The sequence below is a fragment of the Anaerobium acetethylicum genome, from assembly GCF_900096945.1.
In the GTDB taxonomy this organism is placed as follows: Bacteria; Bacillota; Clostridia; order Lachnospirales; family Lachnospiraceae; genus Anaerobium; species Anaerobium acetethylicum.
In genome coordinates, this window is the sequence record NZ_FMKA01000012.1 from 57672 (window position 1) to 100370 (window position 42699).

Below are 42699 nucleotides of genomic sequence, written 5' to 3' on the forward strand. Positions count from 1 at the left end.
GGATCAGGAGGGGGGATACGAAAAGCTCATCCATCTTCATGTTGCGGGAATGGTCTTTTGCTGCGTCAAAGGGAGAAAACAGCAGCCTGTTGAAGAAGCCTTTGATAATCTCCTCGTTGCCGGCTTCCATGAACTGGCTTGCGATTTTTCCCGAACGGGAAGCAGCCATATTGTCGAAATCGTTTTTAGCCTTCTCCAGGCTGCGGAGCAGGGTTTCTTCCGTCAGGTCGATCTTCACAAGATAATCAGAGGCGCTCAGTGAGAGGGCCTCTTTTGCAAGCTCGAATTCCTCAAGGTTCGTCAGCACGATAAAGGAAAATACAAGCTTCTCGTCTTTGCATTTCTGGATCAGTTCCAGACCGTTCATAACAGGCATTTTGATGTCCGTTATGATGATGTCCGGCTGCAGCTCCAGTATCATCTTACAGGCCGCAGTTCCGTTGGTCGCCTTTCCGACTATGGTGCAGTCATGCTCTTCCCAGGGGATGAGGGAGGAGATGCCTGCTAAAATAAGGGGTTCATCATCTACCAGCATAATACGATACATTGTTTCACATACCTTTCGTGGAATAAATTGCGTGCCAGAGCGGAGCTTCGCAAACCGCTAAAGCTGCCTGCTCATGATATAGAATTCAGGGAAATTAAATCTAAAATTCAAGGGGAATTTTAATGGTTATCTTTGTATAAAGGTTCTCCTGGCTGCTGATATGCAATCCGAAGCCCTCTCCGTAAACCAGCTTGAGGCGGCGGTCCACGTTTGGAAGTCCGATTCCGCTCATGGTGCCGGCTGTTTTGGGCTCGGTGCCTGCTAGCAGGGAGTCTGTCTTTTCTGAAGGAATGCCGATTCCGTTGTCGATTACATGGATGTAAAGGATATCGTCTTCCGATTCTGCAATGATATGTATGGTGCCGTTATGGCCGCTCGGCTCGATGCCGCTGAAAATGGCATTTTCAACAAGGGGCTGCAGGGTGAGTTTGACGATTTTTGCCCTGCTCAGCCGTGATTCTTTTATTTGTATATCCAAATCAAACAATTCCACATACTTTATTTTCTGGATTGTTACGTAGCTATCCAGGAACTCAAGCTCCTGCTCAAGAGTTACTTTTTCATTGAAGCCCTTGGCCATGTTCTTGAGAAGGGAGGACAGGGAGGTGATCATTTTTACGATTCCCGTGTTCTTCTGAATGGTCGCCATCCAGCGGACGGAATCGAGGGTATTGTACAGGAAATGGGGGTTGATCTGGGCCTGGAGCATTTTGATTTCCAGATCCTTTTTCTCTTTCTCGACTTCGATCCTCGTATCCAGGAGATTGGTGATCTGCCATGACATCTGGTTGATACAGGTTCCGATGGTCCCGATTTCATCAGCGCCTTCTATTTTAGGGTTATAGGAAAAATCCCCTCCTGAGATTGTCTTGATGCTGCGAAGAAGAAGGGCGATGGGCTGGTTGATTTTTCTGGATATGAGGATGGAAAGGCCCATGCCGATGGCGATGCAGGAGGCAAAAATCAGGAATATGGTTTTGGAAATGATGGTGTGGTCGATGACCAGCTGGTCATGGGGCAGTATCTCATAAATAAGGATTCCGCTCTGGGGTGTTCTGGTGTAGCTGACATAATTGTCAGTTCCATTGATGACCATCTTCACGGAACCGCTGTCAGAAGCTGCTTTCAGGAGAGCCGGTATGGCAGCAGCGCCGTCCAGTTCCTTACGCGTATTTGCCGAGGCGATGATGTCCCCTTCCGAGGTGATGGCATAGATGGGATTGTCCGTGTTGATCTGATCCACACTGTCCTGGTAGAGCCTGGTTGAAATGCCGAGCATGACCCAGCTGGAAGCGGTCTGGGTATCGTAGTCATACTTCAGTGTTCTGATAATAGGAAGAAGCCTGTCGTCGGAAGCCTGATGAAAGGGGGATTCCACAAGCGCCAGCTGGTAGGCGTTGAAATTCTTGTCCTGTTCGCCCTGGAACCAGCTGCTTTGGGAAATGGAGGGCACATCATCATAGGAACCTGTGATGTAGCCGGACTGGACCAGTATGCCGTCCTTCTGGTAGAGGGTGATTTTTGCGATGTATTCGCTGTATCCGGATATGGCGCAGTAGTCGTTCAGGATCTGTGAGGCGTACAGGGCAAAGCGCTTTCCGGAGGAGGTGTTGTAGTCCGTGTTGGTCAGTGACAGGAACAGGGACTTGCGTTCCGAGCAGTTCAGCACGATGTTGAGCATTTCGTCGTAGGCGACCTGCAGGCGCTCTGCTGCTGTCCAGGTGTTTTCCTCCGAAGTCTCTACCAGCATGTCTATGGTGGCATTCCGGTAGGAGATATAATTATAGATGCTTACAAACAGCGCAATGGAGATTACGATTATAAGGTTATAAAGGATCAGCTTTCTTTTGATTGTCTTCACTGTGAATATCTGTTTTAATTTGTGCATAGGGTTTTTCTCCTCTTTGTAAAAAGGCGCATCATTCATAGATAGCGGGGGGCGGAACATCTTCTGACCCCAACATCATTATATTGGCTCATGAAAAAAAACACAATAAAATAACCGGAAAAAGCCGTCCCGTATATGCAACTCATACAAAAAGTATAAGAAAATTGAAATATTACATCTTTCAGAAGGGATAAAAAAGCAAGATGCACGGATAGTAATAGAATTATGAAGATAGTTCATGTTAATGAACGGCGGATTTTGGTATTCTTTGTTTGTAAACGAAATACTGAAAGCGAAGTTCAGTATAAATCAAAAATGGAGGTATGGATTATGAGAAAGTTTTTAGGAGTAGCACTTTCTGCAATGATGGTCGTTGGATTGGCAGCAGGATGCGGCAAGCAGGCGGCGCCGGATGCGGCGGAAAACACCACGAAGCCGGTTGCTGAAGCGGAAGAGAAAAAGCTTACGGTAACAACCTGGGATAACGAGACAACGCCCCAGTTCAATGCAACAATAGACGCCTTTAAGAAGGCTTATCCGGATGTCGAAATCGAAATCGTGGATACGGCAGCAAACGAATACAATAACAAATTATCCGTTATGCTGGCAGCAGAAGGAAGCGATCCGGACATTATCTGGGTAAAAGACATGGGATATATCCTGTCGATGGTTGAAAAAGGACAGGCGATGAGTCTGGATGAATTTATAGAAAAGGATAAGCTTGATTTATCCGTATACAATGGAGCTGCGGAACAGCTGCAGGTCGACGGTGCCAACTATTCCCTGCCATACAGATCAGACTGGTATGTGCTTTACTACAACAAGGATCTTTTCGACAAAGCAGGGGTTCCATATCCAAGCAACGATATGACATGGGAAGAATATGAAGCGCTTGCAAGGAAAGTGACTTTTGGCGAGGGAAGTGCAAAAGTATACGGCACCCACAACCATACCTGGCAGGCACTTGTAACAAACTGGGCAATTCAGGACGGAAAAAACACAGTTGTAGCAAAAGATTACGGATTCCTGGATTCCTATTACGAACAGGCCTTAAGCATGCAGAAAGATGGAATCATCCAGGATTACGCACAGCTGAAGACAGCAAACATCCACTATTCAAGCGTATTCAAAAACCAGCAGGCTGCCATGATGCCTATGGGAACCTGGTTTATCGGAACCATGATGCAGTCCCAGGCAAGCGGAGAGACCAACTTCAACTGGGGAATCGCTACCATTCCGCATCCGGAAGGGGTAGACGCAGGAACCACAATCGGTGCACTCACACCTGTTGCCATATCTTCGACTACGGATGTTCCGGAACTGGCTTGGGAATTCGTGAAATATGCGACTTCAGAAGAAAACAGCAAAGTCCTTGCTGAAAACGGCATCCTCACAGGAATCCTGTCTCAGGAAGCGCTTGACATCATAGCATCCGCAGACAAGTTCCCTGCAGACGAGCAGTCAAAAGAGGCTCTTACTTATACGGAATACATTTTCGACCGTCCGCTGGATAAGAATATCGAAGAGATCCGTACCGTACTCAATGAAGTCCATGATCTTGTCATGATCGGTGAATACACCGTTGAACAGGGAATTCAGGAACTGAACGAACGTGTTGGGGAAATAAAAGGATATTAAACTGATAGTAAAAGACTGTTAAATAAATCGCAGAAAAACGGATGATATCAGTTTCTCTGCGATTTATATTTTTAAGGAGGTAAGCAGCAAATGACATCAAAACAGAAACGCAGGCTGAAGAATGATGCAATCGGGTATTCGTTTATTCTGCCTAATCTGATTGGATATAGTATTTTCATACTGATTCCGGTTCTCTTTTCTTTCATACTGAGTCTCGCAGAATGGGACGGGTCCAGCAACCCCATCGTATTCGTGGGCCTAGAAAATTTCAGGCATCTGATGGATGACAGCACATTCAAAATATCCCTGGTCAATACCATGAAATATGCGGTGTTTACAGTACCGATCACCATAGTGGCCTCCATGCTGCTGGCGGTTCTGCTCAACAGCAAGGTAAAAGGGATCGCCTGGTTCAGAACGGCATTCTTCTTCCCCTATATTGCATCTATCGTTGCAGTAGGCGCCGTGTGGAACATGCTGTTCCAGCCTGATTATGGTCCGATCAATACCTTCCTGAAGATGATCGGCATCCAGAACCCGCCAGGATGGGTCATTTCCACGGACTGGGCCATGGTAGCCGTCATCATCGTAAGTATCTGGAAATACATGGGCTACTACATGATCGTATACCTGGCAGCCCTGCAGGGAATATCGGGCAGCCTTTATGAGGCGGCCGGCATCGACGGGGCCAACGGATGGCAGAAGCTGAGATATATAACGGTTCCCATGCTCACGCCGACGACCTTCTTCGTCATGGTCATGCTGACGATCCAGTGCTTCAAGGTATTCGACCTGATCTATGTAATGACCGGAGGCGGTCCGGGACGCGCAACAAACGTGCTGGTCAACTTCATATACAATGCGGCCTTCGTACAGTTCAAGTTCGGCTATGCAAGCGCAGCAGCCATCGTGCTCTTCCTGATTGTCCTTGTGGTAACCCTGGTCCAGTTCAGGGGCGAAAAGAAATTCGTCAATTATATGTAAGAAAGGAAAAAATTATGCACATAAGAAATAATGCAAAAAGAATCATATTATATGTCGTTCTGATTGCTTTGGCATTGATTATGCTGGTTCCATTCTACTGGATGCTCATATCCTCGCTGAAGCTGAACAAGGATGTGTTTTCCCTTCCCATGAAATGGATACCGGACAGCTTCCATTTTGAAAATTATAAAGTGATATGGGGAAAGCTGCCGCTGATCATGTTCTTTAAGAATACTTCGAAGCTGACCCTCTTCACGACAGTGATCCAGCTTTTCACAAGCTGCTTTGCCGCCTATGGGTTTGCCAAGGTAAAATTCCGCGGCAGAAATCTGCTTTTCATCCTCTACGTGACCACGATTGCGGTTCCATGGCAGGTTTACATGGTGCCACAGTTCGTGCTGATGTCAAAGCTGCATCTGACCAACAGCCATCTGGGACTGATCCTGATGCAGGCATTTTCCGCATTCGGCGTATTCCTCATGAGGCAGTTCTATATCAGCATACCGGATGAATTATGCGAGGCAGCCAGAATAGACGGTCTGAGCGAATACGGGATATTTGGAAGGATCGTGCTTCCGCTGGGAAAACCGGCAATGGCAACCCTTGTCATCTTCACATTCGTAAATGTATGGAATGACTTTATGGGACCCCTGATATTCCTCAACAGCACGGAACTGAAGACCATACAGCTCGGTATCAGGATGTTCATATCCCAGTTTGGAGCGGAATATGCGTGGATCATGGCGGCTTCCGTATGCGCCCTTGTTCCTGTCGTCCTCCTGTTCCTGTTCTTCCAGAGATTTTTTGTTGAAGGAATCGCAGCAAGCGGTATCAAAGGTTAAAGGGGGAGTATGAGAAATGGCACAGACATTTGAAACATTAATACAGTACGAAGGAACAGATAAAAAAATACTGGAGACGGCATTCGGCCTGGCAGTCAATATCGTGAGGGATAACCTGGAGGAGTTCACAGACCACTTCCAGTCATCAAACAGCGAGAAGCTGTTCTACTGGCCCACAGAAAATACAGAGTGGACCACAGGCTTCTGGACAGGAGAAATCTGGCTTGCCTATGAAAAGACAGGGGAAGCATGCTTCCGTCAGGCGGCCGAAGTCCAGGTCGAAAGCTTTTTAAACAGGATCGAGAAGAAAATAGATGTGAACCACCATGACATGGGGTTCCTCTACAGTCCGTCATGCGTGGCTGCATATAAGCTGACGGGAAGCGAAACAGGTAAAGTGGCAGCCCTCAAAGCGGCTGACCATCTGGTGTCCAGGTATCAGGAAAAGGGACGCTTCATCCAGGCCTGGGGAAATCCCGGAGCCGAAGACAATTACCGCCTGATCATCGACTGCCTGCTGAACCTGCCGCTGCTCTACTGGGCGACGGAAGTGACGGGAGACGGTTCCTATGCAGAAAAAGCGGAGAACCATATCCGGACGGCTATGAAGTGCCTGATCAAGCCGGATGACTCCACCTACCATACTTATTTCATGAATCCGGAGACGGGCGAGCTTTCCTACGGGGTCACCCACCAGGGAAACCGCAACGATTCCGCCTGGGCAAGAGGGCAGGCCTGGGGAATCTATGGCGTCGCCATCAGCTATCGCTATCTGAAAAAACCGGAATATCTGGAAATATTCAAAAAAGTGACGGACTATTTTATCAGGCACCTGCCTGAGGATCTGATTGCCTACTGGGATTTCGACTTCGATACGGGAAGCAGCGAACCGAGGGATTCGTCGGCAGTGGCAGTGGCCATATGCGGCATTTTGGAGATGTGCAAATACCTGGAGCCGGAAGAAGCAGAAAAATACCGGATGGCTGCAGATAAAATGATGAGGGCTTTAATCGACTATTGTGCGGTATATGACAGCAGACAGTCCAATGGGCTGCTGATGCATGGCACTTATGCAAGAGGATCGGAAGAAAATACATGCCGCAACAGGGGCGTTGACGAATGCAATACATGGGGAGATTATTTTTATCTGGAAGCGCTTACGAGGATGAGCAGGGACTGGAATCCGTATTGGTGACAGAACAAGGGAGGATATCATGGAAAAAAAGCCAAACTTATTATATATATTTGCAGACCAGTGGAGGGCCCACGCTGTCGGATATCAGAATCAGGATGAGGTACAGACGCCCTCTATCGACCGGTTTGCAGAAGAAAGCATGAGATTTTCAAATGCAATCAGCACGTTTCCTTTGTGCTCGCCCCACAGAGCCTCGCTGCTAACGGGAAAATATCCGTTTTCGGCAGGAATGTGGACGAACTGCAAAACAGGACTGAATGAGGCTGTGATGCTGAAGCCCCAGGAGACCTGCATCGCAAATGTACTGAAGGAACAGGGCTATCAGACTGGCTACATCGGAAAATGGCATCTGGATGCATCGGAAATGAACTTTACGCAGCATCCAAAATCAGGGGCTTCTGACTGGGATGCCTATACGCCGCCGGGAGAACGCCGCCAGGGGTTTGATTACTGGCTGTCCTACGGGGCATGCGATGACCATCTGAACCCCCACTACTGGGCAGACAGCGCAGAACAGATCAGACCGCGTAAATGGTCGGCAGAGTTTGAAACAGATCAGGCACTGGCATATATGGGGGAGAAAAGCGCAAAGGACGAACCCTTTGCCCTGTTCTTGTCCTACAATCCGCCCCATCTGCCTTATGAGCTGGTGCCGGATGACTATTTCAGGCTGTTCAAAGATGCCGAAGTCCGCTTCAGGGACAATGTGCCGGAAGAATTCAGGACTGACCGGATGAAGGTGATCACCAGACAGTATTTTGCGGCAATCGCAGGCATTGACCATCAGTTTGGGCGGATCTGCCAGTATCTGAAAGACAATAATCTGGAAGAGGACACCCTTGTTGTCCTGTCGGCGGACCATGGCGACATGATGGGCTCCCATGGACTCATGAGCAAGAACGTCTGGTATGAGGAATCCATCAACATACCGCTTATGATCAGGCAGAAAGGGCGGATTGAACCGGGAGACCGGGATGCTATTTTTACAAGCCCTGACCATATGCCGACGCTGCTGGATCTGCTGGGCATACAGATTCCGGAGACCTGCCAGGGACACAGCCATGGGAACCTGATTCTGGGACTGCCTTCAGACGAGCCTGAAGCTGGATTTATCTGCTCCTTTCCGGGCGAGGCCCAGATGGTGAAGGAATATGAGAAACGCGGCCTGAACCATAAGTGCTTCGGATGGCGGGGGGTCCGTACGAAGGAGCATACCTATGTCGTGTACAACGGATACAGGCCGGATGAGGAAAGGAAGATACTCCTGTACCACAATGCAGAGGATCCCTATCAGCAGAATCCGGTGGCGGTGGCTGATGTGGAAGGCGATGAGCTGGCGGGTAGGTTCCATGGATATCTGAAGGAATACCTGGAGCTGACGGGGGATCCGTTTTTGCTGGGAAGGTAAGAGGGAAGCCAGGACAGAAACCAGGACAGACTAGGCTACGGGCCAGGCAGCAGCCCAAGTGCTCTGCAGCGGCCCAGGCGGGCGTCACTCCACAGTTTCAGAAAGGAAAAACAGGACGAAGAAAAGCCTGTAGATAAAAAAATATGTTTAAACTGGAATTATACGACGGAAACAACAATCTTCTCAAAACAAAATCAGATGAGCGCAGGGCCTATCTGGGCTATGAAGGAGAACTCCCGGAGGGTAGCTATCTGCGTGTTGCGGCTCCGGCAGATTCCTATGCCTGGGTAAAGGTCGACAAATGCATAGAGAAGAGTCTCGTCTATCTGCCCGACGGCAGCCTGACCTATCGTTTTCCCTATAAACGGGAAGCGAAGGAAGCCTTTCCCATGGAGGCTTTTTCAGGTGACAGGTTCTATTTCTCGGTGGAGGCCCCGGATGAGACGGATCTGACCAGGAGAAGGAACGTAGCCCTCAATCCTATCGACCAGAAGGAATGCAACGGAAGCTTTCCCCATGCGTCAGCAAATGTCGAAACCAGGAACGAGTCGGTCTTCTTCGCCTGCAATGCAATAGACGGAATCCTCAGCAGCGACGGACACGGCAGGTTCCCATACGCGTCGTGGGGAATCAACAGACAGGAAAACGCGGCCATCCGCATCGAGTTCGGACGAAGGGTAAGGGTTGACGGACTGGGGCTGTTCCTGCGGGCTGACTATCCCCATGACAGCTACTGGACGGAAGTGAAGGTCTCATTTTCGGACGGGAGCGAAGAGATCCTGCAGACGACTGACCGGGAAGGCCTTCAGGAATTCAGCCTGAAAGCCAGGGAAGCGGAATGGGCAGAGCTATCTGACCTGAAGAAGCACGAGGACGAATCGCCGTTTCCTGCACTTACGCAGATTGAGGTTTACGGGGTTTTGTCGAAGTGAAGGACGCTGATGGATCTTTTTTTGGAAGGACAGGGGAGAAGCTCTTCCGGAAGGATCTGCAATAAGGGAACAGTGATCATTGGATTTTAAATAGAGAAAAGAAAGAAGGCTAAACATGTTAGTGACCAATAAAGAAGCATTAGAGGATGCAGCACGGAATGGCTATGCGATTCCAGCTATCAATACACAGGGTGGAAACTATGATATCATATGGGCTATATGCAGGGCAGCAGAGGAGATGAGATCCCCTATAATTCTTGCACATTATGTTTCTACAGGAGAATATGCTGGAAACGACTGGTTCGTGGAGGTTGCGAAATGGTGCGCGAATAAAGTATCGGTTCCGGTATCTATTCATCTTGACCATGGAGACAGCTTCGAAATATGCAAAGAAGCGCTGGATCTTGGATTTACATCGGTCATGATTGACGGATCGAGCAGATCCACAGAAGAGAATGCCGAACTGACAGACAGGGTGGTACAGGAAGCAAGGAAGTACGGCGTCATGGTGGAAGCCGAGATCGGTGAACTGGTGCGCCTGGACGGAGACGGAGCCGTAGCAGAGAACAAAAACGTCGCGGATCCTGAAGAGGTAAGGAAATTCCTTTCCTTATGCCAGCCGGATTCACTGGCAATAGGTATCGGAAATGCCCACGGATACTACAAGGGCAAGCCAGACATCAGACTCGACATTCTGAAAAAAGTAAGGGAGTTCACCGATATCCCCCTCGTTCTTCACGGCTGCACCGGAATGTCGGAGGATACCATCAAAGAGGCGATCGGGCTTGGCGTGGCAAAGATAAACTTCGGTACGGAAATCAGATACAAATATGTAGAACATTATGAGGAAGGGCTGAAGGAACTGAACCACCAGGGACACTCATGGAAACTTTCGCAATTTGCCAATGAAAAGCTGTCAGAGGATGTGAAGGCAATCATACGCCTGGCAGGATCTGAGGGAAAAGCGGTAAAATCAGAAGCTGCGATGGAAGCAGTACAGTAAAAAGGAGAAGAATAATGAAAAAAAACAGTGAAGTTACATACAGGGAAATATACAAACAGCCAGAGGCATTCCAGTCGATCAATGATACGCTGGAAGAGATCTATGCAGTGCTGGACCAGGTTTTCAACAGCGGGGAAACCTATGACGAGCTCATTTTTACAGGATGCGGAACATCCCTCTATCTGGCACAGACTGCAGCACATGTATTTTCAAGCTATAACAATACGGCAGCAAAAGCAGTACCGTGCTCCGAATTATATTTATTCCCGGAAACATTTGTAAGCGGAAGAAAAGTACTCGTACTTCCAATCACAAGAAAAAGCTACACGACCGAAGTGCGCATGGCAATCGATAAAGTGCGCTCCTTCCCGGATGTGAAGACCCTGGCAATCACCTGCGATCAGGACAGCTCCCTTTACAACGATTACATGATACTGTCTCCCAATGCCGATGAAAAAAGCGTCATCATGACAGGTTCCTTTACCAGCATGGTATATCTTTCCGTGATACTCGCCATGTATGCAGGCGGCGAAAAGAAACAGATTGAAGCAATGGGAGATTACAAACAGGCAGCAGAAGATCTTCTGAAGAAGATGGATGCCCTTGCAAAGGCAATCGTATCGGAACACGAAAACCTGAATCTCTTCATTACTCTCGGACAGGGCGTATACTACGGAGTTGCAAATGAATGCATGAACAAGATGAAGGAAATGGGCCTGACCAATTCAGAAGCATACTATTCGCTGGAATACAGGCATGGACCAATGAGCCTGGTAGATGAAAACACATTGATCCTCTCCCTGTGCCATTCAAAAGCAAAAGAGATGGAGGCCGGAATCATCAGGGAAATGAAGAGCTATGGCGCAGTTACGGCTGCCATCGGCGAGGGCGTTTCCGAAGCGGTTTCCGAAGCAGACTATAAGCTGGATCTTGAATACGGATATAACGATGACCAGTATGCGGCATTGATCGGGTTTATCGGCCAGTTCATCGGCTACTATATTGCGGAGAAAAAAGGGCTTGATGCTGACAGCCCAAGACATCTTACACAGGCTATCGTGCTGAAATAATTGATACCTAATAATTGGTACCTGACACCATAAACAAAATTTAATGGTGTCAGGTACCAGGAAAGAAGGAGCAGATATGAGAGAAGGGCTTAATCTTGGTTTTGTAACGACGCTTTCCGGAAGGTGGCCACGGGAGCTTCCAGAAAAGCGGATGAAGGAATATGGAGAATGGATTGAAAAAGAACTGCCTGATATCAATGTCATAAAGACGGAGCTCCTTGTGGATTCGCCTCAGGCAGCCGGGGATGCAGCCCGCAGACTAAAGGAAAAATCTGTAGATATGATTGTTATGCTGTATGGCGCATTCACGGGAGATGACATTCCGACAATTCTTGCTGAAAATCTGGAGGTGCCGATCCTGCTTTGGGCACCCAATGAACCTGAATTCCATAAGGATGACAGGCTTTATGCGAATGCATTGGTAGCACTGACCATGAATTCCGCTTCCCTAAAAAAACTCGGGTATGTCTGCCATCCGGTATATGGAAGTAAAGAAAAGGAAGACATCGCAGCCAGGGTAATAAACCTGATCAAAGCCTATGATACCGTCAAGAAACTGAAAGGAACCGTCCTCGGACTCTTCGGTTACCGTCCGACGGCATTCTATAACTCGAGCTTTAGCGAGAGCCTTATCCGGAAGACTTTCGGAATCAGGATGGAGGAAACTGATCTGAAGGTAGTATTCGATGAAATGGAGAGGATACCGGAAGAATCCTGCAAGGCAGATATGGCTGGAATGGAATCGGCATATGATGTATCCAGGCTTCCTGATGGACATCTGGAAAACCATTCGAAGCTTTATCTTTCTCTGAAGAAGCTGATGAAGGACCAGAAATATGATTTTGCAAGTATCAAATGCTGGCCGGAAATGGGCAGTCTTCATACGACACCTTGTGCGGTGCTGGGTAGACTTGCTGATGAAGGCGTGAATATCGGATGCGAAGGCGACATAGATGCCGAACTGGCGCAGATTGTGCAGCATTATCTGACCGGCCGTCCGACATTTATTACAGATATGATAAATATCGATGAAGAAAAGAATGTCATGACATTCTGGCATTGCGGTAATGCGGCGGCTTCTTTGAGGAATCCTAAATACAAATTTACGATAGAAAATCATCCGTTGGCAGGCCAGGGAACGGCATTCTATGGTGCACTGAAAGAAGGAAAAGTCACAATCGCGAGATTCTGCAATATCGACGATCAGTACAAACTGTTCCTGCTCAGAGGCGAGGCCATGGACATGGACCGTTATACGAAGGGCGTTATGGCTAATATCAAGGTCTCATCTCCGGTCAGAAGCATTGTGGAAAATATTCTTGAAGAAGGAATTCCGCACCACTATAGCATTGTATGGGATGATGTGGCGGATCAGATGATTGAAGTCTGCAGAATGCTGGGAATTAAGGTGGTAGAAATTGGTACATGAATTCGGTACCAATTCGTCACCAATACAGTACCTGACACCATAAACATTATTTAATGGTGTCAGGTACCATAAAGAGAATTTAATGGTGTCAGGTACCAAAAATAAGGTACCATAAACATAGGTACCATAAACATAAACACCATAAATACCGCTTGTTTTCAACCTCACAGGAAGAAAAGCAAGCGGTGTTTTTTAATTCAAATAATTTTAAATGAATGAAAAAAAGTGAAACATAAATAAAGGTGAAAAATTTTGAAAAGTTACAACACAACCACCAAAATCCCTAAACCAAGCGAAAAACTAGTAATAATACATAAAAAACAAAGTTAAAAATTATGACAAAAGATGAAAATAAAAGACACATATTGACGCAATTTGAAAAGTTTGATATGATGTGTTCATGAAGGAGGTGAGCAGATGAAATATGCAACAAGAGTAAATTCTTTTCTGCGAACGGACAAGGATTTGAAAAATGCATTATATGAAATTGGACAAATAGATGGAGTAGATTATATCGATCTGAACTATCCGGAACATTTTCAGGAATATACTGCTGACGAAGTAAAAGAGATGCTGGCAGCGAATGGATTGAAATGCAACGGTATCAATTTAAGGTTCCGGGATAAATTCCTGAACGGCGAATTCGGAAATAAGGACATTGAGATTTCAGAAGATGCAGTCCAGCTTTGCAGAGAAGCAGCGGATGTATGTAAGGTGCTTGAAGGAGATCAGATGATTATCTGGCTTGGATTTGACGGATTCGACTATTCATTCCAGATCGATTATGTCAAGGTATGGAGCCAGGTGGCAGATTCGTTCCGGAAAGTGTGCGACTATACAGATCTGCCGGTAAGCATTGAATACAAGCCTTATGAAGAGAGGGTCCACTGTCTGATTGACAGCTTTGGAACGGCGATGCTGATGGTCGAAGATATCAGCAGAGATAACCTTGGTGTGACACTTGATTTCTGCCATATGCTCATGAAAAAAGAGAATCCGGCATTCGCAGTGTCGTGGCTTCTGGAACGCAACAAACTTTTCAACATGCATATGAATGATGGTGAAGGTTCCACCGATGACGGCCTGATGGTCGGGACGGTGAATCTCTGGAAGACAATAGAAGTGTTCTATTACCTGATGAAATATGATTTCCAGGGTGCAATCTATTTTGACACGTTTCCGAAACGGGAAGGCGCAGTCGAAGAGTGCACGGCAAATATCAGAATGTGTCATAAAATTGAAGAAATAATTGAAAATTATGGAATCGAAAAGATTGGTCAGATTATACAAAAAAATAATGCAGTTTCTGTAAGTGATATGTTGGTTTCTATGCTAAACTAGTAAAAAGTGACCGGAAAGAAGCCTCGAAACAATAGCGTTGTAGCTTTATTGTAATGATTTTATTATAAAAATCCAAGAAAAGAGGAAGAGATTATGAAAAAGAGAATTTTAGCAGCATTATTAACAGTGGTTATGACAACAGCTTTAGTTACCGGATGTACTTCAACAGAAACAGGTACGACAGACAATGGAACGACGACAGAAGACGCAGCGTTCAATCCGGATGAAGAGGACGGTATTGAAATCGGCGAACTGAGAAGTGAGCTTGGTGCGATACCGGCAGTCGAAGGAAGCGTAAAGCTTGGTGCAGTAGCAAAAGCCTTTGAAAATGAATACTGGAGGACGCTGAAAGAAGGATACGGAGTATTCCAGGAAAAGCTTCAGGCACAGGGATATGACGTTACAATAGATGTTACTTCCGCACAGGGTGAAGGTGATGAACAGGGACAGCTTTCAGTTGTAAAGGATATGATCAACAAGAAATATAATGCACTCATGTTATCTCCGATTTCTGATGGCAACCTGGTACCGGGTGTTGAAGATGCGAAAAAAGCAGGCATTCCTGTAGTAAACGTAAATGACGGACTTATTGCAAATGCAGACGTATTTGTCGGACCGAAGGCAATTCAGAACGGCGAACTTGCAGCAGAATGGATCGCTGAAAAACTGGGCGGAAAAGGCCAGGTTGCAATCGTAATCGGTATGCCGAAAGCATTTGCAGCAAGACAGAGAACAGCAGGATTTGAACAGTACATGGAAGCAAACGCAAAAGATATCGAGATCGTAGCGAAACAGAATGCAGACTGGGATCGTTCAAAAGCAAAAGACCTTGCAGATACATGGATCAAACAGTATCCTGATCTGAAAGCAATCTTCTGCAACAATGACACAATGGCATTAGGCGTTGTAGAAGCAGTAAATGCATCAGGAAAAGATATTCTCGTAGTCGGCGTTGACGGAATCGGCGAAGCATATGATTCTATCAGAAGCGGCGGAATGGATGCGACTATCGATTCCTTCCCATTATACAAAGCGCAGATTGCTGGTGAAGTGACCCTCCGTTTAATGGGCGGCCAGGAAGTTCCAAGAGTAATCTGGACTCCACAGGCACTGATCGACAGCACAAATGTTGATCAGGCTGCAGAGGAAATCATCGGCTGGGAAGAAGCAACATTCGAATAGAGATAGTGATATAATAAAGACATACTAATATTGAATGAGACATTAGCTGAAAATATCATTTTTCAGCTAATGTCATAAGTAAAGGGGATAAATCATGACGACTATGATTCATTTTTCGAAAATCACAAAGCGTTTCCCTGGAAATACAGCACTGGATAATGTGGATTTTGAAATCAAAAAGGGCGAGGTGCATGCCTTGCTGGGAGAAAATGGAGCGGGAAAATCGACGCTGCTGAACATCCTGCACGGAATCTACAGCCAGTATGAAGGCGACATTGAAATTGAAGATGCTAAGGTCAGCTTTAAAAATGCAAATGATGCAATCGAATTCGGGATTGCAAAAGTGCATCAGGAGGTCAATCTTGTAACGGATCTTACCGTCGGACAGAATATCGCACTGGGATACGAACCAAAAAAGGGTCTGCTTGTCGACTACGGCGCAATGTACAAAAAAACGGATGCGATTTTAGAAAGGCTTGGCTGCAGGTTCAAAAGCAGCGACAGGATAAACTCTCTCAGCGTGGGCGAAATGCAGATGATCCTGATCGCAAAGGCACTGTTTCACAATGCCAGAATCATTTCGTTTGACGAACCTACGTCTGCGCTTGCCGACAAGGAAGTGGACAGGCTGCTTGAAATCATCAAAGAGCTGCAGGCCCAGGGCATTACGATCCTGTACATCACCCACAGGCTGGATGAAGTCTTCAGAATCGCGGACAGGGCAAGCATCCTGAGGGATGGCAAGTATATATGCACGGTAGATATCAAGGATATCACAAAAGAACAGCTGATCAGGAACATGGTCGGCAGGGATGTGTCTGCATTTGCGGTCAGAAACAAGCCGCTGTGCGCAACAAAAGAGGTTGCACTTGAAGTGACGAATCTGGAATCGAAGGGCGTTTTCCACAACATCAGTTTCAAGGTGCACAAAGGTGAAATTCTTTCCTTTGCAGGGCTCGTTGGCGCAAAACGTACGGACGTTGTAAGGGCTATATTCGGAGCGGATCCTATAACCGGAGGCCAGATCAAGGTCAAAGGAAAAGAAGTTGTGATAAAATCGCCAAAAGAGGCGCTTTCCTATGGAATCGCACTGATTCCTGAAAACAGGAAGACACAGGGATTCGTAAAGGATTTTTCAAATGCGCAGAACATGGCGCTGGCATCAATGGACAAATTCACCAGCGGCGCCTTTGTCAACACAGGAAAAATCAAGGATAACTGCGAATACTATATTGAGCAGATGCGCCTTCATCCGGCTGATCCCGAATATCTGACGAACAGCCTGAGTGGAGGAAATGCACAAAAAGTAATCATTGCAAAATGGATGACGACAAACCCCGACATCATCATTTTTGATGAGCCTACAAAGGGAATCGATGTCGGCGCAAAAGCGGAGATATACAGGCTGATGGAAGAAATGGCTGCCGACGGAAAGGCAATCATCATGGTTTCCTCGGAAATGCCGGAAGTAATCGGTATGAGCGACCGTGTCATCATTATGCGTGAAGGACGTATGACAGGCGAGCTTAGCAGAAGCGAGCTGAATGAAGAAAGTATTTTGCAATTTGCAATGGAGGGATAGCATGAAAAACATATGGAAAAGATTCTCGAGGGAATTGGGAATCATTATCGCATTGATTCTTTTGATGGCCATTTTTGGTATTATTGAACCTTTATATCTGACACCTACAAATCTTATGGATATCGTCGACCAGACAGTAATTAACGGCCTGCTTGCCGTCGGCATCACCCTGGTCATCATAACGGGAGGCATTGACCTGACAGTAGGCTCCACAATGGCCATAGTCATTGTAGCAATCGGAAAACTCCTCGTAAGCGGACTCCATCCGTGGGCTGCTGTTCTTCTCGGCATCCTGTTTGGATTCGTACTTGGTGCTTTAAACGGATTCCTGATTGCGAAGATGCATCTGCAGCCGTTCATTGCTACAATGGGTATGATGAGCGTCTACAGGGGAATTGCGTATCTTGTAACAGGCGGATGGCCGGTGCTGAATATCCCGCAGAGCTTCAGAACTATGATGGATGGAGATATCCTGGGGTCGGTCCCATCTTCCGTAATCATCCTTCTGATCGTATCAGCTGTCGGTTATGTGCTGCTCAAGCATACAAAGTTCGGTACTTATTTATATTCCATGGGAAGCAATGAAGAAGCGACAAGACTGTCTGGTGTAAATGTCGATTATAATAAAATAATGGCATATGGGCTCTGCGGAGTTGCAACAGCGCTGGCGGGAATGGTCATGCTTGCTAAACTGGGCACTGGAGAACCGGCGGCCGGACAGGGATACGAACTGAATGCAATCGCGGCGGCAGCTGTTGGTGGAACAAGCCTTTCGGGCGGTAAAGGAAGCATCTTTGGCACATTCTTTGGAGCAATTCTGCTGCAGGCATTAAAGATCGGGCTTGTCGTCTGCGGAGTAGACACATTCTGGCAGTATATTGCAACGGGCGTCATCATTATAGCAGCGGTTTACCTGGATATCATTCAGGGGCAGATTAAGAACTGGAAATTAAAAAGGCAATAGGAAAAGCGATAGGAAAAGCGATAGGAAAAGCGATAGGAAAAGCAATGGGAAAGCAATAGGAAAAGCAATAAGAAAAGCAATAAGAAAAGCAGGTGCATGATATGGCGGATGGATATATTTCAGTAGTAGGAAGTTTGAATTATGATATATTGATGAAGCAGGAAAGGCTTCCGATGCAGGGTGAGACCTATACCGCCGACAGCGTTTCGTACGAAGGCGGCGGAAAGGGAGCAAACCAGGCTGTGCAGTGTGCAAAGCTTGGTGTGCCCACCTATATGATCGGAAAAGTAGGGTCTGACAATTTTGGAGATATACTTCTGGAAAAGCTTGATGGATACGGCGTGCACACGGATTATGTCGGAAGAAGCAGCCTGAATACAGGGCTTGGGATCGTTCACGTATTAAATGACGGGGCAGTCTACGCATCAATTATAACGGGTGCCAATTTTGACATGACCCAGGAAGATATCAGGCAGATGGAAGATATCATTTTCAACAGCAGGATCATCATTCTGCAGATGGAGATTCCCGTTGGTATCGTGGAAATGATCATTAAAAAAGCCCGGGAACATGGGGTATATGTGATATTGAATGCCGCCCCGGCAAAGGAAATCAGTAAGGAAGCCCTTCAGAGGGTGGATTGCCTTGTGGTGAATGAAACAGAAGCATCTTTCTATGCAGGTGAAGAAATAAAGGATGCCGAGACAGCCAGACAGCATGCGCATAAGCTGACAGAGCTCACGAATGGGACAGTCATCATAACACTTGGAAAAAATGGAAGCATCCTCTGCGATGGAAACAGCTGCACGTTTATACCATCCGTAAAAGTGGATGCCATCGAGACGACAGGTGCAGGCGACTCCTACATCGGTGCATTTGCATACGGAAAATATAATGGGAAGAGCGATGAAGAAGCCTGCAGATTCGCAGCAAGAATTGCAGCCGTGACAGTAACGAAAATCGGAGCGCAAGGGGCAATGCCATATCTGGAAGAAATAGAGTAGCGAAAGCCTTTGTTCCCCTTTGTAACTTGAATTTATCTGTAAAAATCAGTATAATGATAGGAAATAGGATGGTTGTTCAGTTATCCGGTGCTGAAAAGTGCATTATACTGAACGGTTAAGCAATGGGGTATACAAAAAGGAATAGAGGTGAAAAAAATGGTTCCTGATTTGCGAAAGCAGGAAATACTTAAATATATGACCGGAAAAGACGTGGTCTACATGCAGGATCTGGCTGATGAGCTGGACATTTCGCTGTCAACTATAAGGAGAGATCTTCAGGCTCTTCAAGAGGAAGGCGAAGTGGTCCTGATGCGCGGCGGCGCGGCAAGGATCATGCAGAGAGATTTTGACGAACCTGTTGTCAGAAAAAAACTGATCAACAGCGAGGCAAAAGAGATCATTGCCAAAAAGGCAGCTGCCCTGGTGGAAGACGGAGACTGCATTTATGTGGATTCCGGAACAACGACGGTAGCGATGCTGAAATATTTAGCAGGGAAGCAGATAACAATTGTAAGCAGCAGCACACAATTGATGGAATACATGCCTATAAAAGGCGCAAAGTGCATATTGTTAGGCGGGGAAGTAAGGGATGACCTGGAATCTGTTTTTGGTTCCCTGACAGAGAAGATGATATCAAATCTGTATTTCGATAAGGCGTTTATCGGCGCGAATGGATACATCGAAGATGGCGCAATCTATACATACGATCCCCGGGAAGCGAGAAAAAAAGAAATCGTCAAAGAATATTCCAGGACGGCATATGTCATGATGGATACATCTAAAAAGAACAAGCATGCGTTTGCAAAAGTTTTTGAACTGAATGAGTGTATTTTAATTACAGAAGCGGATTAGCCTGACTCCCCCTGCCATGAGGCAGGGGGAGTTTGTTGGTAGCTTTTAGTGGTACCTTTTAGTGGTACCTGACACCATAAACATTATTTAATGGTGTCAGGTACCATGAGCCCGGAAATGGAGGTTATAGCATATGGAATATTGGGATTTATATGATGCGGACAGATGCCAGCTGAACAAGGTCCATGTCAGGGGAAATGCGATAGAAGAACAGCAGTATCACATCGTAGTCGGCGCATGGATCATAAACAGTAAAGGACAGATCCTCCTGACGCTCAGACACCACAGCAAACAAAATTATCCGAACCTGTGGGAAAATACAGGAGGATCCGTGCTTGCCGGCGAGAGCAGTATTCAGGGAATTATCAGAGAGCTGAGTGAAGAAGTCGGGATTGCCGCCGCTGAATCAGAGCTGAGCCTTCTGGGAACAATAAGGGGAAGCCACAATTTTGTGGATGAATATCTCCTGAAAAAAGATATCGAAATATCAGAACTCAGACTGCAGGAAGAGGAAGTTATGGATGCCAGATGGGTGGAGCTGGACGAGCTTATAAGGATGATGAAAAACGGTGAAGTTGCACTTCCGATACAGGAGCGGTTTTGGCCGTTTTATGAAAAGATAAGCCGGGAGCTGTGTGTTGGTACCGCATTGGTACCTCGCGTTGGTACCTGACACCATAAACAAAATTTAATGGTGTCAGGTACCATAAAAATACCATAAACTGTTGACAAGCCAGAACAGAAGTGATAAGATTTCCGTATAAAGATTGAGCACAATTAAATTTTATAAAACCAATAAAGGAGAATGTATATGGGAATTTATGATTACAAAGTAAAAAATGTGAGTGGTGAAGAGGTCAGTTTAAGCAGCTATGCAGGAAAAGTCGTACTGATCATCAATTCGGCTACAAGATGCGGTTTTACGCCTCAATATGCAGAGCTGGAGAAGATCTATGAGAAATATGCGGACCAGGGCCTGGAGATACTGGATTTTCCATGCAATCAATTTGCAAACCAGGCGCCTGAAAGCAATGAAGAGATTGCAAGTTTCTGTAACGTGCAGTTTGGAATCAGATTTCCGATATTCTCAAAGATAGATGTAAATGGCGAGAATGCGGAACCGCTGTTCACATACCTGAAGAGTCAGCAGAAATTCAAAGGTTTTGACAAAAAGCATCCGCTTTCATCTGTTTTGATCGGGATGTTGGGGAAAATAAACAAGGCCAATGAAGATGATATAAAATGGAATTTCACAAAATTCCTGGTCGATCGCCAGGGGAATGTCGTGAGCAGATTTGAACCGACAGATGATATGGAATTAGTTGAGGAAAAGATCAAGGAGCTGCTGTAAGCGGACACTTTTTCCACTCTGATTAATGACAAACTGAATTATATGGATGAAGAACTGAGGGAACCGACCATGACTGATAAATATGATATGCTGAAATTAGAAAGCCAGTTGTGCTTTCCGCTCTATGCCTGTTCGAAGGAAATCGTCAAGAAGTACAAGCCATTTCTTGATGAGATAGACCTGACCTATACACAATACATAGCCATGCTTGCCCTGTGGGAATACCGCCAGATGACGGTGAAGGAATTAGGCGAAAAACTATTCCTTGATTCAGGAACCTTGACGCCAGTGTTAAAGAAATTAGAGTCAAAAGGCTATATCACGAGAGAGCGTTCCAAAGAAGATGAACGCTCTCTGGTGATTACCCTGACGGATGCAGGTGAGGAGCTGAAGGAGAAGGCTGTAGAGATTCCGGCAAAAATCGCTGGCTGTGTTCCGCTTGATCAGGAGCAGGCCAGGCAGCTCTATTCCATTCTGTACCAGATGCTTGGGTACCTGACACCATGAGGCTTCACTTTGGTACCTGACACCATAAACAAAATTTAATGGTGTCAGGTACCAAAATACAAAATAATATCATAACAGACAGAAAAGGGCACCCTGCCTCTGAGGGTGCCCTTTTCTGTCTGTATTTCTAATCCGTCAGCTGCCTGATTGCAGCGGAGAGTTCCGTATTATCAAGGTAAGCTCCCCTTACAGGATCCACTTCATCTGCCAATTTCTTGAAAAGTTCAGCGCCTTTTCCCTTTGCATAAAATGGAATAAGGGCGTTCGTGTGGTCGCCGCTGTTCCATGCCATCTGCGGCATCGTGCCGGTTCCAAGGTTTACCACTGAATCATTCACGCCTGCGGTTCCGGTTAGATAACCGGTTTCATGGTCGCCTGTAACGATAAGCAGGGTCTCGCTCCAGCTGCTGTTTTCTTCTACCCAGTCACATACCGCTTCCACAGCCTGATTGAAATCTGCCTGCTCTTCAATCAGCCTTCCGCTCTGGTTTGCATGACTGGCCCAGTCGACGGCTCCCCCTTCGATCATCAGGAAAAATCCTTCTTCGTTATGATCAAGAACATTCAGCGCCCCTTTTGCCATAATATCTAAAGAAGGAACGTTATCGTTGAAAGCCACTTCATAAGCATCAGCCTTCTGATCGCCGCCCCTTGCCTGCTGAAGCGTTGTATATACCTGTGGAACTCCAATCAGCCTGTCAGGCGTTTCTCCGGTCTGGAGTGCTTCGAACTCAGCTTTTGTCTGAATAAGGGTCCATGGATCCGATTCTCCGTCCCCGTCAGCATCAGCCGCTTCTAATGTGCCGTTCACCAGCTGATTCCAGGTATCTGCGCCCCCCACATACTTATAGCTTCCAGTCGTTTTCACATTTCCATTGTCATCAAAAAGAGGATTTCCTGCACCCATGATAACGTCGGTCGCACTGTCCCGGATCATCTCGTTTGCAATGTCGCTGTAGTTGTTTCTGCTGGCATTATGCGCAACAAAGCTTGCCGGCGTAGCATGGCTGAATTCAACGGAGGAGATGACGCCGGTTGACTTGCCCTGTGCCTCGAATTCTTCCGTCATATGTGACAGATCAAGCTCTTCGTCATCCACTCCGATAGCAGCGTCATAAGTCTTGGTACCCGTAGACATGGCTGTTCCGGCTGCAGCGGAGTCGGTCGACTTCTGCATCGGATAATAGAAATCGCTCCATGCCTTAAGCGGATCATAAGCTCCATCATCTGCCGCAGTGCCCTGATTTTCCAGCGAATAGGTACTCATTCCTAAAATGGTCGGAAATTTTTCGTAGATCTGGCTGCCGCTTCTGCCGTAGGTATAGTAATCCGCTGCCGCTACCTGGTTATATCCCATCCCATCTGAAATCATAACAATCACATTTTTTGCTGTCTTTCCATTTCCGGTAAGTGAATCTGCATCCTTCGCAGCGACAGCTGGAACCCCTGGAATCCCCGATGTTAGAACTACTGCAGCACAAAGCATCACCGATGTCATCATTTTGCCGATTTTCTTCAATTGCATCAATTCTTCCTCCTCTTAGCTCTCGGGCAAAATTTCTTCTTTGCCTCTGATATCATACTCCCTGTGACATCTATGAGCTTATCATCGTTAAGTTAAAAACAGATTAATGGAGAAAAAAATGGATGTAAAATTTTCGCATGCCTGAAATTTGGTACCTGCCACGAAAATTGGTACCTGACACCATAAACAAAATTTAATGGTGTCAGGTACCAAAAATCAGGTACCAAAAATCGGCATTCATGACTGTTAACAGTCGAAAAGGTTATTAGTTTGTTACACATACAATGGCGGTCAACATAGCTTTAACGAAAGAAAGACTGATACACAGTGGCTTTTATGATTTAGCCAATGCATATCAGTCTGTGCACGTCAACTATTGAAAGCGCCATGTACCGAACGGTATGCACGGTGCTGTGAGATGACGGGAGTTAGTCACTCCCTGCTACTCGATTATAAAACCCCCTTATTCCTTCCCACTCCAGCAGTAGGTACAGAGCTTGCACGGGCTGATTCCCACAGCCTTGATCATGTCGTCAAGCCTGTTGTATCGTAAGGAGGTGAAATTAAGTTCTTTTTTGATTTCTTCGATCATGTTGTTATATCTTTCGGAATCAGGATCCGCATATTCCATCAGATGCTTTTCTGCATCGTCCCCTTCGAGCTTCTGGATCACTCTTCTGGTGATGAGATCCATCTCGGAAGTGGAACGGGAAAAGTTCAGATACTTGCAGCCGAAAAGGAGCGGAGGGCAGGCTGGGCGGATGTGGACTTCCTTTGCACCGCTCTGGTACAGGAATTCCGTGGTTTCGCGAAGCTGTGTTCCACGCACGATGGAGTCGTCGATTAAAAGGAGGCTTTTGTCCTGGATCAGATCATGCACAGGGATTAGCTTCATCTTGGCGATGAGGTTTCTCTTGCTCTGGATGGTCGGCATAAAGGAACGCGGCCAGGTAGGTGTGTATTTGATAAATGGCCTGGAAAACGGAATGCAGGATGCATTGGAATATCCGATTGCGTGGGCAGTTCCTGAATCAGGGACGCCGGCTACGATATCCGGCTTTACATTGTCGCGTTTTGCCATCATGGCTCCACAGTTATATCTCATTTTCTCGACGCTGATGCCTTCGTAGGATGAGGACGGATAGCCATAGTATACCCAGAGGAAGGTGCAGATCTTCATTTCGGTGCCCGGGCTTTTCAATGTAGTGACAGCTTCAGGGGTCATAACCACGATTTCTCCAGGTCCAAGTTCTTTGTAGTCCGTATATCCCAGGTTCAGGTACGCAAAGCTTTCGAATGCGGCACAGTGCGCATCCTCTTTTTTTCCGATCGCGATGGGCGTCCTTCCCATCTTGTCCCTTGCAGCAAAAATGCCTTTCGGGGTCATCAGAAGTATGGAGATGGATCCGTCAATTACTTCCTGGGCATACTGTATGCCTTCAACGATATTGTCCTTGCGGTTGATGATTGCCGCCACAAGTTCCGTCGCATTGATTTCACCGCCGCTCATTTCCAGGAAATGGGTGTTTCCTTCGCTGAAAATGGTTTTTACCAGAGTCTCGATATTGTTTATCTTGCCAACAGTGGTGATAGAATAGGTTCCGTGATGGGAACGAACAATCAGAGGCTGTGGTTCATAATCGGAAATACATCCGATACCGAAATTGCCTTCCATCTCATTTACTTCTTTTTCAAATTTCGTACGGAAAGGAGAATTCTCGATATTATGAATTGCCCTGTCGAAACCCTTGGGGCCATAAACGGCCATACCGCCGCGTCTTGTTCCTAAATGTGAATGATAGTCTGTTCCAAAAAAAAGATCGAACATACAGTCCGTCTTGGATGCTACAGCAAAAAAACCGCCCATTCTATTACCTCCAGTTATAAGTGTGATTAATAAATAAATATAAGAATGGCATAAAAGCCATCTCTATATATGATGATACCATAGATGCGTTTTCGGTACAATCACTTGATTTAAAATATTATAGACAAATTCCTTTGCCTTCTTGTAAGTGCTTTAGAGGGGCATTTGTTATTAGCCTTGCTTATTAATTGGTGTGAGGGGATTTATAGAAATTTAATGGTACCTGGTACCAATTTAATGGTACCAGGTACCATCACCAGTTCAGAAATACCAGAATCCCCTCCGCCTTAAAATTCTCCGTTCCCGATCCATCCTGTTTCATTCTGTTCAGCCAAAAGGCCCCTGTATCCCTATCCATGGATATATAGTAGATCCAGTCCTCCCCGGCTGTCAGAAAGAAGCTGTCATCGTCGGTCAGCTTTTCTTTCCCGCTTCCGTCGGTCTTTACCCTGTAGATCTGGTTGTCGGCGTCAGGGTCCGGCTCGGTGATATAGTAGATCCAGCCGTCTTTTTCCTTCAGCAGGTAAATGCTGTCCAGCTCCAGTTTTTCTACATCTGATCCGTCTAAATCCGCTCTTTTGATCCAGTTCCCGGATTCATATTCATCCCAGAAACAGATGGCTTCTTCCGAAACATCCAGCAGGATTCCGTTTTCATCGAGGAGCTGGCCATTTTCGCTTCCGTCCGTTTTCATCTTATACAGTTTCGGGGCCTCAAGTCCGCCGGTGTAGTAGATCCAGCCGTCCTGAACATAAAAGGCCATGACCGATTCAGCCAGGCTCTCCTCAGCGCTGCCATCTGTCTTTACCCTGTGCAGGGCCCGCTCGTCATCCGCACTCAGATAATAGAACCAGTCCCCATTCAGCTGGAATCCCTTTCCGGACATGGAGTACAGGACAGCGTCATCGGTCAGCTGTGTTCTCCCGGAGCCGTCTGTTTTTACCTTGTATATGGAATCCGTATCGTCAGGCGTGACCGTGCTGTAATAGATCCAGTCGCCTTCTACTGTCAAAAACAGCCCGAGATCCTTTGAAACCAGTATGCTTTCGCTGTTGTCCAGCCGAGTCTTGTAAAGGCCGGAAACCGCTTCCGCGCTGCTCCTGTCCATTTTGAAATGGTATACCCATTCCCCCTGGACGGCTGCTGCACCAAGGTTGACCGTCGCATCCGGGTTCGACCCGCCATTGTCCTCAGCCTTGCCGCAATTTACCAGGGCAGCGGCCAGTATGATTGCCAGTGCCATCAAAAAGATTTTATTCCTTTTCAAAATAAATCCCCCTTTCTGTATGACTTGCCAATTGGTTTCATTTAATTTTACATCAATCTATGGGGTCATACAATCTGTTCAGGTACCTGCCCCCAAGAAAAGACACAGGCCGCATTGGCCTGTGTCTTTTCTGTCATCGAGTCAAAGCGGATATTCGCAATTCGCTTACTCTATTTGCTCATGATTTTATATTCCAAAACCCATCAATCCACCCTACACATCATAGACCGAACCATCATATGCAATTTGTGCAGAAATGCTTCTCTGTTTCGCAGGAAACTTCTCACAAATGTCATCTACAAGCTCGATTCCGATACCGGGTGCATCCGGAATGATGATATAGCCGTCTTTCTCTACAAGCGGAGTTTTCGTCATATTTGCTTCGTTGCCCTGATGGTAGAAGGACGGGAATTCCTGAATCGTAAAATTGGGAATTGCTGCATCAAGCTGCAGACAGGCTGCTGTAGATACCGGACCTAGCGGGTTGTGGGGTATGATCGTTACGTAATTTGCCTCTGCGATTGCCGCCACCTTTTTGCTCGGCGTAAGTCCGCCTAATGCACAGACATCCGGTCTCACATAGCGTGCAGCCTTTCGCTGAAGCAGAAGCTCGAATTCCTGGATGTTGATAAAACGTTCGCCGGTAGCTATGGGAATGGTTGTTTTGCTGGCAACCTCCGCCATCGCCTCCATATTGTCAGGGGGAATCGGATCCTCTAAAAACAGCGGCCGGTATGCCTCTACCCCTTTTGCAAAGGCAATTGCCTCGCATGGATTCATGCTTCTGTGACATTCTAAAATCAGATCAAAATCATTTCCGACAGCCTCACGGCAGGCCCTGACCTTCTGCACATAGGATTCTATTTTGTGGTTAAAGATATCCATTGCCTTGTCAATCGAAGGCTTTGAAATATCCCCAGTTATCATAAGTCTGGCTGCGCTAAATCCGCTTTCCTTTAATTCCACGCATCGCCTGGCCATTTTTTCCGGCGTAAATTCAAATACCGCTTCATAGCTTCGGACTTTATCACGGCACTTGCCGCCTAAAAGCTCATAGACCGGAACATTCAGTGCCTTGCCTTTGATATCCCACAGCGCGATGTCAATGGCTGCAATGGCACTCATAATAACGGAGCCTCTGAAATACATGCTTCTGTACATATAATTCCAATGATGCTCGATCTGAAAGGGATTCTTCCCGATGAGATAATCTTCCAGTTTCTTCAGAGCTCCTATTGTTGCGTCGATAAATCCCCATGCTCCGACCTCACCAATTCCGACAATACCTTCGTCTGTCATGATTTTAATAAATAAATATTTGCTGGCTGGGACTAATTCTAATTTCGTTATTTTCATGCTGTTTATGCTCTCCTGATTCTATATTCTCAAACTATGTTATTTCAGATATCGGAAAAAGAAATCCGTTACAATGTCCTGTACCACAGGCTGGAAAAATTCATCACTTCCGTGGTTTCCATTCTTTACGATATAATACTCTGTCTGATGTTCAAAGCCTGCATCTACAAGCTTTTCATAAAACTCCCCGCTGACCGCCATGGGAACATGGCGGTCTTTATCTCCGTGCATGATCAGCATTGGGCAGACCTGGTCATTGATCAGGTATGGCGGGCTTGCCTCTTTCGAACGCTCTGTCATTGTTGAAACATCGCCTCCGATAAAGGCTCCCGGATGCGTGTCTTCCACTGATTTCCATCTGTAATCGGGTATTGTCGCGACCCGGATCTTTTCCGCTTCAAGTAATTTAGGCACATCGACCGGTCCGAACCAATCGCAGACCGCCTGTACCCGGGAGGAATATTCGCCCCATTCCGCTGTATCATAGCTGGAACAGTTCATTCCTGCCAGTGCTGCCAGATGTCCTCCGGATGAGCGCCCCATGACTCCGATTTTTTCTGCATCCAGGTTATATTTTTTTGCATTTGCGCGGATAAAACGGACAGCCGTCTTCACATCGATTATCTGCGCCGGAAACACTGCTTCATGACTGCCCCTGCAATAGATGGAGGCGACTGCAAAGCCTGCATTAGCTAAAAAGAGCATTTCCGGGACCATCAGATTCTTATCGCTGCCCCGGTAGCCGCCGCCGGGCACCCAGATAATGACCGGCTTTTTTTCTCCGCCTTCCGATCCATCCGGCTTCAAACCATTTGCAAGACGGGATTCTACATTGCCGTGCTGCATCATGAGGGATAAGTGAAGCTCTTTATCAGCGCCGTTCTTGTCCTTGACGATGGAATAGGGAATGTTATCCAGAAGGGTGACACTTTTCCGTGCTCTGTCTGGTTCTATGATTCTTTTCATTTTTAAACAACCTCCTGCTGCTGTTCCTATAAAAGACTTTATTATATTTGAAGGGAGCTTGATTTTAGAAACTGACAAGTTCTAAAATGGCTCCCTGCATCTGTTTGTTTGCTTAGGTTTTTGATTGAATGACTGTTAGAATAATGGCATCACCGTCATTACCCAGAAAATTGAAACGATACTGAACAGGATTGCCGGTATCATGGACTGTTTTAGTATGGATTTTATATCATATCCGCCAGTTGCCATGATCAGTGGAACGGCAGGCGTACCCATCGGTGTCATGAAAGCAGTCAAACATGCAGCCTGTACCAATATGATAAGTCCGATTGGATTGGCTCCTAAGCTCTTGCAGGCCTGGATTGTAATAGGGATGAAAATCAGCATAACTGCGCGGTTCTGCATCACCTGTGTCAATAGGAATGGCACGATAAAGAAAACAGTTCCTATTAAATAGGGATTTCCGATACTGGTTGCCATATTTGCAAGAAAATCTCCGACCACGGCACCTGCACCTGATGCGGCCAGTGCGCTGCCCATTGCCATGGAACCGACAAATAGCAGGTACATTGGAATGTTCATTGCTCCGCATGCTTCACGTCCGGATAATACTCCGCACAGCACCATTAACAGTGCGCCGATAAAACAAATAAGCCAGGTTGGCGCGATAATGGATCTTGGGATATTCTGCTGGAAGATTAAACCCAAAGTAGTCAGAATGAAAATGATATATCCGGCTTTCTCACTGAAAGGATTAAGCGCCGGTCTTTCTTCAAGCTTTCTGCCGCCGGCAGCAGCTCCGGCATTATTCACAACAAGATCGGGTGCTACTTTTACAGCAAAGAAAATACAATAAACTGCACAAACGATTAATACCGGTAAACGGGCTTTCATAGGATCTGTAAGAGATACAACAAACTGCGTATAGTCATTTGCCTGCAGATAGCCGTTCAATTCGGCAGCTACCGTAGCACCGCTTCCGAGCGGAAGTGTAGAACAGGTAGCGACTGCAGAAATACCCAGTGGAAACATGACTTTAGAAGGACTGATATTCATATCTTTACAAGTCTCAATTAACATAGGGGACATAATACCAAAAACAATTAACGGACTTTGAATAAACTGGCTTAAAATAATGGAAATAATCACGTAGCCAAACATAACCTTTGTAATAGATCCGTTTGCAATCTTATTTACACTGCGAGAAATCATTTTGATGAACTGAGTTCTCTGAAGTCCGGCAGCAACTACAAACATAGACATAATCATAATACCATTCGAGTTACCAAAGTTTAATAAAGCTTCGTTCGGGTCTAAACATCCAGTAAGCACAAAAGCTGCCAAACTGATCATGGCAGTTGTTGCCATACTGATTTTTCCCCATACATAACTGATTACTGTCAAAAGACAAATAATCAGGCAAATTACAAGTACATTCATCTCGCAAACTCCTCTTTAAATTATTCATTTTAATAACAAGTACTTTGTTACCAAATGTGGAATTAATATAAACAGTTACCTTAAGCACGTTAATCACATTTGTGAAATGGACTGTTTATTTATGAAGTGCGCACTTCTTTATGTACCGATTATAGTATGCGGAACAGATGAATGTAAATCGCAATAAATTCATCATTTATCAACATTCAGGTTGATATTACAGATGGTTCTTAAAAATCGAATTCAGAACATTGATTTCATGGGAAAACATATTGTTTTTACAGGATAGGAGAGACAGCTGGTGGGTGAATCTGGTTTCTCCAAAGGACAGCATGGTGATATCCTGTTCGTGGTTATTCTGCTTTACCAATATATCCGAGGTAAACGTCACTCCCATCTGGTTCGCCACACATAAAAGAGCTGTTTTGGTCGTCTTCACTAAAACGCTTACATCAGGCTTGATATCATAGTTTTCAAAGATCAGGTCAGAATATTTCCTGAAAATCTGACCCTCTGAAAACATGATGGATTTCAATTCATGCCATTCATTCAGATCGATCCATGGATATTTGAATTTGTCCTTCCTGATTGCGCCCTCTGTGAGGGGGCTGTCAGTGGGGACTGCCAGGACAATTTCCCCTTCCGACAGAATGTCGCAGTGAAATTGTTCAATTGGATGGTCAATTGTTGCAATTATAATATCCAGTTCATTGTTTTGGAGCATCTTAAGCAGATCATTCGAGCTGCCTTCTTCCAGCATGATCTGTACGTTCGGGAACTGTTCCTGAAATTCTGTGATAACATGGGTGATTACGGTATGAGCCAGCGACATCTGGAAGCCGATCCGCATCCTTCCCATGTACATGCTGGAAATCCGGCTCATCTCGATATCCATCTGCATTTTCAGCTCCATCATTTCTTCCAGCATCTGCACATACCTTTCGCCGGCATAGGTCAGAACAAACTTTTTGCCCATGCGGTTAAAAAGCTTCACATTTAATTCAGCTTCCTTTGTCTGTACGAATTTGCTTAATGCGGAAGGGGTTATATACAGATTGTTGGCCGCCTTTGTAATTCCGCCGTATTTGGCTACTTCCAGAATATAATCCACAGTTTTATTCATATGATGTTACCTCTCTTTTTTTTCTGAATCTCCAGTTTGCTTCTTTGTTTCAATATAACATCGAATCCTTTTCGTGGCAATCATGTAAATGATGACATGTTTGTATTGCAATGTTATTATCGTGGTGAATTTCCGAAAAACATGAAAAAATAAAAACCACAGTCTGTTATAGTAGCAGGCAGGAAGCGGAGGAACTATGGAAAAGAAGAAAATATTTAAAGATTTGGAAGATTTTTTGGGAACCCATTTTATCTACACTTATGATAATGGCTGGGAATATGAATGGTACGCAAAAAATGACCATACAGTAGATTATCGTATCCATGGGGGAATGGTGGCTGGGAGATGGGTTACGGACCAGGAGGCCGACATGGTGAAGCTGACCGACGGTGTATTTAAAATTACCTGGACAGAGCCAACCGGTACTGATGTTGCCTTGGATTTCATGCCGAATGAAAAGAAGCTTCATGGTACGATCTTTTTCCCGAAATGGGTTCATGAGCATCCTGAAATAACGGTTACCCATCAAAATGAACACCTCGATTTAATGCTTGAATCCAGGGAGAAATATGAGACCTATCCGAAATATGTGGTGCCTGAATTTGCCACAATCACGTATATTGGGAATGCGGGAATCAATAATGACGATGTTATAAGTGAAGCACCATATCCGGGAATCATCGAGGATATAAAATCCGGCAGGTATTTTGATGAAAATTACAAAAGGATGATGCTGTCGGAAGGCGGCAGCTGATTCCGATTCTGTCTGGGAAAGTAACCGGAAAAGACCTTTCTGGAACAGTTTTGCCGGGAGGAATCGACAGCCAGATTATCCGCCCTGACGGGAAGTGTGAACTTTCTGCAAGATATGCAATCAGGCTGGATGACGGCGCTGCAATCTATATTGAAAATAATGGAATCCGCACGGTACCAAAGGAGTTTGTGGAGGATGTAAGACAAGGACGTTTTGTGGATCCGAATGTCTATTATTTCAGGACGGTTCCGGTATTTGAAACTTATCATGAGAACTATAAATGGATGATGGACAGTATTTTCGTGTGCAGCGCCACCCGGCTGCCGGATGCGGTGTTGATTAAATTTTATAAGGTATGAGTCGGGAAAGAAACCCGACGCCGTGGGGGAAAAGGTACCTGCCCCCGTGAACAGCATAAATGAAAAATTGACACAATTCCCTGCCAGTCATATAATTGTACATACAATATAGGTTATGAAATTTCAAATCCCCTGCACTATAAGACAGGAAGCGGATGCGCCGTTTGTATGATTTCATACAGGACAATGCGCGGAGCATGTCAGAAACCCTATAAGGAGGCGAACATGGTTATGGACTTGATGGAATATGAACGGCTGCTTGCGGAAAATAAGTTCGAAAAAGTAAAGGAAATGATCAATAACGAGACTGAGGAAAGCAGGCTGCAGCTGGTGAAAAGCCTGTCAGATGAAAACAGGATTTATCTCTTCCGTCTTATGTCGAAGGAAAATGCCCTCGAAACATTTGAAAACCTGGAGCCTTATGAACAGAGGGAGCTGATCGGCCTGCTGGGAAGCCAGAATGAAGAGGCACTGCAGCTGCTGAACGAGATGGAGCCGGACGACAGGGTAAGGCTGTTTGACGAGCTGCCGGCTTCTGTCGTCATACGGCTGCTGGAGAACCTTCCTTCTGATGTACAGCAGGAAACCCATCTGCTTATGGGCTTCCCTGATCATACCATAGGAAGGATTATGACAACAAAATTCGCTTCCTTTTACCAGGATGAAACTGCCGGACGGACACTGGACGCCCTTCAGCTTCACTCGGATGATTATGAGACAATCAATACCATTTATATAATCAGCAGGCAGAGGAAACTAAAGGGAGTACTTTCCCTGAAGGAGCTGGTAATCGCCCGGCCTGAGGATGTCCTTTCAAAAATCATGAATAGAGAGATGATCTATGTGGATACCCAGACAGACCAGGAAGAGGCGGCAAAGCTGCTCCATGAGAAAGGATTTTCAGCCCTGCCGGTTGTGGATTTCGAGAAAAGGCTGGTAGGGATTCTTACCCGTGATGACGCATATACAGTCCTGCAGGAGGAGATTACGGAGGATGTTTTCCTTGCAGCAGGTATTGTAGATGACAGGTCCATGGAAAATGACAAATCCATAAGGCTGATCAGGAATTCAGTCGTTTCGATTATGAAAGTGAGAATCCCATTTCTGCTGATTACACTGCTGGGAGGGATGCTGGCAGGGGGCGTAATCGGCTCTTTTGAGAATGCGGTTCAGACAGTGGCATCTGCAGCGGTTTTCATCCCGATTATTATGGCAATGGGTGGAAATGTGGCAACCCAGTCAACAACAATCTTTGCAAGAGGCCTGGCCCTGGGCCATATTAATATCAGCAGATTCGCGAGGCATCTGAAAAAGGAAATCATGGTCGGGCTTTCCATCGGCAGCATTATAGGATTCATAACCTTCCTTGTCGCGGGCATCTGGAAGTGGAACCCGCTGCTGGGGGCAGCAGTCGGAGGATCCATATTCTGCTCGGTGGTTTTTGCCGCACTGCTGGGATTCCTCGTACCATATATCCTTTATAAGTTTAAGCTTGACGGTGCGGCAGGCGCGAACCCGATTATAACGACAATCAATGACATCACCTCCCTGATTATCTATTTTACGTTCATCCGGATTTTACTGCTATGAAATGAATTGGTACCTGAATTGGTACCAGGTACCGTGAACAAATGGTGAACAAATAATGAATAAAAAATGAATAAAAAGGCGTGGCAGATATCTTGTCAAAGGGTACCGGTCATGCCTTTTTTTTCTTTAAATTCTACATTCTGCTATTATTTCTTTTCCGATTGCCGGAAAGATGCAGCATTTATTTTGATACATGAATGCGATTCACCACAAGAAGTGCATTTGATTTGGAGACGGAACGATTCAGGACTACATCCTTCATAGTCACAGATGATGCACACAAATTGCAAAATCGACAATTTGGCGAGACAGGGTTCTGAACAGTTACTTGGAGACATGCAGATATGCTTCTGCATAAAAAGATAAAACGTCTTCGCCCCCACTTCAAATGCTCCACACAGATTATCAGGAACAGCTTCTTCTTTGAAAATCTCCTGAATGTAACGGATGATCGGCTTCGTCAGATCAATATCTTCAGGAGAATTCCGTATGAAGAAGTTTTGCAGATGTCTGAAAATGAGGGCTACAGAGGATTTGAATGGATGAGCTTGCAATTTTTGTGAATCTCGTGCAACTATTGAGGGTGTATGTCGAAATAATTACAATTCAGCAATTGACACAGCAAAGAAATCATGATAAAGTTATGTAAATCTAACAAGCAAATGCAGTGACGAGGAGGAGTACATACTCACCGGGATTTCAGAGAGAAGATGGTTGGTGCGAATCTTTATTTTCGAAGTATGGAAGTAGCCTTTGAGCAGTGGACCGAACGGGATTGTCCCAAGTAGGCTTCAACGGAATTTTCCACCGTTACAGGGAAAGCGGTATCGATAGCAATATCCGTGCTGATTGAGTTTCATGAATCAGTAAGATATGGTGTCTGTACTGAACGAGAGCAGAGAGAAGTCTCTGAATTTAGGTGGTAACACGGATGGATCATTCGCCCTAAGCTAATTAATATTAGCTTGGGGCTTTTTTTAATTTATATGAAATTCTTCGAATTTTATATAAATTAAAAAGCTCCGCGAGGAGGCGAATGACACGCAAGAAGAATATGTCGCAGAAGCGACTGCTCATCAGCGCGAGAGTTTCGTAAGGATGCGAAATGTAAAGTCCACTTTGTTTTAGGATGCAGCTGGGTAAAAATCGATAGATATGAATGGAGGAAAAACCTATGAAAATGAATGGAGCACAATTATTCGTTAAGGCACTGAAGGAAGAGGGCGTGGATACGCTGTTTGCATATCCGGGCGGAACGGCAATCGACATGTTTGATGCGCTGTATGGGGTCGAGGGGATTGATGTGGTCCTGCCTCGTCATGAGCAGGCGCTGGTCCACGAGGCGGACGGATATGCCAGGTCAACGGGAAAGGTGGGCGTCTGCCTGGTTACTAGCGGCCCTGGGGCTACGAACCTGGTGACGGGCATCGCCACTGCCAATTATGACAGCGTGCCGCTGGTCTGCTTCACGGGCCAGGTACCGACCTATCTGATCGGCAATGACGCCTTCCAGGAGGTAGATATCGTTGGCATCGTAAGAAGCATCTGCAAATATGCCGTTACTGTCAGGGATAGAAAAGATCTGGGCCGGATCATCAAGGAAGCATTTTACATAGCCAGAACAGGAAAACCGGGACCGGTCCTTGTAGATATACCAAAAGACATCCAGCTGGAAATGGGCAGCGACGAATATCCGTCAACAGTAAGCATCAGAGGCTACAAGCCAAGTGAAGGCGTCCATGTGGGACAGGTCAGGCGTGCCATGGCCATGCTTGGAAAGGCAAAACATCCGGTGTTCCTGATCGGCGGCGGCGTCAACATTTCCCATGCCCAGAAGGAACTGCAGGAACTGGCAGAGCGGACAGGGGTTCCCGTAATCACCACCATCATGGGAAAAGGGGCAATCGCAACGAACCATCCGCTGTATATCGGAAATATCGGAATACATGGCAATTACGCCTCCAATAAGGCGATCAGCGAATGCGACGTGCTGTTTTCCATCGGAACAAGATTCAACGACAGAATCACCGGCAAGATCAGCGAGTTTGCAAAGAAGGCCAAGATCATCCATGTGGATATCGATTCGGCATCCATTTCCAGGAACATCGTCGTTGATATTCCAATCGTGGCGGATGCAAAAACCGCAATCCAGACAATGCTGGAGAATATCACAAAACCGGAAATCGGGGATTGGGTGAAGGAAATTCTGGAATGGAAGGCAGCCTATCCGATCCAGATGGAAAACTATAAGGGAATGACACCGGAAAAAATCATCCGCAAGATCAATGAACTGTTTCCAAGCTCCATCGTGGTTACCGACGTAGGCCAGAACCAGCTGTGGACGACGCAGTATCTGGAACTGGACCAGAACAGGCAGCTGCTGACTTCCGGAGGCCTCGGCACCATGGGATACGGTTTTCCCGCTGCAATCGGCGCGAAACTGGGAAATCCGGACAAGGACGTTATCTGCATTTCGGGAGATGGCGGGATGCAGATGAATATCCAGGAGATGGCCACGGCAGTCGCACTGGAGCTTCCGGTAATCATATGCGTACTGAACAACGGCTATCTGGGGAACGTCCGCCAGTGGCAGGAAATGTTTTTAGACGGCAGATATTCAAGCACCTGCCTGAAGTACCGCAGAAGATGCGGACGTGACTGCGCGGATCCGGACAAATGCTGTCCGCCCTATACGCCGGATTACGTGAAGCTGGCAGAGAGCTATGATGCGAAGGGAATCCGCGTGACGAAGCTGGAGGGAATCGAGGCGGCTTTTCAGGAAGCCAGAAGCAATCAGGCAGGACCGACCCTGATCGAATTTATAATCGAGCGGGAAGCAAACGTACTGCCAATCGTACCGGGCGGAAAAGCATTAAGCGACATGATCATGGATTGCTGATGGATTTTTATAGAGAGGAGAGATAGGATGAAAAAGAGATGGATTTGCTTATTTGTTGAGAATCAGATCGGGGTACTGACGAAAATCGCCGGACTGTTTTCCAGCAAGGCTTACAATATTGACAGCATTACAGTGGGGGAGACTGAGGACCAGACAATCTCCAGGATGACGATCGGGCTGACCAGCGACGACCAGACTTTCGAGCAGGTGAAAAAGCAGCTGAACCGCAGTGTTGAGGTAATCAAGGTCGTGGATTATACCGAAATCCCGACCCATATGAAAGAGATCCTGTTCGTGAAAATCAGCAGCTGCAACCGGGAAGATAAGGAGGAAATTTTCCGCATCGCAAATGTTTTTGGCTGCACAGTAACGGATTACGACAAAAATACCGTTCTGCTGGAGTGCACGCAGACGGAAGGAAAAAACAATGATATTATCCGCCTTCTGCAAAGCTGTTTTCCGAACCGCATCGAAGTGGTACGCGGCGGGAATGTGGCAATTGAAGCTGTCAGTAGGAAGGATAATTCCTAAGCGAATAGTTGTTAATACATTGTAGACTTTGAAATTTATAACATGCATACATATCCCCAAACCAAATATTGTGATATAATATACAATATTTGGTTAATCAGGGGGGTAAGATAAATGTCAGGGAGATATACTTATCAGGCAGAGGTCAGGCATGCAGGGCTTAATAAATACAGGGTCGTCAAAGCAGGATCAAGATATGAATTGGCTCAAAAAGTAGCATCCATTCAGACACAATGGGATGAACAATGGAGAAAGAAATGTGAGACGGAAAATAAGAAGACAGAGAAGGAACAAATATTAAGGAATCATGAAGTAGCGCAGAGCTATGCAGACAACAGGACAAGAGAAGCAGAAAAATTGCAGGAAAATCTAGATTCTATTTTAGTGAATTCACTATATCCGATTCCGCTGAATGTTGAAAAATATAAAGATTATTCAGATTACCCGGATTTCCCGCCGATCGAACCTGAAAGGCCAATTGTTGGTAGAGAACCATTGAGGACGGATAGCAAATATAATCTTAAAACACCTCTTCTGGTAAAGCTGTCAAAGAAGAAAAATGAGGAGTTTCAGGCTATGCTAGAAAATGCCTACCAGAGAGACATTGTTAAATGGGGGCAGGAAAAGAAGGAAAAAGACCTTCTGAATGAAAAGGTAATAGAAGAGTATAACAGTAAGTTGGAACAGTGGAAGAATGACAGGGATACTTTTCAGGAAGAGCAGTTAGCAAAGAACAATGATGTGGATAAATTTATGAAGGACTATATGGCTGGAGATGGTGAGGCAATCGTTAGATATTATACTTCTGTCATAGATGAGATACCTATGCTTCTTGAATATGACAGACAGGCTGAAGCAGAGTATACTCAAGAAAACAAAATGCTGATTATAGACATCTTACTTCCAATCATAGAGGATATTCCTAATTTGAAAAAAGTCACCTATGTCAAGAGTAGAGGTGAGTTTAAGGAAAGTTTTCAAACAGATGTATATATGAAAAAGAAGTATGACAGCATAATATATCAAATTGTACTTCAGACGCTAAACTATATTTTCAAATTAGATGGAGGATATGATTTTATAGACGTGATTGTCCTGAATGGAAAAATCAGTACGATTGACAAAACGACTGGAAAAAACATCGAACCTTATGTTTTAAGTATTAATGTATCAAAATCAGAATTTAATGAACTGAATTTAAGTGCTATTGATCCGAAAGCATGGTTTAAAAGTGCAAAAGGAATTTCAGCATCGACGCTGGCAGATATCACACCGGTCGCACCGGTGGTTGTTATGAGTCGAGATGATGATAGGTTTGTCGAAGGCTATGACGTCACAGGAAGATTAGATGAGTCAATTAATCTGGCTGCAATCAACTGGCAGGATTTCGAACATCTAATTAGGGAAATATTTGCCAAGGAGTTTAGTTCCAATGGTGGAGAGGTGAAGATAACACAAGCAAGCCGAGACGGCGGAGTGGATGCCATTGCTTTCGATCCAGATCCAATCAGAGGTGGAAAGATTGTGATTCAAGCAAAGAGATATACGAATGTAGTGGGGGTATCGGCGGTAAGAGATTTGTATGGAACGGTAATGAATGAGGGAGCGACAAAAGGGATTCTTGTAACCACTTCGAATTATGGAAATGATGCATATCAGTTTGCAAATGGAAAGCCTCTTACACTCATGAATGGTGCCAATCTCCTGTATCTGCTTGAAAAGCATGGACACAAAGCAAAGATTGATCTGAAAGAGGCAAAGCAATTATTGGTTAACTGTTAGTGGAATGCGGTGGATAAGGTACCTGATATGATGATAGCAAAAAAGACACAGACCGTTTTGGTCTGTGTCTTTTCATAATATCGCTAACCGTTAACTTTTAATACTTTTACATTCATACTGCACAGCGAAGCGGATAGAGAATCTTTTAAAAAAATGATAAGCATAAAGCTAAAAATATTCTAGCTAAAATAAATCCTGATTAAACCAGTATAGCTGTCATGCCCCATGCCTCGTTGTAATCGCTGTTTAAAGCGCCCCGTATCTATGATAAAATATAGATAGAAAATCAACTGGTTTTGGAACGGTAAATGCAGGGATGTCTCCAGTCAGGAGAGGAACGGGGTGGATATGCACAGATACGATTTTCTGAAACATAAGTGCGACATAAGATTGAAGGCAGAGGCCGACAGCCTGGAGGGCCTTTTTTACGCAGCCCTGGAAGGCATGAACAGCGTACTGGCGGCAGAGAACGGGAGCCTCCCCGAGGCAAGCATACATAGCCGCCCTGGGGCAAACGCCCAGATCCTTCCGGAAGCAAGTGTACATAACCTCCCCGGAGCAAGCGCCCAGACCCTCCCCACGGAAAACAGAGAGAAATTAAACCTGAATATAGACTCGGCAGACACGACGGCACTGCTCATCGATTTCCTTTCAGAAGTGCTTACAGAGTCGAATATTGAGTACCGGATCTTTGACAAGCTGGAACTGCAGGAGCTGAAGGAGAACCACCTGACTGCAGTGCTGTACGGAAAAAGCGTGGATAGATTCGATACCGATATCAAGGCCGTCACTTATCATGAAGCGGATGTAAAAATAAACAGAAAGGGATATTACGAAACAGTAATAGTGTTCGACATATGATTACAAAAAATGATATGGAAAAAATTTCACCTTTTGTCTGGAAGATTGATAAAAAATTCAGGCACGGAATGAACGTGCCGGCAATGATTTTTGCATCGGAAAAGATTATGGAAGATGTGCTCCGGGACAGGTCCATCGAGCAGCTTTTGAACGTGACCAGCCTGCCGGGCATACAGAAGGCTGCCATGGTGATGCCCGACGTACACATATGATTATATCAATATATGTGTAATTGTAATAACTAATTAATAAATATTATTACACAGTGAAAAATATAATAAAGGGTATAAAAGTACTGTAATTCAGTAACAGTGTTGTCTGTCGAATGTGTTAAAGCTTATGCTAGAGGGATGGAATAATATACGGGCTACTAATGCAAAAACTGAAAAAGTGTTTTGAACATTGAGCTAAAATAGGAATCAAAAGTACGACAGATCAAAACACAGCATATGGGAAAATACTACATTTTAAATTAAGTGAATTTTGTTTATAGTTTGTATTTTTGCGGATTGAAAAGAACGGAATGAAAAGGCATATTGTAGTTGTTGGAATTTAGAAACAAAATAGGGTTTGACAATATATATCAAAAAATGACTTTTCTGAGACATTAATTAAGGGAACTCGTAAGGAGTTCCCTTAATTAACAATATTTGAATTACTAGCCCTTTATAACCACAACGGGCTTCAGTTTTGCCACTTTTTTTGCGATACCTGTCCTGTCTATAACATCCACAACATCATCAACATCCTTATAAGCTTCCGGAGCCTCTTCTGCCAGTTCCTTAATCGAACCGATATATGGATAGATACCTCTGTCCCTGAGCTCCATCATTAGCTGCTTTCCGTCAATCATTCTGGTAGCCTCGCTTCTTGACAGTTGCCTTCCTGCACCATGGCATGTGGAACCAAAGGACATCAGCATGCCGGCTTCGGTCCCGGCAAGCACGTAAGAAGCGGTTCCCATGCTTCCGGGTATTATAACCGGCTGACCGACCACCCTATAGGCTTCTGGGATTTCTGGATGATGCGGTCCGAATGCCCTTGTAGCGCCCTTTCTGTGCACAATCACCTTCCTGGATTTTCCGTCTATTTCATGATCTTCGATTTTGGCGATATTATGGGCTACATCATAAAGAAGGGTGAGTCTGGCATCCCTGCCCAGGACACTTTCCCAGGCCTCCCTTATCTTATGGGTTATGATTTGCCTGTTTGCCCATGCAAAATTTGCAGCTGCAGCCATTGCGGCATAATAGCGCTGCCCTTCCGGTGAATCAAACGGAGCGTAGGCGAGCTCTCTGTCGGGGACGCTTATCCCGTATTTTTCCATGCTGGACATCATAATTTTCACGTAGTCGGTTGCCACCTGATGTCCCAGCCCTCTTGAACCGGTATGGATCAGGACTACTGCCTGTCCTTTGAAAAGGCCATAGGCATCCGCACATTCCGTGTCGTAAATTTCATCCACAACATCAATTTCTAGAAAGTGGTTTCCAGAACCGAGCGTTCCAAGCTGGTCAATCCCACGTTTTTTTGCTTTCTCGGAAACTGCATTTGGGTAAGCGTTCTCCAGGCATCCAGAAGATTCTGTCCGTTCCAAATCCCTTTCGTTTCCGTATCCGTTCTTTACCGCCCACTTTGAGCCATGCTGAAGCACATTATCGAGCTCTTTGACCGAAAGCCGGATATCTCCACCCTTCCCGACTCCGGAAGGAATGCTCTTATAGATTTCATGCCCCAGTTTCCCGATATATTGTTCTATCTGTGAAAAACGGCAGTCTGATTTCAGAAGTCTTACCCCGCAGTTTATGTCATATCCAATTCCGCCGGGCGATATGGCCCCACTGGGCCATGATGTAGCCGCAACTCCACCGATGGGAAATCCATAGCCTTCGTGCATATCTGGCATAGCCATTGCGGCTTTCTGTATGCCGGACAAACTGGTGACATTCACCAGTTGTTCTATTGACCGATCCTTCAAAACGCCATCAAGGATCTGTTCCGTTGCGAAAATGATTGCCGGCACATTCATGCCAGGTCTGTAGCTTTTATCAATCTGCCAGATAAAGGGTGCAACTTTTCTGATATCTGCTTTATCAATCATATATCAAACACTATTACGCTTCCGTAATATCCCTTTCTGTTTATTTTGATATTCGATTTATGGTATGAGACGACCTTTATGTCTACATCGAAGTCTGCCACTCGGACCCCATATAATATGGTCTCTAAGTGAGTTTTGCAGTGCTGACAATGTGCCATGGCTTTGTCTGCAGTATTGTTTAAAGGTTACAAAAAAGAGCACACTTTCGTGTACTATTCCTCGTTCTTTTCTTTAAAGTATTTTTTTGGTAGCAAAAATAGTTGAATACGGCCATCGTGTCCTTTTCTGGGCGATTAGGCTCGTAGTACAAGATCTTGGTAAGGTTCTTTGTTAAAATCCATCCTCTCGCTGTACTGGGACAATATCTCTGCCAATTTATTCGATCTTCTTGCATCGCTTTCCATCATTAACACTCTCTTTTAAAATATTATAGCATGCATTTTTTGATTATTCCACTTTATATTGGTTCTTCCTCACATCTTCGTACAAACCTAATCAGGCTCGTACATAAGTTTTGCAGCTAAAAGCTTTTGACTGCATCGACCATACATTGTGCGTT

At 45.5% G+C, this 42699-nt stretch carries 37 protein-coding genes, 1 pseudogene and 1 other annotated feature (1 of these 39 cut by a window edge); of the genes and pseudogenes, 28 read left to right on the plus strand and 10 right to left on the minus strand.

Annotation, left to right across the window (positions count from 1 at the left end):
- Both BJR36_RS10710 and BJR36_RS10715 read right to left on the minus strand, forming a co-directional pair.
- Window positions 1-547, minus strand: partial view of a response regulator transcription factor gene (locus BJR36_RS10710; protein WP_091233929.1) — the 5' end (the start) only. Its footprint begins 1067 nt before the window's first position; only the first 547 of its 1614 coding nucleotides appear in the window; the start codon lies at window positions 545-547; the stop codon falls past the left edge of the window.
- 100 nt (window positions 548-647) lie between these two features.
- Window positions 648-2435 carry a sensor histidine kinase gene (locus tag BJR36_RS10715; protein ID WP_091233931.1) on the minus strand — a complete coding sequence of 596 codons (1788 nt, stop codon included), beginning with the start codon at window positions 2433-2435 and terminating at the stop codon, window positions 648-650.
- A gap of 330 nt (window positions 2436-2765) precedes the next feature.
- Between BJR36_RS10715 and BJR36_RS10720 the strand changes: the two genes are divergently transcribed.
- The 18 genes from BJR36_RS10720 to BJR36_RS10805 all read left to right on the plus strand — a co-directional run bounded on the left by BJR36_RS10720 (window position 2766) and on the right by BJR36_RS10805 (window position 21719).
- Window positions 2766-4073, plus strand: coding sequence for an ABC transporter substrate-binding protein (locus BJR36_RS10720; RefSeq protein ID WP_091233934.1), 1308 nt, complete (start codon window positions 2766-2768; stop codon window positions 4071-4073).
- A gap of 90 nt (window positions 4074-4163) precedes the next feature.
- On the plus strand, window positions 4164-5057 hold the full coding sequence (locus BJR36_RS10725) for a carbohydrate ABC transporter permease (RefSeq protein WP_091233937.1): 894 nt from the start codon (window positions 4164-4166) through the stop codon (window positions 5055-5057).
- A gap of 14 nt (window positions 5058-5071) precedes the next feature.
- Window positions 5072-5899 carry a carbohydrate ABC transporter permease gene (locus tag BJR36_RS10730; RefSeq protein ID WP_091233940.1) on the plus strand — a complete coding sequence of 276 codons (828 nt, stop codon included), beginning with the start codon at window positions 5072-5074 and terminating at the stop codon, window positions 5897-5899.
- Window positions 5900-5915: 16 nt separating this feature from the next.
- A complete protein-coding gene (locus BJR36_RS10735; RefSeq protein WP_091233944.1) occupies window positions 5916-7094 on the plus strand; it encodes a glycoside hydrolase family 88 protein in 1179 nt (392 codons plus the stop codon).
- Between the two features lie 19 nt (window positions 7095-7113).
- Entirely contained in the window at window positions 7114-8502 is a 1389-nt protein-coding gene (locus BJR36_RS10740) for a sulfatase family protein (RefSeq protein ID WP_091233947.1), read from the plus strand.
- A gap of 143 nt (window positions 8503-8645) precedes the next feature.
- Window positions 8646-9434 (plus strand): hypothetical protein, encoded by a 789-nt coding sequence (locus BJR36_RS10745; protein WP_091233951.1) that lies wholly within the window; start codon window positions 8646-8648, stop codon window positions 9432-9434.
- Between the two features lie 115 nt (window positions 9435-9549).
- Window positions 9550-10437 carry a class II fructose-bisphosphate aldolase gene (locus BJR36_RS10750; RefSeq protein ID WP_091233954.1) on the plus strand — a complete coding sequence of 296 codons (888 nt, stop codon included), beginning with the start codon at window positions 9550-9552 and terminating at the stop codon, window positions 10435-10437.
- Window positions 10438-10451: 14 nt separating this feature from the next.
- Window positions 10452-11507 carry an SIS domain-containing protein gene (locus BJR36_RS10755; protein WP_242875532.1) on the plus strand — a complete coding sequence of 352 codons (1056 nt, stop codon included), beginning with the start codon at window positions 10452-10454 and terminating at the stop codon, window positions 11505-11507.
- Window positions 11508-11583: 76 nt separating this feature from the next.
- Entirely contained in the window at window positions 11584-12936 is a 1353-nt protein-coding gene (locus BJR36_RS10760; protein ID WP_091233960.1) for an L-fucose/L-arabinose isomerase family protein, read from the plus strand.
- A gap of 417 nt (window positions 12937-13353) precedes the next feature.
- Window positions 13354-14277, plus strand: a complete 924-nt coding sequence (locus BJR36_RS10765; protein WP_091233964.1) for a sugar phosphate isomerase/epimerase family protein — start codon at window positions 13354-13356, stop codon at window positions 14275-14277.
- A 93-nt stretch (window positions 14278-14370) separates the two neighbouring features.
- Entirely contained in the window at window positions 14371-15459 is a 1089-nt protein-coding gene (locus tag BJR36_RS10770; protein WP_091233967.1) for a sugar ABC transporter substrate-binding protein, read from the plus strand.
- A gap of 94 nt (window positions 15460-15553) precedes the next feature.
- Window positions 15554-17041, plus strand: a complete 1488-nt coding sequence (locus BJR36_RS10775) for a sugar ABC transporter ATP-binding protein (protein ID WP_091233970.1) — start codon at window positions 15554-15556, stop codon at window positions 17039-17041.
- Window position 17042: 1 nt separating this feature from the next.
- Window positions 17043-18005 (plus strand): ABC transporter permease, encoded by a 963-nt coding sequence (locus BJR36_RS10780; protein ID WP_091233972.1) that lies wholly within the window; start codon window positions 17043-17045, stop codon window positions 18003-18005.
- 101 nt (window positions 18006-18106) lie between these two features.
- On the plus strand, window positions 18107-19009 hold the full coding sequence (locus BJR36_RS10785) for a ribokinase (RefSeq protein WP_091233974.1): 903 nt from the start codon (window positions 18107-18109) through the stop codon (window positions 19007-19009).
- Between the two features lie 156 nt (window positions 19010-19165).
- Window positions 19166-19861: a DeoR/GlpR family DNA-binding transcription regulator gene (locus BJR36_RS10790; protein ID WP_091233977.1), complete on the plus strand. Its 696-nt coding sequence runs from the start codon at window positions 19166-19168 to the stop codon at window positions 19859-19861.
- 133 nt (window positions 19862-19994) lie between these two features.
- The gene (locus tag BJR36_RS10795; protein ID WP_091233980.1) at window positions 19995-20534 is read left to right on the plus strand and encodes an NUDIX hydrolase; all 540 of its coding nucleotides are present in this window, start codon (window positions 19995-19997) and stop codon (window positions 20532-20534) included.
- A gap of 138 nt (window positions 20535-20672) precedes the next feature.
- Entirely contained in the window at window positions 20673-21212 is a 540-nt protein-coding gene (locus BJR36_RS10800; RefSeq protein ID WP_091233983.1) for a glutathione peroxidase, read from the plus strand.
- A gap of 69 nt (window positions 21213-21281) precedes the next feature.
- Window positions 21282-21719: a MarR family winged helix-turn-helix transcriptional regulator gene (locus BJR36_RS10805; protein ID WP_091234030.1), complete on the plus strand. Its 438-nt coding sequence runs from the start codon at window positions 21282-21284 to the stop codon at window positions 21717-21719.
- A gap of 127 nt (window positions 21720-21846) precedes the next feature.
- On the opposite strand, the gene BJR36_RS10810 is transcribed toward BJR36_RS10805, so the two are convergent.
- The gene (locus BJR36_RS10810) at window positions 21847-23244 is read right to left on the minus strand and encodes an alkaline phosphatase (protein ID WP_091233985.1); all 1398 of its coding nucleotides are present in this window, start codon (window positions 23242-23244) and stop codon (window positions 21847-21849) included.
- A gap of 233 nt (window positions 23245-23477) precedes the next feature.
- Here BJR36_RS10810 and BJR36_RS21145 point away from each other — a divergent pair.
- Window positions 23478-23624 (plus strand): annotated as a pseudogene (locus BJR36_RS21145) (group II intron reverse transcriptase/maturase); the annotation flags it as partial.
- An 83-nt stretch (window positions 23625-23707) separates the two neighbouring features.
- On the opposite strand, the gene BJR36_RS10820 reads toward BJR36_RS21145, so the two are convergent.
- From BJR36_RS10820 to BJR36_RS10845, 6 genes are all read right to left on the minus strand, one after another.
- On the minus strand, window positions 23708-25111 hold the full coding sequence (locus BJR36_RS10820; protein ID WP_091233988.1) for an amidophosphoribosyltransferase: 1404 nt from the start codon (window positions 25109-25111) through the stop codon (window positions 23708-23710).
- Between the two features lie 253 nt (window positions 25112-25364).
- Complete coding sequence (locus tag BJR36_RS10825; RefSeq protein ID WP_091233991.1) at window positions 25365-26378, minus strand: DUF5050 domain-containing protein; 1014 nt, start codon at window positions 26376-26378, stop codon at window positions 25365-25367.
- Window positions 26379-26591: 213 nt separating this feature from the next.
- Entirely contained in the window at window positions 26592-27734 is a 1143-nt protein-coding gene (dgoD, locus tag BJR36_RS10830; RefSeq protein WP_091233992.1) for a galactonate dehydratase, read from the minus strand.
- A 39-nt stretch (window positions 27735-27773) separates the two neighbouring features.
- Window positions 27774-28700: an alpha/beta hydrolase gene (locus BJR36_RS10835; protein ID WP_091233995.1), complete on the minus strand. Its 927-nt coding sequence runs from the start codon at window positions 28698-28700 to the stop codon at window positions 27774-27776.
- 135 nt (window positions 28701-28835) lie between these two features.
- A complete protein-coding gene (locus BJR36_RS10840; RefSeq protein ID WP_091233997.1) occupies window positions 28836-30140 on the minus strand; it encodes an SLC13 family permease in 1305 nt (434 codons plus the stop codon).
- A gap of 217 nt (window positions 30141-30357) precedes the next feature.
- Window positions 30358-31263 carry a LysR family transcriptional regulator gene (locus BJR36_RS10845; protein WP_091233999.1) on the minus strand — a complete coding sequence of 302 codons (906 nt, stop codon included), beginning with the start codon at window positions 31261-31263 and terminating at the stop codon, window positions 30358-30360.
- A 196-nt stretch (window positions 31264-31459) separates the two neighbouring features.
- On the opposite strand from BJR36_RS10845, the gene BJR36_RS10850 reads away from it, so the two are divergent.
- The 9 genes from BJR36_RS10850 to BJR36_RS10890 all read left to right on the plus strand — a co-directional run bounded on the left by BJR36_RS10850 (window position 31460) and on the right by BJR36_RS10890 (window position 40251).
- Window positions 31460-32017 (plus strand): phenolic acid decarboxylase, encoded by a 558-nt coding sequence (locus tag BJR36_RS10850; RefSeq protein WP_091234002.1) that lies wholly within the window; start codon window positions 31460-31462, stop codon window positions 32015-32017.
- An 8-nt stretch (window positions 32018-32025) separates the two neighbouring features.
- Entirely contained in the window at window positions 32026-32376 is a 351-nt protein-coding gene (locus tag BJR36_RS10855) for a DUF3237 domain-containing protein (RefSeq protein ID WP_330387897.1), read from the plus strand.
- A gap of 231 nt (window positions 32377-32607) precedes the next feature.
- On the plus strand, window positions 32608-33966 hold the full coding sequence (mgtE, locus tag BJR36_RS10860; protein WP_169823665.1) for a magnesium transporter: 1359 nt from the start codon (window positions 32608-32610) through the stop codon (window positions 33964-33966).
- 344 nt (window positions 33967-34310) lie between these two features.
- Window positions 34311-34529 (plus strand): hypothetical protein, encoded by a 219-nt coding sequence (locus tag BJR36_RS10865; protein ID WP_091234007.1) that lies wholly within the window; start codon window positions 34311-34313, stop codon window positions 34527-34529.
- A gap of 95 nt (window positions 34530-34624) precedes the next feature.
- Window positions 34625-34917, plus strand: a binding site (T-box leader).
- A 223-nt stretch (window positions 34918-35140) separates the two neighbouring features.
- Complete coding sequence (gene ilvB, locus BJR36_RS10870) at window positions 35141-36865, plus strand: biosynthetic-type acetolactate synthase large subunit (protein ID WP_091234009.1); 1725 nt, start codon at window positions 35141-35143, stop codon at window positions 36863-36865.
- A gap of 27 nt (window positions 36866-36892) precedes the next feature.
- Window positions 36893-37396: an acetolactate synthase small subunit gene (ilvN, locus tag BJR36_RS10875; RefSeq protein ID WP_091234012.1), complete on the plus strand. Its 504-nt coding sequence runs from the start codon at window positions 36893-36895 to the stop codon at window positions 37394-37396.
- Window positions 37397-37510: 114 nt separating this feature from the next.
- Complete coding sequence (locus BJR36_RS10880) at window positions 37511-39178, plus strand: restriction endonuclease (protein ID WP_091234016.1); 1668 nt, start codon at window positions 37511-37513, stop codon at window positions 39176-39178.
- Between the two features lie 348 nt (window positions 39179-39526).
- Window positions 39527-40039: an archease gene (locus BJR36_RS10885; protein WP_242875533.1), complete on the plus strand. Its 513-nt coding sequence runs from the start codon at window positions 39527-39529 to the stop codon at window positions 40037-40039.
- A gap of 14 nt (window positions 40040-40053) precedes the next feature.
- Entirely contained in the window at window positions 40054-40251 is a 198-nt protein-coding gene (locus BJR36_RS10890) for a hypothetical protein (RefSeq protein WP_169823666.1), read from the plus strand.
- Between the two features lie 446 nt (window positions 40252-40697).
- Here the strand turns inward: BJR36_RS10890 and BJR36_RS10895 are convergent, their stop codons facing one another.
- Window positions 40698-42140, minus strand: a complete 1443-nt coding sequence (locus BJR36_RS10895; protein WP_091234023.1) for an RtcB family protein — start codon at window positions 42138-42140, stop codon at window positions 40698-40700.
- Between the last annotated feature and the right edge of the window lie 559 nt (window positions 42141-42699).

Excerpts from the sequence above, each read along its gene's own strand:
- BJR36_RS10890 (WP_169823666.1), top strand. The coding sequence starts at position 40,054 with ATGGAAAAAATTTCACCTTTTGTCTGGAAGATTGATAAAAAATTCAGG.
- BJR36_RS10765 (WP_091233964.1), top strand. The coding sequence starts at position 13,354 with ATGAAATATGCAACAAGAGTAAATTCTTTTCTGCGAACGGACAAGGAT.
- BJR36_RS10810 (WP_091233985.1), bottom strand. The coding sequence starts at position 23,244 with ATGCAATTGAAGAAAATCGGCAAAATGATGACATCGGTGATGCTTTGT.
- ilvB (WP_091234009.1), top strand. The coding sequence starts at position 35,141 with ATGAAAATGAATGGAGCACAATTATTCGTTAAGGCACTGAAGGAAGAG.
- BJR36_RS10755 (WP_242875532.1), top strand. The coding sequence starts at position 10,452 with ATGAAAAAAAACAGTGAAGTTACATACAGGGAAATATACAAACAGCCA.
- BJR36_RS10800 (WP_091233983.1), top strand. The coding sequence starts at position 20,673 with ATGGGAATTTATGATTACAAAGTAAAAAATGTGAGTGGTGAAGAGGTC.
- BJR36_RS10840 (WP_091233997.1), bottom strand. The coding sequence starts at position 30,140 with ATGAATGTACTTGTAATTTGCCTGATTATTTGTCTTTTGACAGTAATC.
- BJR36_RS10725 (WP_091233937.1), top strand. The coding sequence starts at position 4,164 with ATGACATCAAAACAGAAACGCAGGCTGAAGAATGATGCAATCGGGTAT.
- BJR36_RS10835 (WP_091233995.1), bottom strand. The coding sequence starts at position 28,700 with ATGAAAAGAATCATAGAACCAGACAGAGCACGGAAAAGTGTCACCCTT.
- BJR36_RS10845 (WP_091233999.1), bottom strand. The coding sequence starts at position 31,263 with ATGAATAAAACTGTGGATTATATTCTGGAAGTAGCCAAATACGGCGGA.
- BJR36_RS10865 (WP_091234007.1), top strand. The coding sequence starts at position 34,311 with ATGCTTCTGCATAAAAAGATAAAACGTCTTCGCCCCCACTTCAAATGC.
- BJR36_RS10750 (WP_091233954.1), top strand. The coding sequence starts at position 9,550 with ATGTTAGTGACCAATAAAGAAGCATTAGAGGATGCAGCACGGAATGGC.
- BJR36_RS10745 (WP_091233951.1), top strand. The coding sequence starts at position 8,646 with ATGTTTAAACTGGAATTATACGACGGAAACAACAATCTTCTCAAAACA.
- BJR36_RS10760 (WP_091233960.1), top strand. The coding sequence starts at position 11,584 with ATGAGAGAAGGGCTTAATCTTGGTTTTGTAACGACGCTTTCCGGAAGG.
- BJR36_RS10820 (WP_091233988.1), bottom strand. The coding sequence starts at position 25,111 with ATGGGCGGTTTTTTTGCTGTAGCATCCAAGACGGACTGTATGTTCGAT.
- BJR36_RS10720 (WP_091233934.1), top strand. The coding sequence starts at position 2,766 with ATGAGAAAGTTTTTAGGAGTAGCACTTTCTGCAATGATGGTCGTTGGA.
- BJR36_RS10715 (WP_091233931.1), bottom strand. The coding sequence starts at position 2,435 with ATGCACAAATTAAAACAGATATTCACAGTGAAGACAATCAAAAGAAAG.
- BJR36_RS10770 (WP_091233967.1), top strand. The coding sequence starts at position 14,371 with ATGAAAAAGAGAATTTTAGCAGCATTATTAACAGTGGTTATGACAACA.
- BJR36_RS10730 (WP_091233940.1), top strand. The coding sequence starts at position 5,072 with ATGCACATAAGAAATAATGCAAAAAGAATCATATTATATGTCGTTCTG.
- BJR36_RS10880 (WP_091234016.1), top strand. The coding sequence starts at position 37,511 with ATGTCAGGGAGATATACTTATCAGGCAGAGGTCAGGCATGCAGGGCTT.
- BJR36_RS10735 (WP_091233944.1), top strand. The coding sequence starts at position 5,916 with ATGGCACAGACATTTGAAACATTAATACAGTACGAAGGAACAGATAAA.
- BJR36_RS10850 (WP_091234002.1), top strand. The coding sequence starts at position 31,460 with ATGGAAAAGAAGAAAATATTTAAAGATTTGGAAGATTTTTTGGGAACC.
- BJR36_RS10805 (WP_091234030.1), top strand. The coding sequence starts at position 21,282 with ATGACTGATAAATATGATATGCTGAAATTAGAAAGCCAGTTGTGCTTT.
- dgoD (WP_091233992.1), bottom strand. The coding sequence starts at position 27,734 with ATGAAAATAACGAAATTAGAATTAGTCCCAGCCAGCAAATATTTATTT.
- ilvN (WP_091234012.1), top strand. The coding sequence starts at position 36,893 with ATGAAAAAGAGATGGATTTGCTTATTTGTTGAGAATCAGATCGGGGTA.
- BJR36_RS10740 (WP_091233947.1), top strand. The coding sequence starts at position 7,114 with ATGGAAAAAAAGCCAAACTTATTATATATATTTGCAGACCAGTGGAGG.
- mgtE (WP_169823665.1), top strand. The coding sequence starts at position 32,608 with ATGGACTTGATGGAATATGAACGGCTGCTTGCGGAAAATAAGTTCGAA.
- BJR36_RS10785 (WP_091233974.1), top strand. The coding sequence starts at position 18,107 with ATGGCGGATGGATATATTTCAGTAGTAGGAAGTTTGAATTATGATATA.
- BJR36_RS10780 (WP_091233972.1), top strand. The coding sequence starts at position 17,043 with ATGAAAAACATATGGAAAAGATTCTCGAGGGAATTGGGAATCATTATC.
- BJR36_RS10885 (WP_242875533.1), top strand. The coding sequence starts at position 39,527 with ATGCACAGATACGATTTTCTGAAACATAAGTGCGACATAAGATTGAAG.
- BJR36_RS10795 (WP_091233980.1), top strand. The coding sequence starts at position 19,995 with ATGGAATATTGGGATTTATATGATGCGGACAGATGCCAGCTGAACAAG.
- BJR36_RS10790 (WP_091233977.1), top strand. The coding sequence starts at position 19,166 with ATGGTTCCTGATTTGCGAAAGCAGGAAATACTTAAATATATGACCGGA.
- BJR36_RS10895 (WP_091234023.1), bottom strand. The coding sequence starts at position 42,140 with ATGATTGATAAAGCAGATATCAGAAAAGTTGCACCCTTTATCTGGCAG.
- BJR36_RS10775 (WP_091233970.1), top strand. The coding sequence starts at position 15,554 with ATGACGACTATGATTCATTTTTCGAAAATCACAAAGCGTTTCCCTGGA.